This window comes from Clostridium punense, from assembly GCF_017874425.1.
Lineage (GTDB): Bacteria > Bacillota > Clostridia > Clostridiales > Clostridiaceae > Clostridium_J > Clostridium_J punense.
On sequence record NZ_JAGGLL010000031.1, the window covers coordinates 1 to 47354 of the forward strand.

General features: G+C 31.0%; 41 protein-coding genes, 1 other RNA gene, 1 pseudogene and 1 riboswitch. Of the genes and pseudogenes, 3 read left to right on the top strand and 40 right to left on the bottom strand.

Annotated features, from left to right (window positions below):
• Positions 1 to 59 precede the first annotated feature (59 nt).
• The 13 genes and pseudogenes from J2Z44_RS16425 to J2Z44_RS16485 all read right to left on the bottom strand — a co-directional run bounded on the left by J2Z44_RS16425 (position 60) and on the right by J2Z44_RS16485 (position 15021).
• Positions 60 to 293 carry a hypothetical protein gene (locus J2Z44_RS16425; protein WP_021283225.1) on the bottom strand — a complete coding sequence of 78 codons (234 nt, stop codon included), beginning with the start codon at positions 291 to 293 and terminating at the stop codon, positions 60 to 62.
• Positions 294 to 464: 171 nt separating this feature from the next.
• Positions 465 to 896: a hypothetical protein gene (locus tag J2Z44_RS16430; RefSeq protein ID WP_021283224.1), complete on the bottom strand. Its 432-nt coding sequence runs from the start codon at positions 894 to 896 to the stop codon at positions 465 to 467.
• A gap of 8 nt (positions 897 to 904) precedes the next feature.
• Positions 905 to 4402 (bottom strand): RHS repeat-associated core domain-containing protein, encoded by a 3498-nt coding sequence (locus J2Z44_RS16435; RefSeq protein WP_209649824.1) that lies wholly within the window; start codon positions 4400 to 4402, stop codon positions 905 to 907.
• Positions 4403 to 4699: 297 nt separating this feature from the next.
• The gene (locus tag J2Z44_RS16440) at positions 4700 to 4987 is read right to left on the bottom strand and encodes a putative quinol monooxygenase (RefSeq protein ID WP_021283220.1); all 288 of its coding nucleotides are present in this window, start codon (positions 4985 to 4987) and stop codon (positions 4700 to 4702) included.
• A gap of 253 nt (positions 4988 to 5240) precedes the next feature.
• A complete protein-coding gene (locus J2Z44_RS16445) occupies positions 5241 to 5402 on the bottom strand; it encodes a hypothetical protein (protein WP_021283218.1) in 162 nt (53 codons plus the stop codon).
• A 250-nt stretch (positions 5403 to 5652) separates the two neighbouring features.
• Entirely contained in the window at positions 5653 to 5934 is a 282-nt protein-coding gene (locus J2Z44_RS16450) for a hypothetical protein (protein WP_021283217.1), read from the bottom strand.
• Positions 5935 to 6253: 319 nt separating this feature from the next.
• Positions 6254 to 8203 carry a S8 family peptidase gene (locus J2Z44_RS16455; RefSeq protein WP_021283216.1) on the bottom strand — a complete coding sequence of 650 codons (1950 nt, stop codon included), beginning with the start codon at positions 8201 to 8203 and terminating at the stop codon, positions 6254 to 6256.
• Between the two features lie 91 nt (positions 8204 to 8294).
• Positions 8295 to 10244 carry a S8 family peptidase gene (locus tag J2Z44_RS16460; RefSeq protein ID WP_021283215.1) on the bottom strand — a complete coding sequence of 650 codons (1950 nt, stop codon included), beginning with the start codon at positions 10242 to 10244 and terminating at the stop codon, positions 8295 to 8297.
• A 447-nt stretch (positions 10245 to 10691) separates the two neighbouring features.
• Positions 10692 to 10931: pseudogene (locus J2Z44_RS16465) on the bottom strand (EamA family transporter); the annotation flags it as partial.
• 24 nt (positions 10932 to 10955) lie between these two features.
• On the bottom strand, positions 10956 to 11927 hold the full coding sequence (locus J2Z44_RS16470) for a siderophore ABC transporter substrate-binding protein (protein ID WP_035319429.1): 972 nt from the start codon (positions 11925 to 11927) through the stop codon (positions 10956 to 10958).
• A 323-nt stretch (positions 11928 to 12250) separates the two neighbouring features.
• Complete coding sequence (locus J2Z44_RS16475; protein WP_021283212.1) at positions 12251 to 13009, bottom strand: iron ABC transporter ATP-binding protein; 759 nt, start codon at positions 13007 to 13009, stop codon at positions 12251 to 12253.
• Between the two features lie 124 nt (positions 13010 to 13133).
• A complete protein-coding gene (locus tag J2Z44_RS16480) occupies positions 13134 to 14078 on the bottom strand; it encodes an iron chelate uptake ABC transporter family permease subunit (protein WP_021283211.1) in 945 nt (314 codons plus the stop codon).
• Complete coding sequence (locus J2Z44_RS16485; RefSeq protein ID WP_021283210.1) at positions 14071 to 15021, bottom strand: ABC transporter permease; 951 nt, start codon at positions 15019 to 15021, stop codon at positions 14071 to 14073. The genes J2Z44_RS16480 and J2Z44_RS16485 overlap by 8 nt, the downstream gene beginning before the upstream one ends.
• 260 nt (positions 15022 to 15281) lie before the next feature.
• Between J2Z44_RS16485 and J2Z44_RS16490 the strand changes: the two genes are divergently transcribed.
• Positions 15282 to 16031: a helix-turn-helix domain-containing protein gene (locus J2Z44_RS16490; protein ID WP_021283209.1), complete on the top strand. Its 750-nt coding sequence runs from the start codon at positions 15282 to 15284 to the stop codon at positions 16029 to 16031.
• A gap of 108 nt (positions 16032 to 16139) precedes the next feature.
• Here J2Z44_RS16490 and J2Z44_RS16495 read toward each other — a convergent pair whose 3' ends face one another.
• Positions 16140 to 16445: a methyl-accepting chemotaxis domain-containing protein gene (locus J2Z44_RS16495; RefSeq protein WP_021283208.1), complete on the bottom strand. Its 306-nt coding sequence runs from the start codon at positions 16443 to 16445 to the stop codon at positions 16140 to 16142.
• Between the two features lie 227 nt (positions 16446 to 16672).
• On the opposite strand from J2Z44_RS16495, the gene J2Z44_RS16500 reads away from it, so the two are divergent.
• Positions 16673 to 17500: a putative ABC transporter permease gene (locus J2Z44_RS16500; RefSeq protein WP_021283207.1), complete on the top strand. Its 828-nt coding sequence runs from the start codon at positions 16673 to 16675 to the stop codon at positions 17498 to 17500.
• 390 nt (positions 17501 to 17890) lie between these two features.
• On the opposite strand, the gene J2Z44_RS21880 is transcribed toward J2Z44_RS16500, so the two are convergent.
• The 18 genes from J2Z44_RS21880 to J2Z44_RS16580 form a co-directional block, all read right to left on the bottom strand.
• On the bottom strand, positions 17891 to 18025 hold the full coding sequence (locus J2Z44_RS21880; protein WP_021283206.1) for a hypothetical protein: 135 nt from the start codon (positions 18023 to 18025) through the stop codon (positions 17891 to 17893).
• 238 nt (positions 18026 to 18263) lie between these two features.
• Positions 18264 to 19955 (bottom strand): thiamine pyrophosphate-binding protein, encoded by a 1692-nt coding sequence (locus tag J2Z44_RS16505; RefSeq protein ID WP_021283205.1) that lies wholly within the window; start codon positions 19953 to 19955, stop codon positions 18264 to 18266.
• 45 nt (positions 19956 to 20000) lie between these two features.
• The gene (locus J2Z44_RS16510) at positions 20001 to 20435 is read right to left on the bottom strand and encodes a GAF domain-containing protein (protein ID WP_021283204.1); all 435 of its coding nucleotides are present in this window, start codon (positions 20433 to 20435) and stop codon (positions 20001 to 20003) included.
• Between the two features lie 103 nt (positions 20436 to 20538).
• Positions 20539 to 21720, bottom strand: a complete 1182-nt coding sequence (locus J2Z44_RS16515) for a pyridoxal phosphate-dependent aminotransferase (RefSeq protein WP_021283203.1) — start codon at positions 21718 to 21720, stop codon at positions 20539 to 20541.
• A 496-nt stretch (positions 21721 to 22216) separates the two neighbouring features.
• Positions 22217 to 22606 carry a hypothetical protein gene (locus J2Z44_RS16520; protein WP_021283202.1) on the bottom strand — a complete coding sequence of 130 codons (390 nt, stop codon included), beginning with the start codon at positions 22604 to 22606 and terminating at the stop codon, positions 22217 to 22219.
• 349 nt (positions 22607 to 22955) lie between these two features.
• Positions 22956 to 23040: riboswitch (cyclic di-GMP riboswitch) on the bottom strand.
• Positions 23041 to 23866: 826 nt separating this feature from the next.
• Complete coding sequence (locus J2Z44_RS16525) at positions 23867 to 24043, bottom strand: hypothetical protein (protein ID WP_021283199.1); 177 nt, start codon at positions 24041 to 24043, stop codon at positions 23867 to 23869.
• Positions 24044 to 24138: 95 nt separating this feature from the next.
• Complete coding sequence (locus tag J2Z44_RS21885; protein ID WP_021283198.1) at positions 24139 to 24261, bottom strand: hypothetical protein; 123 nt, start codon at positions 24259 to 24261, stop codon at positions 24139 to 24141.
• Between the two features lie 68 nt (positions 24262 to 24329).
• Complete coding sequence (locus J2Z44_RS16530; protein WP_021283197.1) at positions 24330 to 24506, bottom strand: H-type small acid-soluble spore protein; 177 nt, start codon at positions 24504 to 24506, stop codon at positions 24330 to 24332.
• Positions 24507 to 24884: 378 nt separating this feature from the next.
• Positions 24885 to 25241, bottom strand: an RNA gene (gene rnpB / locus J2Z44_RS16535) — RNase P RNA component class A.
• 293 nt (positions 25242 to 25534) lie between these two features.
• Positions 25535 to 27025: a glycosyltransferase family 39 protein gene (locus J2Z44_RS16540; protein ID WP_021283196.1), complete on the bottom strand. Its 1491-nt coding sequence runs from the start codon at positions 27023 to 27025 to the stop codon at positions 25535 to 25537.
• Positions 27026 to 27049: 24 nt separating this feature from the next.
• On the bottom strand, positions 27050 to 27991 hold the full coding sequence (locus tag J2Z44_RS16545; RefSeq protein ID WP_021283195.1) for a glycosyltransferase family 2 protein: 942 nt from the start codon (positions 27989 to 27991) through the stop codon (positions 27050 to 27052).
• 21 nt (positions 27992 to 28012) lie between these two features.
• Positions 28013 to 28426, bottom strand: a complete 414-nt coding sequence (locus J2Z44_RS16550) for a GtrA family protein (RefSeq protein WP_021283194.1) — start codon at positions 28424 to 28426, stop codon at positions 28013 to 28015.
• Positions 28427 to 28811: 385 nt separating this feature from the next.
• Complete coding sequence (locus J2Z44_RS16555) at positions 28812 to 29621, bottom strand: Nif3-like dinuclear metal center hexameric protein (protein WP_021283193.1); 810 nt, start codon at positions 29619 to 29621, stop codon at positions 28812 to 28814.
• Entirely contained in the window at positions 29612 to 30301 is a 690-nt protein-coding gene (locus J2Z44_RS16560; protein ID WP_021283192.1) for a tRNA (adenine(22)-N(1))-methyltransferase, read from the bottom strand. Before J2Z44_RS16560 ends, J2Z44_RS16555 begins: the two co-directional genes overlap by 10 nt.
• A 62-nt stretch (positions 30302 to 30363) precedes the next feature.
• Positions 30364 to 31254, bottom strand: coding sequence for a PH domain-containing protein (locus J2Z44_RS16565; protein WP_021283191.1), 891 nt, complete (start codon positions 31252 to 31254; stop codon positions 30364 to 30366).
• Positions 31255 to 31700: 446 nt separating this feature from the next.
• On the bottom strand, positions 31701 to 32753 hold the full coding sequence (gene rpoD / locus J2Z44_RS16570; protein WP_021283190.1) for an RNA polymerase sigma factor RpoD: 1053 nt from the start codon (positions 32751 to 32753) through the stop codon (positions 31701 to 31703).
• 20 nt (positions 32754 to 32773) lie between these two features.
• Positions 32774 to 34543: a DNA primase gene (dnaG, locus tag J2Z44_RS16575; protein WP_209649826.1), complete on the bottom strand. Its 1770-nt coding sequence runs from the start codon at positions 34541 to 34543 to the stop codon at positions 32774 to 32776.
• A 198-nt stretch (positions 34544 to 34741) separates the two neighbouring features.
• Positions 34742 to 35758: a deoxyguanosinetriphosphate triphosphohydrolase gene (locus tag J2Z44_RS16580; protein WP_209649828.1), complete on the bottom strand. Its 1017-nt coding sequence runs from the start codon at positions 35756 to 35758 to the stop codon at positions 34742 to 34744.
• 693 nt (positions 35759 to 36451) lie between these two features.
• Between J2Z44_RS16580 and J2Z44_RS16585 the strand changes: the two genes are divergently transcribed.
• Positions 36452 to 37516, top strand: a complete 1065-nt coding sequence (locus J2Z44_RS16585) for a CotS family spore coat protein (RefSeq protein ID WP_021283185.1) — start codon at positions 36452 to 36454, stop codon at positions 37514 to 37516.
• A 31-nt stretch (positions 37517 to 37547) separates the two neighbouring features.
• Here the strand turns inward: J2Z44_RS16585 and J2Z44_RS16590 are convergent, their stop codons facing one another.
• The 8 genes from J2Z44_RS16590 to J2Z44_RS16625 form a co-directional block, all read right to left on the bottom strand.
• Entirely contained in the window at positions 37548 to 39164 is a 1617-nt protein-coding gene (locus J2Z44_RS16590; protein WP_021283184.1) for a flotillin family protein, read from the bottom strand.
• A gap of 25 nt (positions 39165 to 39189) precedes the next feature.
• A complete protein-coding gene (locus tag J2Z44_RS16595; RefSeq protein WP_152513247.1) occupies positions 39190 to 39744 on the bottom strand; it encodes an NfeD family membrane protein in 555 nt (184 codons plus the stop codon).
• Between the two features lie 369 nt (positions 39745 to 40113).
• A complete protein-coding gene (gene ppdK / locus J2Z44_RS16600) occupies positions 40114 to 42750 on the bottom strand; it encodes a pyruvate, phosphate dikinase (RefSeq protein ID WP_021283182.1) in 2637 nt (878 codons plus the stop codon).
• Positions 42751 to 42989: 239 nt separating this feature from the next.
• Positions 42990 to 43622: a transcriptional regulator CcpN gene (ccpN, locus tag J2Z44_RS16605; protein ID WP_209649830.1), complete on the bottom strand. Its 633-nt coding sequence runs from the start codon at positions 43620 to 43622 to the stop codon at positions 42990 to 42992.
• Positions 43623 to 44324: 702 nt separating this feature from the next.
• Positions 44325 to 44951 carry a DUF4342 domain-containing protein gene (locus J2Z44_RS16610; protein ID WP_021283180.1) on the bottom strand — a complete coding sequence of 209 codons (627 nt, stop codon included), beginning with the start codon at positions 44949 to 44951 and terminating at the stop codon, positions 44325 to 44327.
• 12 nt (positions 44952 to 44963) lie between these two features.
• Positions 44964 to 45728: a DNA repair protein RecO gene (gene recO, locus J2Z44_RS16615; protein WP_021283179.1), complete on the bottom strand. Its 765-nt coding sequence runs from the start codon at positions 45726 to 45728 to the stop codon at positions 44964 to 44966.
• A 26-nt stretch (positions 45729 to 45754) separates the two neighbouring features.
• Positions 45755 to 46636, bottom strand: a complete 882-nt coding sequence (era, locus tag J2Z44_RS16620) for a GTPase Era (RefSeq protein ID WP_021283178.1) — start codon at positions 46634 to 46636, stop codon at positions 45755 to 45757.
• 9 nt (positions 46637 to 46645) lie between these two features.
• Positions 46646 to 47044 carry a cytidine deaminase gene (locus J2Z44_RS16625; RefSeq protein ID WP_021283177.1) on the bottom strand — a complete coding sequence of 133 codons (399 nt, stop codon included), beginning with the start codon at positions 47042 to 47044 and terminating at the stop codon, positions 46646 to 46648.
• Positions 47045 to 47354: the final 310 nt, after the last annotated feature.

Genomic DNA, 47354 nt, shown 5'->3' on the forward strand with positions numbered 1-47354 from the left:
CAAGGCGTTACCCTCTCATTTGACTTTTCAAGTTATTAGTTCTTAAATAGCTATACTATTTAGGCAATACTTTTCATATTGCAACGTGTCGCACCGGTATCATACCTATATCCTCTATATCTATAAGGATTCTTAACTCCTACAGTATCTTTAAGTGTTCCCTCTATAGAAATTAATTTCCCCCAAGAATCATAGGTGTAAAATACAACTTGAGTTCCTGCTTTATCAATTAACCCAATTATATCACCTTGAGCATTTCTTACATAGAAGTATTCAGTGTCGTTTAGGTTCATACTTACTCATTCCATACTTCTTGTTCACAAAAATCAATAAAGAAGCAGCTATAAAATTATAAACTGCTTCTTTATATCTTTTAATAATTATTCATAAAATGATTAAACAATTTTTATTAAAGCTTTTCTTAATTACACATATACCAATACTATATTATATTTAATATAGTACTATTTTATATAGTTATACAAATTACTATCTACAACTATATCTTTATTACACTTTGTTTTTTGTATTGCTATATCAATAATTTTACTATACCCCTTTATCCAAGAATTTATAATAATATTTTTTCCTCCCAAAGTTCCATATTCTATTATAATTGCACTTACAAATCTATCAGAGCAACTAATAAGTCTATTGACATCTTTCCAGTGAACTATTTCTCTTTTATGTTTTAGTCTAGAAATATAAATAATCTTCTCTCCATCAATTACATAATATTCAAATATGTTTATTATATACATAATTGATGATATAACTACACCAATTATGCCAAAAATTTTATACTCTAACATCTTAAACTGCATGCTAAAATAAAGTAATGTTAGAATACCTAATAATAATGTAATCATAATTGTTAACTTACTTCTATAAATCATAAATCCACCTACTTCATTCCTAATTTTTGATATAATAAATCCTGTGCAAAACTAGTTGCTTGACCAATGCCAGCATCTATTGCGAAGGCGCCAAGTGCTCCTGCAACTGCTGTTGTCCCCCCGTACAGCATTGATGATGCAACTAATGGCCCTGTTAAATATACACCTGCTGCTACAGCAACACCAACACCTGCAAGTTGTATTGCTGTTTTTCCTACTCTCTGTGCTAAAGACATCTTTGCCATGGGGTCCCAAGTACCAGCGATGTCAAATCCAGCTGCTATTGCTGTCCCCCATCTTGCAGCACCTTTACCAAGTCTTTCAAAAGGCTTTATTTTTTGTGTAATACTACTACTAGGATAAAGTCTAATTATAGAATCCTTCCCTACGTATCCAGCTACATTTTTTGTTAGATTTTCAACTGTTCCTGCAACTGTTCCCCAAGCAGCCCCTGCCAAGTTTGATATTGATAAATACTCTTGCTCAACGACACCTTTATCATTTACGATATCAGCTCCACCACATTCATCAATAACTCCAGAAGACCTAAACCCATGGTCATCTTTTCTATTTATAGGATTATTTTTTGTATAAGCAAACATATTATGTCCTAGAAGTTCTCCAGTTTGTCCAATCAAAGCATCAGCATTTATAAATCTGCCCCACGATGGGTTATAATACCTTGACTGCAAGTAATATAATTGTGTTTCAGAGTCATAACGATAGCCACGATACCTATAAGGGTTCTTAACTCCTACAGTATCTTTAAGTGTTCCCTCTATAGAAATTAGTTTGCCCCAACTATCATAGGTATAACTTACAACTTGTGCTCCTGCTTTATCAATTAACCCAATTATATCACCTTGAGCATTTCTTATATAGAAGTATTCAGTGCCATTTAGGTTCATACTTACAAGTTTACCTGCTGAATCATAAGTATAATATACATTATCCGTACCATTACTTTCAGAGGTCACCTTATCTCCTACCAAGTGATAGGTAGTGGTTACTCCATCTACTGTTTTTTCTGTTCTTATGCCACTGTCATTATACTTATAGGAGATGGTTTTTCCATTGCCTGTGATTCCCTTTAGCTGTCTTCCACCTTCCCAAGTGAAGCTATAGCCGTCATAGGTTAATGGGTTTCCTATGTTATCATAGGTTATAGGTTTTCCATTGTACGAGGTTAATTTATCTTTCCATACAGTATCTTCATAAGTATAATTTATGGTTTCTTCTGGAATATCACTTTCAGTTATCTCTCCAGTTTTTATACTGTATATTTTCTTGTTTAGAATATTTCCTCCAAAATCATAGCTATAGGCTATGGTTTTTTCTAAAGCTTTGTTGTCTTCTCTGATTAGCTCATTTACTTCATTGTAGTAATACTGCTGTATTACTTTATCTCCTTCAAGTATTTTGGAGATGTTACCCTTAGAGTCATATTCATAGCTTATTGCTTTTCCGCCATTTTCTATGGTTTTTATTAGATTTGTAGTGGAATTTGCTTCTTTTCCTTCATAGTATTTATAGTTTGTTTGAAAGTTTGTTGTACCTATGGCTATTTTTTTATTTTCTAGTCTTCCTAAGATATCATAACCATAGCTTATATTATAAATACTGCTTAACTGCTGACCTAAAGTTCCTCTTTTATGTGTTACTGAAGTTGGTTTGTTATCTTTATTATAACCATAGGCTATATTATAGTTATAATTATTTATGTTCTCATTTACTTCAGACACATTATTATTTAAGTCATAGTTATACCTTGTTTCATTTATTATTTTTGAAGTAGCAGGGTCTATTTCCTTAATTGTAGATAATCTATCTGCTAGGTCATAGTTATATCTATAATTTTTCTTGTTAACTAAATCTTCTTTTAAGGCTAAGTTATTATTAGCATTATATTGGTATTTAACTCTTAGTTCTGTACCAAACTTTTTACCTATTACTCTATCCATGGCATCATATATGTTAGATACCTTATGCCCATTACCGTAGGTAGCTTCTTTAAAATTACCATTCCTTTCTTCATAGGTATTGGTGATTAGATTTTGAGTTGCTTCTTGACCCGCAGGATCCTTTCCTTTCACCTTAACAACTGTGTTGTTTCCAAAGTTATCATACTGGAACTCATATCCAAAACCATTGTGATTAATTTTTTTGATTTTATCATTTTCATAATCATAAGAATTAGTTATATCAGTTCCATTTACAGCTTTTTTTACAGACTCTAAATTATTAGTTTTAGGATTATAGCTGTAGCTGGTTACCTTTCCCTCCGGGTCTGTAACACTTTTTAAGTTTCCATTGGCTTCATCATAATCAAAGGTTACTTTATTTCCTCTAGGGTCTACCACATCTTTTATATAGTTTCCACTAGGAGTATAGGAAGCATCAGATTTTATAAATAGGGCATCACTTCCTACCTTTGACCACTTTGCATTTCCAAAATTATCATAATCAAAGGAATAAACTACGTTTTCTGCCGAGGTTGCCTTTGTAAGATTATGTTTCTTTACTGAAGTGTTGCCATTATCATATTCATAGGTAAAGCTACTTCCTTTAGGATCAATACTGGTAGTTAAATCATTATTTCCATCATACTGAAACTTAGAGTTTTGTTTTGCTAAATCTGCTGTGGAGATTACATTTCCTTTGGAGTCATATTGATAACTTGTGCCAAACTCTTCCTTGTATAGCTGAATTCCATCAAAGTATGCATTCCCTAGATTTTGATAGTAGCTTATATAAACTTGAATACCCTTATAATCTTCTGGTGCTACTATTTCACTAGCTGCATACTGCCAGTCCCAAACATCATCATTAAAGGAAAGCTTTTTCCAAAATATGCTTCCATCATACTTTACAAAACCTAAGTCCATCTGGAAAAGTCTCCATTCTACTAAAGGTGCTGCATTGGCTTTAGCCCAACCCCCTAGTACATATACATCACCTTTTTTTCCAGCTATGTTTACATCCTGATAAATTCCTTTACCTGCTCTGGCATTACCATTTATTTTCATGGACAGGGTGTTCATAGCCTTAGGGTGATTATTACTATAGCTGTAATCTACATAATCAGTGCTGTCAATGGCATTATTAGACTTCCAGTATATAGGCTTCCAAGTGGTTTTATCCCATAGGGTAAAGTCTGAGTTTTCTATAAGGTTATATCTATTTGCAAATTGTCCTTCCTCCAGCTGTAAGCTGTCAAAGTAAGCAGTACCTGTGGTTTCTACAAGCTCTGCGGCTACCCATATATAGTCATTAGAAATATCATTAGGTACTGTTAAGGTGGTTTCATATCTATTCCAGTCAGTAGTACCCTTTATAAATTCTCTTACATATTTCCACTGGCCGCTGGCATCTTGATACCCTAGGGTTAAAGCTGCACCACTATTGTCTTTTACAGGTATGTCCTTAGTTTTTACATAACAAGAAAAAGTATAGGTTTTTCCCCTTTTGGTGACAGACATGGATTTTAAGTGTGCTGAACCTATCATAAAAGCCATTGAAGAAAAGGCTAAATATGAAATTTTTAGATATACTGGAAAACAGAATTCTATTATAATTCAATAATTTTCTGGAAGAAAAAAGGACATCTGTTTACCCTCACAGATGTCCTTTTTTACAACATTATTAAGTTTTAATCTATGATTTACTTATACCTTGTTTATATCTACATTATTTATATTTCTTAACATGATATTTTTCAGCATTTCTAAATTATGTAGCTTATTAACCAGAATCAAGTCATAGGCTTATCATAGGAATGAATTAGTGCCGCGTAACCTTACTTCTTAATTTACTTTATTATATACGTTAACTTCCTTATCCCCTGCTAAAAACTGTCCTATCATAGGTACAATTCTTGTAAAGTGCTCAGTTTTAAAGTGTCTTTCTAAATAGCTTCTATCTTCCCACTCTTCAATCATTGTAAGGATAGCAGGGTTTTGAGCATCTTGATAAAGTTCGTACTTAATGCAGCCTTCTTCTTTTCTTGTTTCTTCTACTAATTCCTTGTATAATTCAATAACTTCATTAATTTTTTCCTCTTGAATGCAATTTTTAGCAACCACTTTAACCATTTGTATCTCTCCTAACTCAATTTATTAGATTGTTATGAAACCTTATGTAATAATTATAAATATTGGGTTATTTAATAGCAATGAGCACTTATGAAACTCTTTTTGCAGTAAGTTGATTATTCTCCTTGGTTACTTCTAAAGTTCCAAGAAGATTTTTGTAGTTGCCATTAACAACAAACTTTACGCCTTGCACTTCTGTCACTAAGTCATTTTCTTTCTGTTCATCCAGAACAACTGCAAACTTGCTACCACTTCAGCACATGCCTGCCACAACAAATCTTACAGCAGTTTTGTTAACCTTTTTTAAAAGCTTTGTGATATCCTCAAGAACAGTTGGGGATACTATCACATTAAAATTAGATTTTATTTCTTTATTTACTTCTTTGTTTTTCTTAAATAATGAAAACATGCCCACAACTTCACTCCTTAGTAGGGTAATTTATATTTTATGATCTCATAGTGAAATTCCATTTTTTATAGAAATGTTTAACTGTATTGATCTCAATTTTAAGAGTTTGTTTTTTTAATTCGTTTACTCAAGCTCATCTTATGCTACTTTTATTATAATAAACCATTATGAAGATTTTATGAAATTACCATATAATGGGTTACTCTAAAAAAGGACTACCAAAGTTAAACCTTCGGTAGTCCTATATAATTATTTTCTATTGAAATTCTACTGTTCCCCCAGCTTTTTTAATAGCATCTACTATACCTGCTAAGCCTATACCATTGTTATTGCCACCTAGTAAAGGTATTCTTACTATTAAGCATATTCCTCCTGGAGATGTTATTTCTAATAAGTTTAATAAATTAATTGTAGCTCCTGCTGGAATATTAATTCTTAATATTGTACCTGGTAATTGAGGGCAATCATTTTGTGGATGATTATGATTATGATCATGACAATCATTATTTTTATAGTTATTGTAATATTCTTCGAACATGGAACACACCTCACTTTTTCTTTGTACTATATACTATTCCCAAAAATGGACAAGGGTTACATTGTATAAAAATTATTTTTTCTACTTTTTATCCCTTAGTAAGAATTTCATAAGATGAAATCCCTACAATATATATTATTAGAATTTATCCTAAGGGTTACTTTTACTAATTGAAAATTTTCATGATTAAATGTCATTAAATATTAACCTTACACTAAGTGTCTGCAAAACAAGGCTTCTTGAAGATAACTTTACAAAAAAACAACTGGGATTAACAATGCTATGTAAACCATTGTTAATCCCAGTTGTTTTAAATGCACTACCTATTATTTATTTTGATGACTACTTCTTCTGGTATATTAATATACAACCCAGAGTTCAGCTCCTGACTAACATTTTCTATATAATCTTTATAGGAAACTCCTGTATTCTTTATAATTTCATTGATTTTCTCAGGTCTACTAAATTTTATATTTTCTAGATTTTCAAATATCCTAGGTATGTTTAGTTTTCCATAGCCACTTTCAGGATTAGGGTAGTTTACTCCTTCATCCTTCGAAGTTGCACCTATGATGTAATTTCTAATGCTTTGAGCAAAAAGGTTTGGGTTATTTTTTTCAACTATACCCCATTGAAACATCAGTGCTACCGTTCCAGCCAATATTGCTCCTGCCATACTTGAGCCACTTGTCACAATAAACTCATTCTCAACCCCTATAGTAAGAAGTCTATGGGATCCAGTAATTACATCAGGTTTAACTCGTCCATCCCTAGTGAAACCTTTTCCCGATTCCTCTATTAACTCTCCAGTGTCTTGATTATAATATCCAGTACTTATCATATTCCTAGCCGTAGAGGGTGTAACTATGGTGATAAAGGGGTCTGGTTTTAGGAATTTAGTTTCTTTCTTTAAAAGATTCTTTTGAGTCATCCAAGCATCATATCTACCGTTTGTAAGTTCATCCCCTTTAAGAGTTATTTGCCATATTCCAGGGATTATTCCACTTATTAAAATATCCAACCTTATGTCAGGAATTATTCTGTCATCTGAGTAGTTTTGAATGCTAATACTTGAAGAACCGAGGGTTAAAGAAACACTCTCTCCACTTTTCTCGGGCAGCTGAATTCTTTCTATTGTACTTCCATCTGGAGCTATTATTCCAATTGAAACTATATCAGGCTGAATTGTAAATAAAGATATTACAATATTCTTTTCTCCTTCATCTACATTTATAACTATAGTGTCTTGCCCACCAGTTTGGAGAAGATTACCACTAGTATGCGTTTCTCCACTGCCCTGAGATCCTACACTAGCTACCGTTGCAAATCCTCTCCTTTCAGTAAGAAAGTCAATGTATCTTTCAAGAACTGTGCCCCCATCATGTGCCCCAAGATTACTCCCTAATGGAATATATACCACCATAGGTCTATTTAATCTTTGTTGTAAATCCGAAAGGTAATTCATTGCTTCAGCTATATCTGTTCCTCCATAAACCTCCACTGCTGGCTCTTCTATGCCATTTATAGCTAACACATTTCTTTTAGCCTCTTTTAACTTAACTATAGCAAAATTGCAATTAGGCGCTACACTGGCAAAGGATTCAGTTTCACTTAGTTTTCTTCCTCCAATAATACCTGCTATTGCTGTGCCATATCCTTTTTCATCTCTATGCCCTACCTTATCATAAGGATTCTGACCAAGAACACTAAGTTTTATTGCTTCATCAATTTCCACACTTGTAAACTCTGCGCCAAAAGTAATATTTGGATAACTTTTTTCATTATTAATGCTTTGATCCCAAATACTTATTATTCTAGTGGTTCCATCCGCCTTCATAAATCTAGGATTAAGGTAGTCTATACCTGTACTAATGATGCCAACTACTACACCATCTCCATTATAGGGTACATTTCCCTTTTCTATCCCCTTAGAACTAAATATCCCTTCTTCTACAGTTAATCCCGTTAATGTATAGGGAAAATTTTTTTGCACATTTATAATTTCTGGAACATTTTGTACTAGTGTATTCACCATACCTGTTTTAACAAAGATAATCCCAAAAAACTTCCCTGTAAAGTACATCTTGGCATAATCAATGGTTTTCAATCTTTCCTTAATATCTCCTGTAAATTCTACAAAAAAAGCTTCATATTCTTCACTTAAAAAAAGCTCTTTATAATTTACATCTTCAACTTCTATATTCTCTTCACCAGTTGTAGTAGCCTCTCTATCATTGCTCAGTCTTTCCCCAAAACTCTCCCCTTTCATTATTCCCTCCTATGTCCTAAGTGCTTTATATACTCTTTCATGGCATAATTAGACAATTTCATTTTTAAAAACCAGTGTTTCTAGAATACTTCTACTTATTATTTATTCTAACGAGTATTTCCTGGGGTATATTAATAAATAGCCCAGAGTTTGAATTCTCATTAACGTTATATATATCTTTTATATAAGCAGTTTCTCTACTGTCTCCAACTACATTACTTTGATTAGGTTTTTTAAATTTCATTTTTTCTAAGTTCTCAAATATCTTAGGTATGTTTAGCTTTCCATAGCCACTTTCAGGATTAGGATAATTTACCCCTTCATCCTTTGTAGTTGCCCCTATGATATAATTTCTTAGACTTTGAGCAAAAAGGTTTGGGTTATTTCCATCTACTATCCCCCACTGTAGCATTAAAGCTACTGTACCAGCTAAGATACCTCCTGCCATCCCTGATCCACTTCCAACTATAAGCTTATTTTCAAGACCCGTAGTAACAATTCTATAGGATGCAGTAATTACATCTGGTTTTACTCTTCCATCTCTGGTAAAACCTTTTCCTGATTCTTCTATTAATTCCCCTGTTTCTTGATTGTAGAAACCAGTGCTTATCATATTTCTAGCGGTAGAGGGTGTAACTACAGTAATAAATGGGTCTGGTTTTAAAAACCTAGTGTCCTTCTTTAAAAGATTCTTTTGAGTCATCCAAGCATCATATCTACCATTTAAAAGTTCTTCTCCCTTAAGAGTTATTTTCCACACTCCTGGTGTTAAGTTTCTAATTAAAATATCCAACCTATTATCTGGAATTACTTTTTGTTCTTCGTAGCTTTGAATAGTAATAATTGAAGAACCAATATTAAAAAAAATACTATCTCCCTGATTTTTAGGTGTTTCAATTTTTTCTACCCCATTCCCGTCTGGTGCTATTATTCCAATAGAAACTCTATCAGGCTCAATTGTGAATAAAGATATTATGAGATTTTCCTCTCCTTCAGCTATATTTACCTCTATGACGCCTTTCCCATCAGTTTCAAAAAGATTACCGCTAGTGTGGGTTTCTCCTGTACCTTGGACTCCTACACTTGCAACGGTAGCAAAGCCCCTTCTTTCGGTAAGAAAGTCAATATACCTTTCAAGAACTGTCCCTCCATCATGTCCCCCATTATTGCTACCTAGTGGAATATATACTACCATAGGTTTGTTCAATTGTTGCTGTAAACTCGAAAGGTAGCTCATTGCTTCAGCTATATCCGTTCCTTCATATACACTTGCTTCTGTGTCACATATTCCATTTGCCTCTAATAAACTTCTTTTTGCCTTTTTTAATTTTACTATAGCAAAATCACATTTAGGTGCTATGCTAAAAAAGACTTCAGCTTCATTTAGTTTTCTTCCTCCAATAATACCTGCCATGGCTGTACCATAGCCTGTTTCATCCTTATGACTCACCTTTTCATAAGGATTTTGTCCAGAGGTATTAAGTTTTATTGCCTCATCTATATCTGCTTTTGTAAATTCTGTTCCATATATAATATTAGGGTACTTTTTTTCATCATTAATGCTTTGATCCCAAATACGTAATATTCTGGTGGTTCCATCTGCCTTCATAAACCTTGGATTTAGGTAATCTATGCCTGAGCTTATAATTCCAACCACTACACCATTTCCATTATAGGGTACATTCCCCATTTCTATTCCCTTAGAACTAACTATATCTTCTTCAAATGCCGTAGGTGTAAGGGTATATGGAAAATTTTTTTGTAAATTTGTAATTTCTGGGACACTTTGTACTAAAGTATTAATCATGCCCTTTTTAACAAAAATAGTTCCAAAAAACTTTTCTGTACTTAGTATTTTAGCGTAATCGATGTTTTTCAATGTGGTCTTAATATCTCCTGTGTATTCCACAAAAAAAGCTTCATATTCTTCACTTAGAAAAAGCTCTCTAAAATCTACATCCTCAACCTGATTTATGACTTCATCAGCCGTATTACTCTCTCTGCTAGTGGTTAGCCTTTCCCTAAAATTCTCCCCCTTCATTACTCTCCTCCTATGACCTAAGTGCTTTATATAACTTTTTATAACATAATTAAACTCACCTGCTATATGTTATGATAATTTTTAGAGTAAGTTCACGCCCTTTATTACATTATATTAGCTTTTATCCATATAGTTCTTTAAGCAGAAGATTTAGTTAGCATCGTCTCAAATTTATCTTAATAAACCCTTAAAGGAACCAGGGTAGAACTTATGTGTAAGATAGGTTTTAACTTGGGGTATCTATCTTAAGAAATCTTTTTGATAATTGAACCTATTTCTTTGTCGAATTTCATGATAGATTAAATATTTTACTAAAATTCATAATAACAAAATAAAACACCAGATGCTAAGATCTAGTGTTTTATAAATTATTACTACTTTTCAAGTAACTCAATATTATCTTTATCATGGGTTCATTATCTCTATGCTTAACTTAATATAACATTATCATAAAATCATTATGAAAGTTCCGATGGTTATAAATATACCTCCAAGAATTGTTTTCATGGTTGCTGCTTCTTTTAACACTACAAAGGCTAACACCATTGTGATTACCACACTAAATTTATCTATAGGAACAACCTTTGAGGCTTCTCCAATTTGTAGTGCTTTATAGTAGCAAAGCCAAGATAGTCCTGTAGCAACCCCAGATAGAATTAAAAAAATCCAACTTTTTTGAGTTATATTTGAAACTTGATTTTGGGTCCCTGACTATTTTATAGCTGCTTCAACTTCACTAATCATTTTTATAGTAGAGTTAAAGCCACCTCCACCTACATACCAAGTTGCAGGATCAAGATATATAATTCTGTTATTTTTATAAGCTTCTGTGTTTTTTATTAGCTCGTTATCTAAAGCTTTACTTGCAGTAGTTGAACCTCCTGTAACGGCAGCTCTATCTATAACAAAAATATAATCTGGATTCTTTTCAACAACATATTCAAAGGAAACACTTTGTCCATGGGTAGAAGCCTGAATATTTTCATCTACTGGCTTAAAGCCAAAATTATTGTGGATTATTCCAAATCTTGAAACCTTACCATAAGCGCTAAGTGCTCCATCATTAGCCAAAAGGATTAGTGCATTTTTCCCAGTGGCAGTTACTTTTTCATTTAAGGTTTTTATACTGTTTTCTATTGCGTTAAGTTCTTTCTCTACCACATCTTTTTTATTAAAGACCTCTCCAAGAAGATTCATGTTTTTCTTAAAAGATCCTACGTAATCTTTATCGTCTAATTGCACAAATACTGTTGGAGCAATTTTACTAAACTCAGCATATTGTTCTTTTTGTCTTGCTGAAATTATAATTAAATCTGGATTTATTTCATATATCTTTTCAAAGTTTGCTTCCTTTAAAGTTCCTACATCCACATACTTTTCATCCTTATATTTTTCTAAAGCTACAGGTAAAGTGGCTTTTGGCAAGGCAAAAATTTCCACCCCCATTTTATTAAGGCCATCTAAAATACCATAGTCAAAAACTACTATTTTCTTAGGAGTCTCCTTTAAAACTACTTCTCCTAATTCATGAGTTATTTTAACTTCCTTTGGAGCTTCAGCTTGAACATTTGCTGAACTCGCTGGTTCTGCTGCTTTTTTACTACTACTTCCATTAGAGCAACCAACTGCTGAAACTAACATAACTCCCATTAATACAGCTGCCATAGCTATTTTTTTGCTTATTGTTTTCATTTTTATCACCTCTAAATAATTTTTTGTATTTAAATATTTTTATTGAATTCAAAATCTACATGATATTTTTAAAGCTTGTCCATCAAATAATTACCTTAAACCTAGTAGGATGCAGAAACTTTCGGAATGGTTCTGTGTAAGCTAAATGTAAATGTAAGTTCCAATAAACAAGTAAATTTTATAACTTTAGATTTTTATCTAACTCACTAGTAGGTGTAGAGATTTAGATATAGTACGTGTGGAGATTAGATATAATAGGTGTAAAGAATCAAATATAATAAGTGTAGAGATTTAAATATAATAAGTGTAAAGAATTAATAATAATACGTGCATATTTTTCTTTCATTTATCTGTAAAATATTAAAGTCCATATCATATATCTCATCTAAAACCTTTTTATCAATAATTTCCTCAATAGTTCCTTCCTTTGCAACTACACCATCCTTTAAGGCTACTATGTAATCTGAGTAACAGGAGGCAAAGTTTATATCATGGATAACTATTACTATGGTCTTTCCAAAGTCCTCTACTAGTCTTCTTAAGATTTTCATAATTTCTACTGAATGCTTCATATCAAGGTTGTTCAGGGGTTCATCTAAAAGAACATATTCAGTGTCTTGAGCTATGACCATGGCTATATAGGCTCTTTGTCTTTGTCCTCCACTAAGCTGATCTAAATATTTGTCTTTTATATCTGTAAGCTTCATGTACTCTATAGCTTCATCTACCTGCTTCCAATCTTCCTTAGTTAAATTTCCCTTTGAATAGGGGAACCTGCCAAAGCTTACTAACTCTCTTATGGTTAGTCTTATGTTAATGTTATTGGCTTGCTTTAATATTGATAGCTTTTTTGATAACTCTTCACTTTTCCATTGACTTACTTCCACACCTTCTATAAATACTTCCCCCTTATCCTTCATAATAAGTCTACTTATCATAGATAAAAGAGTACTTTTTCCAGCTCCATTAGGTCCGATGAAAGATGTAATTTTGCCCTTTTGTATTTTTAAAGATACATTATCTACTACACTTTTCTTATTGTACTTTTTGGTTAAATTTTTTACTTCAATCATGCCTTGCTCTCCTTTAATGCCATTTTATAAGGATAATACCTCCATCCCTTTTTCTTATAGTAACTATTCAACAAGACTAAAACTTAGTGAAACTGACTTTTTAAATCCACTTACTAAAATGAATTTATTTATTATTGAGTAGTAAGTACATAAAGTACAATCCACCTATAAAATTTATAATTACACTGAGAGTTGTGTTAAAGTTCATTAATCTACTAATAATGAATTGTCCTCCCACTAATGCTACGGTGCTTATAAGTACTGTACCTAAAATCAAATAACTATGCTTATAGGTTTTTAGAAATTCTCTTGAAAGATTTGCTACAATAATTCCAAGGAAGGTAATTGGTCCAACTAATGCTGTTGATACTGAAACAAGTATGGTAACTACCATGAGCATCCTATTTACAACCCTGTCATAATTTATCCCTAAGTTTATTGCATTTTCTCTCCCTAAAGATAGAACATCCAAAATTTTTATGTATTTATAAGAATAAACTACTGTTATAATTACCACCACAATAGATATAAGTAGAATTTCCGTATTGATATTATTAAAACTTGCAAACATCTTATCTTGAATTATGGTAAATTCATTTGGGTCAATGAGTAGCTGCATGAAGGAAGTTAAACTTTGAAATAAGGTACCAAAGATTAATCCTACTAGTAGCAGAAAATATATATTTGAACCTTCTCTACTGAAAATTAGCTTAAACAGCAATAAGGAGAACACCAGCATTAAACCTACTGAAATAAGGAAGTTTATATTAGCATTTGAGCTCAATTTGCTTTGAGAGCCCAAGATAAAAACCACTGAAGTCTGTATAAGCATATATAAGGAATCTAACCCTAGTACTCCAGGAGTTAGTATTCTATTATTTGTTACAGTTTGAAATACCATGGTTGAAAAAGCGATGGTCCCACCTGTAAGAATAATAGCAATTAGTGAGGGGAATCTTCTTGAAAGAGCGTATTTAAAGTTATTACTATTTAACCCCACCCCTAGAAAAAGTATGATTAATACTATTAAACTTAAAGTAAGAATTCCTAGTTTTCTTTTATTACTCATTTTTATTCCTCCTTAAAAGAAGATATAGAAAAATAATACTTCCTATTACTCCAACCATTAGTCCTATAGATATCTCATAAGGAAAAATAATTATACGCCCCAAAATATCACAGAGAAGAACAAATATCGCTCCCAACAAAGCAACCTTTGGAATTGCCTTTTTGATGTTATCTCCTTCATAGATTGTAACTATATTAGGTATGATTAAATCTAAAAATGGAATTCTACCGATGGTAATAACAACTAAGGAAGTTGCTAAGGCCACAATTACAAGACCTGTATTTACTACTTTACTGTAATTTAATCCTAAATTTGTTGAGAAATCCTCTCCCATCCCTGCCACTGTAAATTTATTTGCATAAAAAAAGGCAGCTATTAAAAAGGGAATACTTATGTATAAAAGCTCATATCTTCCTTTTAAAATTAGGGAGAAATTCCCCTGAAGCCAAGAAGATATGTTTTGAACTAAATCATATTTATAAGCAAAAAAAGTGGTTATGGAATCTATAATATTCCCAAGCATTATTCCAACTAAAGGAATGAAAATAGCATTTTTGTACTTTACTTTTTTTAATATATTCATAAATAAAAAAGTACCACCTAATGCAAAAATGAAGGAAACCACCATCTTCTGCATAGTTGTAGCAGAAGTAAATAACAGCATGGAAACTAGCATTCCCAGCTTCGCTGAATCTACTGTGGCCGCTGTGGTTGGTGATACAAACTTATTTCTGCTAAGCTGCTGCATAATAAGACCTACCATGCTCATTGCCACCCCAGCCATAATAATACTTAATAATCTTGGAATACGGCTTAATAGCACTATTTGAACTTTATTCTCCTTTAAGTGAAGTATATCTAATGGAGTTATTTCCTTTACTCCCACAAATATTGATACCATGGATAGGATTATTAAAACTAAAATTAAATATCTTTTCTTCATAACTCCTCCAAAAATAATATTTTAACAACGTTTTGGAAACTTCAAGTCTGCCATCTTCTATAAGTGGCAGTTGCATAGCCTAGGAATTTGACAGATGCGCTTCTATTATTTATAATTATTAAATGATATTGATAGTTGTTATCAATTAACTATTATTATAGTATCATTTATTTATTGCCTTTTCTTATAAAATATTTAGTTGTTTTATAAATAAATTTGAATCTTAAACTTTGTCATTAAATTTTAGAGGAGTATAATCAATGAATCATGCTAATATAATTTCAATTTTGGAAAGCTTTTTTCTATGTACACATATCCCTATAAGGGCTGTTACTTCTAAGGGAGAGTCTATTTGTCTAAGCGGATATACAGAGGACTTCCAAGACATATATGATAAAAACGCTGTTTTTCTTGCTATGAAAAGAGAGCTTAAAATGAATATGGATAAAACTTTTATTACTATAAATTGTGAAGATAACATGAGATTTGCAGCCTGTCACATTTGTTCTGTAAATGCCCATAGTGGCTATTATATTTTAGGTCCTTATTGTAGTGAAAGATGTATCCCAAATAGGAACCTTGTACATAAACCTGATTTTTGCATTCCTCACTTAATTTCTTTGCTTTATGATTTACGAAATTCTGCTTGCTCTATCACTAAGGAACTTAATTTCTCTAATTTAAATTTTAATCCACATGTGAAAAAAGCTATAGAGTACATACACAAGAATTTTCATAATTCTATAACCTTAGATCATGTGGCAAATCATGTGAAAATTAATAAGTGTTATTTTTGCAGTATATTTAAGAAGGAAACAGGTAAAAGCTACTCCGGATTTTTAAATCATGTGCGAATAGAAAAAAGTAAAGAGCTATTAATGAATAAAAACCTTAGTATTCTTGATATCTCTCTTACTGTGGGATTTAATAATCAGGCATATTTTAATACTGTGTTTAAAAAACAAGTTAATATGACCCCAATGGAGTTTAGAAGTAACTTATTACTATAAAAAGCTGTAGTTTAGGCTTAATCTTACCTAAACTACAGCTTTACATTTGCAAATTAATAATATAATTTCTAATTTCTGAAAACAACTTTTAGTCTTACATAACTTCTCTTAACTTATTACTTCTTCAAGTTCTTTACTAGAAGTTTCCATACCCTTAATTACCTTTGAAGTATTTATTATTCTTGTATTTTGTTCATCCATAGTAGCTAGTATTTCTTCTATGTATGCATTTAATACTAGTAGATTTGTCTGCTCTGAGATTTGTGTAATACTTGTTAGTATTGCATTTATATCATTAATACTTCTTCCTAGTTCTTCCACAGTGCTACCAGTAGACTTAACAGTATTACTTACATGCTTCTTGTTTATTGAATTTAAATCCCTATTTTTAAATAGATTAATAATAAATGACATGTCTTTCCCACCTATGTATAATTATTGACATGTCTTATACTTCTAAATCAAATTTGAAGGTCTTACTTTTTTAGTAATTTTCTTTCATTCACAGTTTTCCCTTTTTAATTCTCATGTCATAATATGACAAAATTTCCTCTTAGGTTCTTACTTAACTATAGCATAGGTTAATTGACATTTTTTAGGTGACTGCGTTATAATCCTTTTAATGATATGGGGGTTTTAGAATGTATAGTTTGTTAGAGTACTTATGGTTTTTTATTATTTATGCTTTTATTGGTTGGTGCATTGAGGTTATATACCATGTAGTTAAATCTGGAGAGTTTGTTAATAGAGGCTTCTTAAATGGCTCAGTATGCCCAATCTATGGTTTAGGAATGGTTATTATAATCTATGTATTAACGCCTTTAAAAGGTAATATTTTTTTACTATTCCTTGGCTCTTTTTTACTAACATCAGCCTTAGAGTTTCTTACTGGGTACATCTTAGAAAAAATATTTCATAACAAATGGTGGGATTATTCTGATATGCCTTTTAACATTAAGGGATATATATGTCTAGATTTTTCGATAAAATGGGGACTTGGGGGAGTATTTATAATTAATGTAGTTCACTCTCCTATTTCTAAGATTGTATCTCTTTTAGATAATTTAATTGGTCATGTTATATTGTTACTTCTGCTTAGCTTACTTATAACAGATTTTATTATCACCATTCTAGGTATAATGAAAATTAAGAAACACATATATGTCCTTGATGAAATTGCCAGAAAGTTAAGATACTATTCCGACGATATTGGAGAAAATATTTATAGAAGAACAACTTTAGCCCTTAAAACCAAGGAAAATATGAAATATAAGCTTGATGAGCAAAAGTCAGAATTTAATTTAATGTTAAAAGAAAAAAATGTAAACTTTGAAGAACTGAAGTTAAAATACGAAAAAGCAATAAGCGATAAGACTTTTGTCCATAGACGTCTAGAAAAGGCCTTTCCTGCTATGAGAGAAAAACTTCATAAATTAAACTCAAATAATTCAAAACATCCAAAAGAATAGTAAATATTAATACACTAGTCTATATTGTTGTTTAGATTACAAAGTATAGCTACTAGATAGTTTTTCTGTGATAATCATGGGTTTTATATAAGTTGCAATGTTATTACTACATTATAAGGTAATTTTAAATAACTTTTAGTAAAGGGATTGCAAAATGGAATTACATATATTCTTGTAGCATCTTTATTGCATTCTATATATTTACAAAAAAATAAAGTTCATCCTTGAATTATGTTATATGGAACCAGAGTTTAAACTTACCTTATACATGAGTCCTACACTGGTTCCCTTAAGGGTTTATGAGGATGAATAAGTTGAAATTTCATCATGAACCCCTAACACAAATAATAATTAAAATTGTTTGTGTAACATAATTTCTTTGTTGAAAGATTATAAGCTTCCTTTATGAGAATTTTTCTCTTTTTCTTCTCTTTCAACCCTTCTAGGAAAAATAAAGTTATAATAAATAAAACCTGAAACAATTATTCCAAGAATAATAAATACTACTACATTAGCATAGTCCACTATATCACCTCCTTAAGAATAAAACCTAATTTTGCCAATTAAAAAAGTGGGAAACTCAAAAATGAGTTTCCCACCCTAGAAACGTACAAAATACTTGGAACAAGCCTTAGCTGCCCAACCGTAAAGTCAATATGATTTATTTAACCATATTATATCATAAAACAAACAAGATTTCAAATTTTCATTCTTTCCCCCATTTTTATAAATAATTCCTCAATCTTAACAATTATATAAATATCTATTGTGAATTATTAAGAGCCTTAAATCGGTCTGCAACCGGTACCTTTTCACTACCATCTGTTATCAATTCCACAATACAAGGCTCATTTAAATCAGCTACAAATTCATTTAAAAGTTTAACTTCTTCAATATTATTTATTTGTATAGACTTTATATTCATGGCTTTTGCAATATCTGCTATAGAAACTCTATCATAAACAAAAGATTTGGTTACAGTTCTACCATATAGATACTGGTGACCATGTTCAACATATCCTAACATTGAATTATTAATTACAAAATATATAATTGGCATGTTGTAATGTTTAGCAGTTAAAATTTCTGTTCCATTCATGAAAAACGAACCATCACCTACAAAAACTGCAATCTGTCTATCCTTCAACGCTAAATGTGATCCAATAGCTCCACAAACACCGGATCCCATAGCACCATAATTTAAACTTATATCAAACCCCATATGTTCTTTGATTGGTAAATACTTAAATAGAAAATTCATGTATTCGCCAATGTCCGATACAAAATATGTATTTTGCGGTACTATATTCACTATTTCTTCAAGAAACAATCTTAAGGACAATCCATTATGATTATTAGAGTATTGATCATTTATTTTATCAGGTTTTATAAATTTATTATCTTTCTTGCTTGTATTTTTAATAATATAAGGTATTGCTTCTTTTAAGTCGTAAAATACACTCACATCAAATTTATAAACCTTATCTAATTCTTTTTTATCCCAATCTATATGTATTAGTTTTTTGCCTTTAAATAATACATCATTATAATTTCTCGTAGCAGATTCACCTAAGCTTGACCCCAAAACTAATAAACAAGAATATTTTTCATTTTCAACAAAATTAACAGCTGCATCAGTACTAGAGAACCCATAGTTACCTAAATTATACTTGAACTCAGTGTTAATTACTCCTTTTGCCTCTGGAGTAGTTATTATAGGCCAATTTAAGTGTTCGGCAAGTTTTTTTACCTCTTCACCTATGAGTCTGCAGCCTCTACCTACAAAAATCAAACCTTTTTCTTCCTCATTAATAATCCTAGTAGCATTGATTAAACTATGAAAATCATAATCTATTTCTGTGCTAAAATCAGAAGTCATAACTGTTGCAGCAACCTCTGCTAACGTTTCACTCTGAAATTCATTATCAGAGTTATTAAAATTATCAAATTCACTATTTACTTTAAGCATTTGCATATCAATTGGTATGGATAAATGAACCGGCCCATATGGTGGAGTTTTTGCTATTTTCATTGCTTTATCTAACTCTTCAAAAAATTCATTTTCATTAAAAATAGTCTTACTATATTTTGTTATTGGAGATACGATATTTTCCGTATTTAATTCCTGTATTGCCCCTTTACCAACTTGCCATCTGTGAACATATCCACTTAAAATTAGCACTGGAACTTTAGTTCTCATTGCATCTGCGATACCATTTATCATATTGTTAATTCCAACACCACCTGCTACAATGCATACACCCATTTTCTCTGACATAGATGCATACTTAGATGCCGCATATGCTGCACCTGCTTCATTCTTTGTTGTAATAACTTTAATTTCACTATCATTAATTGCATCAAAGAGTGAACTTACTGTTCCTGCAGAAATCCCAAATACATACTCTACTTCATTTTCAACTAATTTTCTTACTATTACGTCTGATATTCTCATAAATATCCCTCCATTGTTTATGTTAGCATTCTAAGTAACTAAAGTTTACATGTTTATGAAAAACTCTAAGTTCTTATTTATTATCTCTTCACATTTTTGCCTCTGCTCTTGTGTGAAATTATGAATTCTTCCAATAGAAACTATGGGTATGACACCAACAACCTCATCTTTTTTAATTAACGGTATCATCATTAAACTATCTAGTCCAAATAAAGTTACATCCTTAGTTGCTCTATAATCTGATTTTATATCATTGATTATTATTGTTTTCTTCATATTCATTATTTCTTGTAATATTAAATTATTAGATATTAACACAGGATTTTGTGAGTGTAATCCTATCCACTTTTCAAGTTCCAACTCACCTGTCTTACTCTTATAAACAGGATTTAATTTTCCATCTTTTATCTTATGGAATCCTATATCCTCTACTCCAGTTATTTCTTTTATTTCATCAAACAATAAGTCAATATTAGTCAAATTAATTCCTCCTCTACCGTCATAATATACTTTATTTAATGATTGTTAACTTAGTTTATTATTAAAATTATGTCATATTTTGTTAATCATAAATTAATACTAGTTATTTAAATTCATTGGTCAATTGTTCAAATGCACTTAACGAATTATTTATGGTGTTTAGATCAACACAATAAGATATTCTAAAATATCCAGGGCATCCAAAAGCACTACCAGGTACAAAAATAAGATTATATTTAAGTGCCTTTTTTACAAACTCAACATCATCGTCAATAGGTGATTTTGGAAATAAATAAAAAGCACCTTGTGGTTTTATGCATTCGTACCCTAGCTCAATAAGTTTTTTATATAGAATGTCTCTTCTATTAATATATTCACTATTATTTACTTCTAAATCAAGACAATCACCAATTACCTTTTGAAACAAAGCAGGAGCATTTACAAATCCTAGAATTCTATTAGAAAATGATATCAAATCCATAAGCTTATCAACTTGATTAATCTTACTACTAACTGCTACATACCCTATCCTTTCTCCTGCAAGGTTTAGTGACTTACTAAATGAGGTTACAATAATTCCATTTTTAAATATATTTAAAATTTGAGGCAACTTCCTATTTTCATAAAAAATTTTGCTATAGGGTTCATCTGAGATGATAAAAATTTCTGTATTAAATTTTTTCTCAGTTTCTTCAATTACTGCAGCCATCTTATTTAGTATACTTTCACTATATACAACTCCAGTAGGATTATTAGGCGTATTGATGATAACAGCTTTTGTTTTATGAGATATGACTGATTTAAACATCTCAATATTAGGTTCAAAGGTCTTTGTATCAGCTGGAACAACAACAGCTTTTCCTCCATAATTGTCAACATAAAACTTATAGTCACTAAAGAATGGTGCAAACATTACAACCTCATCCCCATCATTCAATATAGACTTCAATACCACATTTAGCCCACCTGCTGCCCCTACTACCATAGCTATGTTATTCTTAGATAACTGTACGTCACTTTGTAACTGAATCATATTAGCAATTTTATCTCTTACATCTTCAAACCCTAAATTATTCATATACTTATGTATACCCTTTTGGTCTTCGGATGTGTAGTATTTTATTCTATCACATACTTCTATAGATGGCTCAAAGTATGGGTTTCCAAGACTAAAATCGTAAACTTTTTCCTTACCGTAAATTCTTGTAAGTCTAACACCTTCACTAAACATTGCTCGTATTCCTGATGCACCTTCTATGTTTTTTAACATTTTTTCTGAATACAATTTCATTCCCCCATATCTAAAAATAAATTAATAATTTAGCTTTTAACAACACCCTATTGCTTAGCTTAAAGTTTTTGTTAATGAACAATAATTATTCATTGACAAAAACCTTAAACTTTATTAAATTTCATACTATAAGTCTGTAGTATATTTTATATAAGTTAGCACTTAATCCCAATTTAAATCTTAATAATAAGATGTGTCTTATAAATTAGATTTTTTAATTGCTTCATATGATGCAATTAATATGTACTGATTTTTACTTAGCTTCTATATTAAGTTGCTTTGAATTTCTTTCATTTATTTCACAATTGTTGTTAACCCATTATTTAGTTATGAATACTCTTTGAGTAACCAAATTTAAAATCTTTAAATTTATGGAAATTACCTAAGTTTTTAATAAAACTTAGGTAATCATTTTACTTTTAAGATTCTATTTTCTTTTTGTATCTTGTAAAAGCGTAATAATTAATATTATGTAATTTAATCTTTTGGATTAGAAACCCTGGCCTTTTAACCAAGCATCAGCTTCTGCTAAATCAGTAAATGCAACAGGATTCACTCCATTGCCTTTAACTGCTCTATTCATTTGCATTTTTACAACTGCACTACTAACAATTAATGCTGCAGCAACAAACCCATTTTTTTCACAATATGTATTAAGTTCATTAACTTCATCAACAATAGTTGATACTTTATATTCAGTAAGATCAGCACATTTTGCCCACTTCTTACCCTTAAAACTTGGCACAACCTTATTTACATAATCATTATGAAATCTCTTAAAATCTTCTGCTGTCCAAAAGCCTGTGTTTTTCTCATAGCTTATACACCTAGTAGTATCAACTTTAATTTCATACATTCCTTTAACATCTTTAATTAACATAAAAACACTCCATCCTTATTATTTAATTTTTATATTTATGTATATAAGTAACTATTTTAAATAGTTATCTTCTTTAAACTAACCATTACTAAATATATTTTTTATTACATCTATTAACTTATATTCATTTATTGGTTTTACTATAAATACCTTATATCATCCTTAATGGCATTTATAACCACAACCTCTTGTCCCACTATTGGACACACTACAATATAACATATGTAACTTATTTTAATAGTTGATTTTATAGATTCTATGCTATCTACATTAGGCATAAAAAAATGCCACAGACATTTATTGCGTTGCCTGTGACTCCTTAGTTTTTAACTATTTTGTCAATTCACTCTTCGGCAACCTGGCAATCATAGAATTTCTTCCTTAGACCCATAGCTTTGCGTCCTTATATTTCTATAAGTTTGCTATTATCATGGTAATTTATTTATTTATTTATTTGTATTTATGCAAAATTTCTACATCCTTTTACATATTTTAGCATTAAAATACAATTTAGTAAACCCTTTTTTTGTATATTTTAAACCATATTACTTATTTTATATATTCCAAAATTAAATAATATAGATATAAGATATTTTTTTTAATAATACCCTTGTCCAAAACCAACATTTAATTCACACAATACACTCCAAATATTATTATTTTCAACAAACTCATCTATAGGATTCTCAATTACCTATTTATCAATTTTACCCATAAATCCATAGCTTTCAGTATCAGGTATAAAACTTAAAGGTGCCGCTACATTATCATTCTTATCTTTTATTCTAATTAATGCTTCATAATGCATTATTTGATTTTCTTGTTGTATATAGGTTTAAATTTCAGAAAAAAATTATTAAACTTTAGCAAATCTAAAAAAAGACTTATAGCATATAATATCCCTGAAAGAAAGATATTATATAGTCTATAAGTCTAGAATTAGAATTCCAAAACTTAGATATAGTCTAAGACCTACCATAATAGCACATAAAAAATAACGTCAGCAAATTTGCAGACGTTATTTTTTTATATTTTTTACTATTACCCTTAATTTTTCAGTGCCAAATTCATGTGTCCAAATAATGTACTGAAAGTTACATCTATAAAGAATGCTGACAAAATAAGAGTTGTTCTTATGTTAAAATAATAAAAAGTTACCTTCTTTTATTACTGAAGCAATAATTAAACCTACAAAAGCTATTTAAATATTCTATAGTTTTTTATTCTCTCTCTTTCCTCTAAATTATTTAGGTATAACTATTAGTAAGTTTCTTTAAAAAAGTATTTAAAGTCTTCTTCTCTATTATTTTCATTTCTTAAACTCTTAGAACTAGAGTTATTATTTTCATTGTGTAGACTTTGAAAACTTGTACTATTTCCCATATTGCTTATAGCTTCATTTTGTTTCTTATTTTTATTTCTCTTATTTCTATTCATATTATCTTCCCCTCTCTTCTTACCATTTTTTAAATTTACACTATTACTTATAAATAAATTATTAGCATTTAATTTTATATTGAACGCACTTACATTTAGTTTGTATTAACTCTAGATTTACTATGATTTTTCTTTTCTTGGTGTTCTGCATTTGGAGTTATTTTAGTTCCACCATTTACTTGGCCACTATTTGCATTACCTTTTTTTCCTTTTGCCATAATGATTACCTCCTAAAATTATATTTATAATTTTATTATTTATTATATAGATGCATTATAAATTAACCTTACTCTTCTTTTAAATCTGTTATGTGAACTTCAATGATTTCATCAGTTGTTAAAACTTTTACTTGAGCTCTATTCTCATCAGTTTCAATATGCTCAATCCATACTGGCTTGGAATTGTACTTTACATTTATCACTCCATAAGAATCATATATTTCTTTAGCTCTTTCTAGTTTCATAATGCACCTCCTTGTTTATTATTATCTATTATTCACTTGGGTTTTATCCTTTTAAAAGTTTGCTTTAAAAGTTAAACTTTAGGCGCTTTTTAATTCATTTCCTTATTAAATAATAAACAATTTCATTTTGTAGATTTTGCATACTTTAATGGAAATTTTCTATTTTTAATATTAAGCAATTATTTATAATTAAAATATAGTAAGGTTTACCTCCATCTATCTGTGTACTCTCACATTATAACGAAATGTAAAAAAGCTACCGATAAACTCTCAAAATTAATCAACATATAGTGTTGGAGGGATAGAAAAACCATACTAGACTGTGAGAAAAATTGGCAAAATAAAAAACACCAGGTTCTAAAACCTAGTGTTTTCAATGGAACGAGTAAGTCTGTAAGCCGAGTTCTGTGTTAGACAATCATCTATCTAGGCCCATTGTTACCAAGTGGGCTCAAGCGATACACCCGGAGACGGGACGGGCAGCCCCTATATGTCTCCCTATTGATCTTGCTCCAGATGGGGTTTACATAGCCGCAAAGTCGCCATTGCGCTGGTGAGCTCTTACCTCGCCTTTCCACCCTTACCAGTACATGATAAATCATGCCTTTGGCGGTATCTCTCTGTTGCACTTTCCTTAGAGTCGCCTCCACTGGGAGTTACCCAGCACCCTGCCCTATGGAGCTCGGACTTTCCTCTCCTGAAGTTTCCTTCAGCAGCGATTGTCTGGCTTACTCGCAAAAACAATATTATCACATATAAATTAAAAATGCAAATAGTATTTTATGTTATTATTGACTTAACCTAGATTTCCAGTTAAAATTCAACTAAAAATCTTCTTTTCATAGGAAACTAAATTCAAGACTTAACTTATACCTGAAACCTACTTTGGTTCCCTTAAGTTTTTTTTAAATGAATAAAACAAATTTTCTTCATGAAGGTCTTTAGATTATATTAATTGTATTTGATTACTTCTAAGCTACTAGCCTATAGTAACTTGGATAAAATACATTGAACTTCACTAAGAAAAGTTATGATAATCTTTCTTGCTTTAAAAATCTCTGAATTAATTGAACTCCCTCTACAGCAATTAGAATAAATATAGGAATATAGTTCACAATATATCTTGATCTTGTTTCCCACATTAGTAAGAATGCCATAAGCCCAAACACTACTATTCTAAGTATATTAGTATAACTACAATTCTTAATTATAATATTGCAGAATGCAGAAACTAAAATTAAAAATAATATTGCTATATGAACAACTTGAGAGAAATAAGCATAGTATTTAAAATACTTACCCTTTTGCAAAAAGATTTCTTGATATATCCCATTATTTATTGGCTGCCTTTTTAACTTGCTTGGAGAGTAGTAAGTGCCATCTCCCCAAGTCCAGGAAGCCTTAATTGTTAGAAACTTGAAGTAGCCACCTCGGCCATAATTATCCAGCCTATTTTTTATCTCCTCCAAATTCGCCTTGGTTCTTTCTTCTCTAGTTGAATAGCTATAGGTTAATAAATAATCATCATAGTCCCAACCTCCATGGCCCTTCATACCCATCATTACCCAATGAGTGTATGGAATTGGACTTTTTTCTGATACTTTAAAATCAAACATTTTATGAGAATCAACCATGACATAAAAAATTTGAGTGGCTATAAAAAACGTCACAACCATTATTATAATCTTAGGTAAATACTCCTTAATTTTTTCTTCTAAAAACAGTTGCAAGGTAATAGCAATGAGCATGAATATTACCGTTAGCTTTATTTGTCCACCACCAGCACCAATAACTCCTATTACTGCATAAAGAATATATTTTTTCCACCTTTCAGTGATTTCCTTACTTAAAATAAATAAGTACAGTATTAAAACTGGAAATACCATAGACAGTGTGTCTGTATAATATATTGGTGCATAAGTATAAAAAGGCGTAGTTAATATTGCTACTAGTAGTGCTAGGAATGCTTTTGCTGTTCCAAAGATTCTATCACATATATAAAACATAAGTATTATTGCTATATCTATCATTATCACGTTTAAAATTATACCCACAGCTACAAATCTTTCTATCCCTAACATGTAAGCTGCTTTATAAATTACTGAAAGAAATAAGAATACTCCTGTATTATTTCGAAATTCTAGAAAATAATCCATATTGGCTACACCGTTACCAGTAACTAAAGAAACTGCATTTCTATGTACAAAGCCAAAGTCCCAAGTAGGGGTAACTCTTAAGTAGTACCCCAAGATTAATTGTATTATCATTACTACTGCCATTAAAGTAAAGACTATTATGGTTTTTCTTTTCTTGGTTATATTACAACACCGATTTTCAAGCACCTTATTTATATAAATTAGCATGCCTATAAATATTCCAACAAAGCCTATAATAATCGCTGGATTAAACTGAAAAAATCCTGAATTACCATTGTTGTTTAAAAGAACATTTATAAAAATCCATGAAAATATTGTAAAAAAGACTATATTTATAACTTTATAAAAAAATGTTTTTATCATTGTATAACTCCTATTATGAGACACTTAGTTTATAAATTTATCAATTATATACCTAGGTCTATCTTTTACTTCCGTGTAAATTTTCCCTATATATTCTCCTATTATTCCTAAGGCTAAAAGTTGTATTCCCCCCAACAACCATATTGAACTTACTATAGATGTCCACCCACTAACGGTATTCCCAGTAAATTTTGCTATGAGTGAATAGGCTAATGTGAATAAACTTAACACGAAAATTGTGAAGCCTAGAGAAGTAATTAAACGTATTGGTTTTATGCTAAAGGATGTAATTCCATCAAAAGCAAAAGCCAGCATCTTCTTTAATGGGTACTTTGATTCCCCAGCAAATCTTTCGGCTCTTTCATAGGTAACCACCGAAGACTTGTATCCTATTAAAGGAACTATGCCTCTTAAGAACAGATTTATTTCTCTATAGCTAGCTAACCCCTCAAGGGCACGTTTACTCATTAATCTATAGTCAGCATGGTTATTAACTATATCAACTCCTAAAGCGGTCATGAATTTATAGAATCCCAGTGCAGTATTCCTTTTAAAGAAGGTGTCTGTTTCCCTAGAGGATCTTACTCCATAAACCACATCATTACCTTTATAATATTCTTCAATAAATTTATCAATGGCATCAATATCGTCTTGTAAATCCGCATCTAAAGAAATAACCATATCTGCATGTTCTTTAGCAGTCATTAGTCCTGCGAGTAAGGCATTTTGGTGTCCTCTATTTCTTGATAGTTTTATTCCAGAAATCAATCCATTTTCCTTATGTAGTGACTCTATTATCTGCCATGTTTTATCTTTAGAGCCATCATCTACAAAAACTATTTTACTTTTTTCTGAAATTGTTTCTTTTTTTATTAAGTCAGATACCTTTACAATTAATCTTTTAGAAGTTTCCATTAACACTTCTTCTTCATTGTAACAAGGTACTACAAGATATAATGTATCCACATTGCTTTCCTCCAATTAAAGTTAGTTTTTAAAAATCATTAGTTTACTAAAAATATAGTTTAATGCTATCACAACTATATTTGCTAGAATTTTAATAATGAAATCATTAAAGCTTAAAATATCAACAAAAACGTACATGATACCAATGTCTAAAATACCTGAAAAAAGCCTGCATCCTATAAAAGCTACGATTTCATTAACTAAATACCTTAGCTCTATATTTTTGCTTTGAAACACAAAAATCTTATTTGTAACATAGGCAAATAACACAGATAAAATCCAAGCAATAATATTACTTACTAAATAATTTATACTTAAAACTCTTGATAGCAAGAAATAAGTAATAATATTAATTACTGTAGTTAATCCGCCAAAAATACAATATAAAACTACCTCTTTATACTTATTAAGTAGTTTCACCAATTTTTCCTTCATAATTTCACCCTTTACTATAATTTTACAATTATAGATTTTATTATATCCCACTTATTTACAAGTTACAAATTAATAAAAAATAAACAATCATGCCTATAGGGAACCAAAATCAACATTTATCATATTCACTTAACTACTCTTAGTCACCTTATGGCCTTTTGATATTACTAAAATAAAACTCCTCATGATAGCCTTATTCATCAGCTTCATTGTTCCCAAGGAGCTAGACACTTCTAATGCTTTAGGAAAACCACTTTAATCTTAAAGGTTGTTATTCATAGGCATAGATAAAAGTCCATGATTATCCTTAGATATTACTTTTAGCATATCTAAAATTAGACTTTCACAGACTCTTGGTGCTTATTGCTAGGCTATTTATACTCTTTTATACTAAGTTATAGGGATCAAAGGAATTAGTTGAAATTATCACCCTATGATTATGACCCATATCTTTTAAAATGTTGTTTAGTTTTTTACCTACTACCTTCATAGGTGGCCATTCAGTAACAAAATGCCCTGCATCTATAATTGCTATATCCTCTTCTCTCATATCACTAACGTGATGGTATCTAGTATCACCAGTAATGATGCAGTCACAACCACTTTTTCTTACAAGGTCGAAATAATCTTCACCACTGCCATTAACAATGGCAATAGTATTTATTTCTTTATTAGGGTTTCCTACAAATCTAACAAAAGGGGCATTGTATTTTTCTTTAACTTTATTACATAATTCTAAAAGACTTATTGGAGAGTTAGCCTTAACTATTCTCCCAACCCCGTTGTTGTTATTGTCAAAGGTTTTATTCACCTCTAAAACTCTAAAGTTTTCATAGCCAAGAAGTTCTGTTGCTATGTGGTTTAAGCCTTCATTAACTGCATCTAAGTTGGTATGGCTGGAATATACACTAATTTTATTTTCAATAAGTTTAATAATTTTTCTTCCAAGCAAAGTATCAGTAGTAATAGTTTTAGGTTTTAAAAATAGTAGCGGATGGTGAGTTACAATAAGATTGCAACCTTTTTCTATTGCTTCTTCTATTATCTCAAAGGTTACATCTAATGCTACTAATATTTTATTTACCTCTGCATTTCTGTCCCCTACCATTAATCCAACATTATCATAGCCAACAGCAAGGCTTGGTGGTGCCATGGTCTCCATAACTTTTATTACATCTTCAACTTTTAAAAACACTGTAAAAACTCCTTTAGCTTCTTTATTAATGTTTCTAATTCTTCTTTACGTTTTTTTGCAAGGTCTGTTTCTTCAGTAAGATTATCATAAACTCTAGTATATTTATTTAGTTTAAACTGAAGATATTCCTTAAATACTGTATCCTTTTTTTGAAGAAGTATTTCACTTACTTCATAATATATAGGGTCTATTTCCCTTTTATTATTATCATATTTTATCTTCATAATTTCGTAGTATTTATCTTCATCTTTTACAATGATTTCATCAATGATAGTATATCCACTGCTATAAATATGCGCTCTTAGTACTTCCGGGTTTTGTACTGGCTGAACAACAACATATTTTAGTCCTTTGAACACCTTCTTGCTATCCTCTAAAATATCTCTAATTAAATTTCCACCCATTCCTGCAATGACAGCAGCTTCAACCTCACCTGGCTTAACAGTGGTTAACCCACCTCCTAACCTAGTCTGAATTTTATTTCCTAGGTTATAATCTTGAATATTTTTCTTTGCCTTTTCCACCGGGCCTTTATTTATATCACTTGCTACTGCAAAGTCTATTAGGTTATTTTCAACTAGGTATATGGGAATATATCCATGGTCTGTCCCCACATCAACTATACTTTTCACATTTTCTATTAAACTACTTATAGCTTTTAATCTTTCGCTTAAAACCATATCTTATGTACTCCTTTAAATTAAAACTAGCCCTAATTATTGAAATTAGGGCAGTTACTATGTTAAAAAATTGTGCTTGTAATAATTTTTATCTGTAAAATTAAAAATATAAAAGATATCAAAAGCGCTGCGTATAAATATCTGTAGGCTGTCTTTCTATCATATTTTGCGCAAAAATAAGCTGCATAATACATACAAAACAATATGGCTGCATTTAATGCCCCATAGGTCATTTGTACGGAAACAAATTGCTTATCCGTCCCCATCCTAACAGGTTTAAAAGTAGCATCAAAGGTTATTGGCATTATATTAGGCAATTTATGATTTAAATAAAGTATTAATGGATTTAAAGTCATACCTATTATTATTGTACTGGCCATAAATAAAATATTTCTAAATTTTTTATCTTTATATAATTTGTTAGGCTTATTAAACTTTACTTCCCATTGTATTTTAAAAATGTTATTTTTATTTAAAAGCGCTTCAAAGGCTTCTGGTTCAATTGGGGATATAGCATAGTTTATATCCTCTGTTCTTAAGTATATTACAGATGAATTGTTAGTAACAAACATTCTTGTTGTTCCTAAAGTTTTAACTACACTTCGTCCAAGAGCAAACCTATTAGAAGCAACCCCTGAAAGTTTAATTCCTTTAATTTTTCCTGATAATATGGTGTAGCCTTTTATATCTGATAGTGGTATGTTAACCTTCTTTAAGTTTCCTATACCTGTTATTTGTAACTCATCTTCAGTAATTGTATATTTCACTGTAATCCATAAGAAGATGTGATATAAGTAAAATATATTCAATGCAATCATTAGTGCTCTAAGCAAATTTAACACTGTATAAGAACCCGTAGTATTCATTAAAAATAACCCTAAAATATTATAGAGTATCATAGTAAAAACTGTATTTACTATTTCATAGCTTTTTATCCCTTTAAATACTTTCATGTTTTCACCACCTTATGGAAATTATAGCATAAAAGTGTGAAAGGGTAAATTATTAATTTCTTATTTAGTTTTATAATATAAACTTTTATGAAATTTTACTATTGTAAAAGTAGTGAAACTTTTATTTATAACTTCCTAGGATATAACCTTATTTTATTCACCTTGAAAAACTTTAGATGAATAAAGTAAATTCATATATAAGTTAAGTTTAGCTTTAAATTCCTATATTTAGGACTCAAACTCAACTATCAGTTTCTGTATTATTTTTGTTACTTTAAGACTTTTAAGGCTTAAAGTAACAAAAATGAATTTCTATGCAGTGATAAAAGATTAAATAATAAAAACCATGCATAAGTAGAGCATCTCTATTATGCATGGTTTTCTTCATATTAAATTAATACCTATTGTAAATACCTTTTCAAGGTACATAATACATGTTAAATCTATTAATCTAAGTAGTCTTTTAGTTTTTTACTTCTACTTGGGTGTCTTAGCTTTCTTAAAGCTTTAGCTTCGATTTGTCTTATTCTTTCCCTTGTTACATTAAACTCTTTACCTACTTCTTCAAGAGTTCTAGCTCTTCCGTCATCAAGACCAAATCTAAGTCTTAATACTTTTTCTTCCCTTGGAGTTAATGTGCGTAATTGACTAATTAATTGTTCTTTTAACATGGTAAAGGCTGCAGCCTCAGCTGGAGCTGGTGCATCATCATCTGGGATAAAATCTCCTAAATGGCTATCTTCTTCTTCACCTATTGGAGTTTCCAATGACACTGGTTCTTGAGCAATTTTCATTATTTCACGAACTTTATCTACTGACATATCCATATGTTTTGCGATTTCTTCTGGCAATGGCTCACGACCAAGTTCTTGAAGTAATTGTCTTGAAACTCTAATTAATTTATTAATTGTTTCTACCATGTGTACTGGTATTCTTATTGTTCTTGCTTGGTCAGCAATAGCTCTTGTTATCGCCTGTCTTATCCACCATGTAGCATAAGTACTAAATTTAAATCCTTTTCTATAGTCGAATTTTTCAACAGCTTTTATAAGGCCTAAATTTCCCTCTTGAATTAAATCAAGGAATAACATACCTCTTCCAACATATCTTTTAGCTATGCTTACAACAAGTCTTAGGTTAGCTTCTGCTAATTTCTTCTTAGCATAAGCATCTCCTTCTTCAATTTTTTGTGCAAGGTCCATTTCCTCATCTGAAGAAAGTAGAGGTACTTTTCCTATTTCCTTCAAGTACATTCTTACAGGGTCATCTATGGCTATACCTTCTGGAATGGAAATATCAATTTCTTCTTCTTCTTGTACGTCTCCAACAACGTCAATATCCATGGATTCTAGAACTTCATATATCTTCTCTATTTGTTCCGGACTTAAATCCACATCTTCTAGTTCATCCATTATTTCCTTATAAGTTAGAGAACCTTTTTTCTTTCCCTTTTCAATTAAGTTTTTTACTATGCTTACCTTTGCATTCTTATCTTTCATCACATTACCTCCTTTCCAGGTTATATGTTACTAATTTCCTTTTGTATATTTACAAGCTGTTGTGCTAATCCTAGAGATTCTTCTACTAATCCTTGGGATTCACATATCCTAATTTTATTCATAATCTCTTTCTTCGACTCCTCTAATTTAAATTTTTTCATTTCTCTGATACAATCATGAATCATTTTCTCCACATCGTATTCGCCTAATTTAACTTGGAGTTCCTGTATATTTATCCATTCTTTTGTGCATTCAACATCTTCTGCACATTTTGTATCGATTTTTGAATTTCTTTCACCATCAGGCAAGTCATGATATTTTAATATCAAGTCATAAATAATTTTATGGCTCTCTACAATAAAATCATCTCTATCTATTAAACTAATAATAGTTCTTAGAATTTCATTATCTTTATACATAAGCTTTAAAATAGTTCTTTCACCTTTTACATAAGCGGGCTCTAAATATAATTTTTGCCCAAAATCTGCATTAATATTAGGTTTTTCTTCATTTTTTGAAGTTTTTTTGTTTATTTCTCTTACGGTCTCTAAAATTGATTCTTCACTTAAGCCAGTGCTTTGTGAGACTTGCTTTACATATACTTCTCTCTCAATAGGTTGAAGTGAGGAAAGTATGTTTGCTACACTATTTACATACTTTATTATCATTTCTTTATTTGAGAAATTTATTCCATCTTCAGCTTTTTTTAGTCTATAATCTGTGAGAGGAAGTGCATTGTTTACCAGCTTTAAAAAGGCTTCTTTTCCATTTGCTTTAATATATTCATCTGGGTCTTTTCCTTGAGGGACCTGCAACACTTTTATATCAAAATTTTCCTTTTTTAAAATCTCAAGACCTCTTAAGGTTGCATTTTGACCTGCTAAATCTGCATCAAAAGATATTATAACCTTATCTACATATCTTTTTAAAAGTTTTGCTTGGTATTCAGTTAGTGCTGTTCCTAATGTTGCAACTACATTTGTTATTCCATACTGATGAAGAGATATACAATCCATATAGCCTTCTACTATAATTACAGTCCTATCCATATTGCTTTTAATCGCAAAATTTAATCCATAAAGGTGTATTCCTTTTTTAAATAATGGGGTTTCTGGTGAATTTAAATATTTAGGTTTTGAGTCATCTAAAACTCTACCTCCAAAACCAATAACCTTGCCACTATAGTCAAATACCGGGAAAATAACCCTATTTCTGAATCTATCATATAAGGATCCTTTAGGACTTTTTATTATAAGACCTAGATTAAGCAGCTCTTCTTCTTTAACACCTTTAGCTTTTAGATGGTTTCTTAAGTTATGCCATCCATCAAGAGCAAAGCCAATACCAAACTTTTTTAGGGTTGAATCATTTATCCCTCTATTTTTAAAGTATGAATATGCCTTTTCATCTCTTCTTAAATTATTATAAAAGTATCTTGCTGCTTCTACATTGATGTTATACATCTTATCATATTTAGCACGTTCTACTTTTTTTTCTTTATTCTCTTCTATGTCTATTCCTATTCTTTCAGCAAGTACCTTTACAGCTTCCGGAAAGTTTAGATTTTTTGTCTTCATAACAAAAGTTATTACATTTCCAGCTTCTCCGCACCCAAAACACTTATATATTTGTTTTTCTTTCGATACAGTAAAAGAGGGTGTTTTTTCATGATGAAAAGGGCACACACCAATGTAATTTCGTCCTGTATGCTTTAATCTTATTGAATCTGAAATTACATCTACTATGTCATTTTGTTCTTTAACCTTTTGTATGACTTCTTCTGAAAACACTTAAAGATTTCACCTGCCTATAAAGTCCATACCTAATCATTTTCGACAAAAACTCTTATATTCCTTCTTTTGTTTGAACTTTTTTTTATTTTTTTGTAATAATTGCTATTATTATATTCTGTGCAAAGTTGATTTTTCCTTCATGAAAATAAACTTTTAATAAATTATAAATAAATTCATGTCTATAAATTCATTTATTTATCGTGGCAAATATATATCATCAAACAAACTTAAGCAAAATTCATCACTCATTCCCGCAATATAATCTGCAACACCTTGATTTAATCCTTCTTCCTTTGCAATTTCTTTATAAAATTCAGGAAGCTTTTCTGGATGATTATAAAAATATTTATAAACATGAGTTAGGACAAATTTCGCCTTATCTCTTTCCACTTTTAGAATATCCCCGTTATATACATTTTTAAACATAAAACTTCTAAGACCACTTAAGGAAGTTTCTATATCTGAAGATAAGGATACTATGCTGTTCCCACTTTTAATATTTTCTAGGGTATTGTATATACAATCCTTCACTAAGGTATCTATTCTATCTCCATGACCTTTTCCTAGAGTATTTATGTACTCTGCTGGAATTTGACTTTCTGTTAGAAGTCCTGCTCTTATAGAATCATCAATATCATGATTTACATAGGCAATTTTATCACTGTATTTTACTATCTGCCCTTCAAGGGTATAGGCTTTTTTAGAAGTACTGGAGAATCCACTGTGATATAAAATTCCATCTAAAACTTCCTCAGTTAAGTTTAATCCTGCTCCATTTTTTTCTATGCGAGTTAGCACTCTAACACTATGTTGATTATGCTTAAAGCCTTGTGGTAGCAGTTCATTCAATACTTCTTCTCCATTATGTGCAAAGGCTACATGACCTATATCATGGCCTAGGGCAATGGCTTCAATCAAATCTTCATTAAGACCTATACCTCTTCCTATAGTTCTTGCAATTTGAGCTACCTCTAAGGTATGGGTAAGTCTTGTTCTGTAATGGTCATTCCAAGTTTTAATATAAACTTGAGTTTTTAATTTAAGTCTTCTAAAGGATTTGCAGTGTATTATTCTGTCTCTATCTACCATGTAGCAGGTTCTTATATCATCTTTATTTTCTTCTTTTTTTCTTCCTCTTGTATTAAAGGAGTAAGCAGCCTCAGGTATTAATGTACTTTTTTCTACATTTTCTATTCTTTCTCTAATTCTCAAAACAATCCCTCCATATAACTATATATATCGATAACCCAATATAAATCTTCATACCTAAGTGAGTACATTTTTAACATATAAGGAATGAAAATTAACACTCAGCTAATATATAAAAACTGCTTTGGTTACCTTAATTACTTTTTATATGAATTTTGTTAATGGCGAATAAAATTCATCATTAATAAAATAAATTCACATCATGGGAGCTATAAGTTACCTGTGGAAGTTTGTGTAATCCAGAAATAATATGCAACTTATATATAAATATTACTATATATTCTCCTTTTAATGTGTAATATTTGTTACCTCTTCAATAATATACTTGTATTATAAATAATCTGTTTATAGGTAACCAGATTAAAGCTTAACTTGTGCATGATTCCTACCCTGGTTCCCTTAAGAGTTTATGGATATGAATATGTTAGCTTTCATCATGGAACTCTACGGAGAAATCTCTTCAATATTTAATTTATGTTTGTTAAGAAGTGGTTTCTCCAAAAGAGATATGCAAGCTCAATTAATGTAATTCTCTAAGTTTCTATTAATATTAAAGAATTGTCATATTTAAAGATGTATAAGGTTTTGAACTTGTTTATCTATATATGAACATGGATTGTAATTCAAATTCTAAACTCCACACTTACATGTATTTATTTATATGTTTTACTGCAAATATTTTTAAGGGGTGTTGTTATGGCTGGCATTGCTGAAAGTAAAAACAATATAGAACTATTATCTGAAAAAAATGTAAAAAAATACGTACTTCCTTATTATGGGTTACATAATGCTAAGGTATCTCAGGTTAAGTTAAAAGATACTGATAAGCAAAGAGCCGTATATAGAGTTACTTATAAGGATAAAGAGTACTGTCTTAAGAAAGTTTACTTTCCTTTAGAGGAGCTTTTATTTGTTTATTCTGCAGTAGAGTGGTTATATAGATATGACATAAAGGTTCCTAGAATCCTATCTACTTTAAGTCATGGAAGATATGTTAATTATGAAAATATGCTATTTATACTAACACCTTGGATTGATGGGGACAAATGTGATTTTGATTCTGTAAAACATGTACTTTTAACTAGCGGTAACCTTGGTAAAATTCATAAAGTATCCCAAAATTTTAAACCTATCTTAGGCAGTGCTGAAAAGCTAGGTTGTTCTAATCTTCATAATTCACTAAATAAACATTATGATAATTTAATGACTTATTCTAATCTAGCCTTTAAATACAATGATAGGTTTTCAAGAATATATTTAGATAATGTGGAAACTAGCCTTTTATTAGCAAGTTTATCTAATAACATTTCTAGTACAATAAACACTGATAACCTTTCAAAATCTCTCTGTCATAATGATTATGTAAGTAAAAATATTATTGTAGATAATAATGATATTTGGGTAATAGATTTTGATAAGTGCAAGTATGATTATTGTGCTCTGGATATTTCCTATTGTTTAAGAAGGCTTTTAAGAAGAGATGGCACAAAATGGAATGTAGAATTAACTATAAACTTTTTAAATCAATACGAAAAATATAACACTTTAACTATTGATGACTATAAATATATTCTCTCTTACTTAGCTTTTCCTCAAAAGTACTGGAAGATATCTAGAGATTATTATGCTAATATTTCTAAATGTAATAAAAAAGCTTTTATATCCTTGATTGAAAAAGTAGTTGTTCAACATGAAGATCAACTCACTTTTGCTCGTAAATTCACAGAGTATATTGAGTTTAAATTTGGTGTAAAACTATAAGAGCTGGCTTTATTAGCCAGCTCTTTATTAATTATTTTATGTCATTATTATTTTTTTCTAATAGCCCACTACTGTCTTTAGGTAGTCCTTGAATATCAATTTTAATATCCTTGCCAGTTTTAGCTTGAATTGTACTTGACTTCATAACATCAGTTAAATCAAAACCTATAGTTTCTTTAACTGCTTCAGTAACAGCTTTTAGTGCTCCAACAGTATAACCTGTTACATTAGATACACCATCTGAACCTTCTCCGGAACCACCTATAATAGTAATGTTTCCAATCTTTGATAATGGCTCTGCAACAGCCTTTGCAATCTCTGGCAACTTCTCAATAACCATTTGTAACTTACCTGATTCATCCATTTTAGCAAGGGCCTCAGCTTTCTTTTCAAGAGCTTCTGCTTCTGCTAAACCTTTAGCTCTTATAGCATCAGCCTCTGCAAGTCCTCTAGTTTCTATAATTTTTGCTTCTGCAAGTCCTCTTGACTCGATAATCTTAGCTTGTGCCTCTCCCTCTAATTTCAATTTCTCTGCTTCTGCTTCAGCTCTCTTTAGCTGTTCAAACTTATTAGCTTCTGATTCTAATTCTCTTCTTTTTCTTTCTGCTTCAGCAGGTTTTAGAACTGTTTCCATTAATTCTGCTTCTTTCCTTTGTGCCTTCTTTTCTGCCAGTTCTATTCTTCTTTGCTCAGATACAATCTCTATTTGAACTTCAGCTTCAGCTATTTCTTTATCACGTTGCTTCTCAAGAAGCTTTGCATCCATTTCAGTACCCTTGGTTTCCTTGGATGTTATGTTAGATTGAATTTGATAAGCTGCATCTGATACAGCTCTCAAAGCCTCTTGCTCTTTCTTGTAGGCTAAAATTTTTAATTGTTTATTTTTTTCTGCTTCAGCCACTTGAGTCTCAGCCTCTAGTTCTGCCTGCTTACCTATTTTACGGGCTTCAGCTGTTCTTATTTGCTTTTCTTTAGCTGCTTCAGCTGTTCTTATTTCTCTTTCCTTGTCTGCCTCAGCTTCAGCTATTGATGCTGCTGATTTTACTTTAGCTATTTGCTCTTTACCTAATGCCTCTATATAACCCTCATCATCTGTAATGTCATTTATAGTAAAGGATTTTAGTTCTAATCCCATGTCACCAAGCTCAGTTCCTGCTACTTGTTGAACTTTAGCTGCAAAGCTTTCTCTATCATTGTAAATATCCTCTACGCTCATTGATGATACAATTTCACGAAGTTTACCTTTGCATACTTCAGAAGCTTGTGTTCTTATAGTATTAACTGTTTCAGCTTCTTTAGTACTATTAAACTGTTGTACTGCTGCTAATATGCTGCCCTCATCATTCTTTACCTTTATAACTACTACACCCTCAGCATTAATGGTAACTCCTAAAGCTGTCTTTGTTTGTCTTATCTCCACAGGAAACATAATATTTTCTAAAGTAATTGTGTCTATTCTCTGTATCACTGGTATTACAATTGTTCCACCACCAGTTACTACCTTAGGTTTTCCTAGTCCTACAATTACTGCTGCCTTATCTGAAGGCACTTTTTTCCAGGTACTCAATATTGCAATAAGAACTAGTATTAATCCTAGTATAATGAGCCCTATAGGTCCAAATATTGAATTAAAAATAGCATCTCCCATTGTTATCCCCCTATTTACTTAAATTTTATATCTTACCTTTCGGTAGTATAACATAACAAATTTTTTTCTCTCTATCAAAATCTGATATTATTACCTCTTGTCCTTGGTTTATCACGTATTCACCTTCAATACCTGCATAAGGACTTAGGGTAGCTCTATAAGTTATTGTGGCCCCAGTACTATCTTTTAATGATATAACTCCCTCACTATTAGGTGTTATTCTTAAAACTACAATACCAGTGATTCCCATTAAATCTCTAGGCTTTAATGCCAAGGGATCATTGGATTTCAATTTACGCACAACAAATTTGTATACAAGTACATATGCTGCTATAGAAGCAATCAAAGATATTCCTAGTAGTAATATAAGGAGTATAGTATTACTCATAAATCTTATAAAAAATAATCCAGAAGAACTAAATACTATTAGTGCAAAGGAAAAGCACATTACATTAAATGGAATAAGTCCATCAAAGTCTATATCTGGAATAAAATCCAAACTTCCTAACAAGATATCTAATAAAGGAATTATAAAACCTATGAGCAAACATATATCTAACACCTTTTTTAACAAATCCATGGTCACTATATATCCCTACCCTCTATACAATTTACCTAATTTATTTAATCCATAATAAAATTAAACAAACATGCTTATATTTTGTTTATTCACAGACACCTGATATGACATTGTTCTATTTTTATGTACATAATATTACCTCTTCAAAGGTTTATTATAGTATAACATCCCAATTATTGTATGTAAAGTTAGTTATCTGTAATTTCTTCTTTCTTTTGGAATTCAGCTATAACCTATAATTTGTAATAAAAATAAGGTACTGAACTTAAAATCCATGAAGGAAATTAAGATCAATACCTTATATTCTTTATAGTGCTATGCCTTAAACTCTTAAGAATAAGATTTAAATCATAACTATCTATTTATTATTTATTTTTTTCTTGGGTTTTTAACTTCTGCTTGAGCAGCAGCAAGTCTTGCAACTGGAACTCTGAATGGTGAGCATGATACATAGTTTAATCCTATGTTATGGCAGAACTCAACTGATGATGGGTCTCCACCGTGCTCTCCGCATATTCCAAGTTTTATATCTTCTCTAGTTTGTTTTCCAAGTTTTACAGACATTTCAACAAGTTTACCTACACCTGTTTGGTCTAATCTTTGGAATGGATCTGACTCGTAGATTCCTTTGTCATAGTAATGCTTTAAGAAGTTACCAGCATCATCTCTTGAGAATCCGAAAGTCATTTGAGTTAAGTCGTTAGTACCAAATGAGAAGAATTCTGCTTCTTTAGCAATCTCATCAGCTGTTAATGCAGCTCTTGGGATTTCTATCATTGTACCAACCATGTACTTAAGCTCTATTCCTCTTTCAGCTATTATAGCATCAGCAGTTCTTGTTACTATATCTTTAACATACTTAAGCTCTTTAACTTCTCCAACAAGTGGAATCATTATTTCTGGAACGATGTCATAACCTTTTCTTGTTTTAACATCTATAGCAGCTTCTATAACTGCTCTTGTTTGCATTTCAGCGATTTCTGGATAAGAAACTGCTAATCTACATCCTCTATGTCCCATCATTGGGTTGAACTCATGTAATGATTCAACTGTAGCTTTTAGCTCTTCGAAAGTTATTCCTAATTCTACAGCTAATTCTTTAATTTCCTCATCTACATGTGGTAAGAACTCATGTAGTGGTGGATCTAAGAATCTGATTGTAGCTGGTCTATCAACTAACTCTTCATAAATTCCTATGAAGTCTTGTCTTTGCATTGGTAATAATTTTTCTAAAGCAGTTCTTCTTGAAGCCTCATCTTTAGCAACGATCATTTGTCTGATTGCCATGATTCTGTCAGCTTCAAAGAACATGTGCTCAGTTCTGCAAAGACCTATACCTTCAGCTCCGTATTTAACAGCTTGAGCTGTATCTCTTGGAGTATCAGCATTTGTTCTAACTTTTAAGCTTCTTATTTCATCAGCCCATGCCATAAATGTTCCGAAGTATCCGCTTATTTCTGGCTCAACTGTTTTAATTTGTCCTGCATATACGTTTCCTGTGCTTCCATCGATAGATATGTAATCTCCCTCATGGTAAACAACTCCGCCAACTTCAAAAGTTTTAGCTTCTTCGTTAACTTTAATATCTCCACAACCAGCTACACAGCAAGTTCCCATTCCTCTAGCAACAACAGCTGCGTGAGAAGTCATTCCACCTCTAACTGTTAATATACCTTCAGATGCAATCATTCCCTCGATGTCTTCTGGTGAAGTTTCAAGTCTTACTAAAACAACTTTTTCTCCTTTTTCATGAGCAGCTTTTGACTCTTCAGCTGTAAAGTAAACTTTACCACAAGCAGCTCCTGGAGATGCTGGAAGACCTTTAGCTATTACTGCAGCATTTTTCATGTCTGTAGCATCAAAGTTTGGATGTAATAATGTATCTAATTGCTTTGGCTCAACTTTAAGAATTGCTTCTTCTTTAGTTAACATTCCTTCTTCAACTAAATCAACAGCTATTTTAAGAGCAGCTTGAGCAGTTCTCTTACCATTTCTAGTTTGTAGGAAGTATAACTTTCCTTCTTCTATAGTGAACTCCATGTCTTGCATGTCTCTATAGTGTTTTTCTAATGTATTTACTATATCCATGAATTGTTTGTAAACTTCTGCATTTTCTTTTTCTAATTGCTCTATTGGTTGTGGAGTTCTGATACCAGCAACAACGTCCTCACCTTGAGCATTCATTAAGTACTCAGCAAATATTTTCTTTTCTCCAGTTGATGGGTTTCTTGAGAAAGCAACTCCTGTACCAGAAGTTTCTCCTTTGTTTCCGAATACCATCTCTTGAACGTTAACAGCTGTTCCCCAGCTTCCTGGAATATCGTTCATTCTTCTGTAAACTATAGCTCTTGGGTTGTTCCAAGATCTGAATACAGCAGTGATAGAAGCTATTAATTGCTCTTTTGGATCGCTTGGGAATTCTTCTCCCTTAGCATTTTTGTAGAAAGCTTTGAATTTTTTAACTAACTCTTTTAAATCGTTAGCATCTAATTCTGTGTCAAGTTTAACACCTTTAGCTTCTTTCATTTCATCCATGATCTCTTCAAAATGTTTTTTCTCAACTTCCATAACAACGTCAGCAAACATTTGAATAAATCTTCTGTAAGAGTCATAAGCAAATCTTGGGTTGTTAGTTTTGTTTGCCATAACTTCTACTGTATCATCATTTAATCCAAGGTTTAATATTGTATCCATCATACCAGGCATTGAAGCTCTTGCTCCAGATCTAACTGATACAAGTAATGGATTTTCTAAACTTCCAAATTTCTTTCCTGAAATGTTTTCTAATTCAGCCATTTTAGCATGAATTTGCTCAACGATTTCTGGAGCTATTGTTCTGTTATCATCATAATATTTGTTACAAGCTTCTGTAGTTACTGTGAATCCCTGTGGAACTGGAATTCCTATGCTTGTCATATCAGCAAGGTTTGCACCCTTCCCACCAAGAAGATTTTTCATAGAAGCGTCCCCTTCGCTAAAAAGGTAAACGTACTTTTTGTTTTCCATGGTATACACCCCTTCAATTTAATATCTATAGTTTAATAAATAGAAAGCTTTAGGCATCTGAAAATAAATAACAAGTCCAAGATGTGAAGTATATTTTGTGTTCACAAGCTTGCTTGTGCAGACAAGGAAACAGGTTCCGCAGATAGTGTGGCTATCTAAGGGTTCTGTTGACGCAGTATAGCACAAAATAGACGAGCAGATTGACTTATTTATTTTTTGAAGATGCCTTAATAAAACTTCTACTCATCTTCACCCATTTTTACAAATAATTGCGTAATAGTAGTTTTAGAAACTTTACCTACTATTTTAAGAACTTCTTTATTTCCTTCTACAGTTTTCTGTACTACTGGCAAACTGTCAACTTGTCGCTCTATTATCTTCTTTGCTGCATCTAAAATTGAATCTTCTTCGTATACATAAACTATATTAGGCATTCTTGTCATGATTATGCCAACTGGAACCCTGTGTATATCAATTGTTCCCATAACCATCTTAATGAAATCTTTCCTTGAAACTGCTCCCACTAAGTTGTCATTGTTAGTGACGAACAAAGTTCCTGCATCGTTTAAGAAAAGATTTAGAATTGATTCATAGACTGTAGCATCTTCAGAAACCACAGTTGGTTTAGACATTACATCTTTTACCTTTATCTTTATAAAGCAATTTTTACTGATTTCCTCTGATGGTTTTTTCCCAAATATGTATCCAACCTTTGGTCTTGCTTCTAGGTATCCACTCATTGTTAATATTGCAAGATCTGGTCTTAGGGCGGAACGTGTTAAACCCAATTTTGCAGCTAAAGCTTCGCTGGTTATGGGTTGATTTTCTTTAACTAATTTAATTATTTCTTGTTGTCTTGCTGAGAGTTTAATATATTTCGCCGCCTTTCAATATGAACTAAAGCAGATTTACATAAGTTATATTTAAATAGATAAGTTGACATAATTTCCATAGTTTTTATTATACCATGATATTATAACAAGTAATACAATTTTTCAATGTTTTTCTTAAATTAACCATAAAATAATGAGATTTTTATTGAAAAATAAACTAACTATCTGTTATTTTTGTTAAATATTATGGAATTTATACATTTTCCATAATAAAAACTTAATTTATGAAAACATTTTCATAAAAATGAAAGGTTTTTTTATGATTTTAGGTATGTTTTTTGCAATTTTAGTTTAAAATATGAGTTTGTAATAACTACGTTGAACCCAAAATTATAAATGAAATTTGTAGGCTAAACCTTCTTTAAAATAAGTCTATTAACCAAGCACCTTCAAACGTTATACTTAGAAAATAATGAATATACCACTAAGAAATTACTTCATTGTAGATATTATCACAAGTAAATACTAAAGCCATGAATAAGTAGACAACTATATGCCCTACTATCCATGGCTTCCGTAATATAAAGAACCAAAATGGAGATTTAACTTACATATTAAGTCTAACTTGCTTCACCTAATACCTTTTGGTAGAGAAAGCACTCCCACTCCAAAGTCCTATACTAAATAATAAATATTGATTTTACTGTTCAGCTCTAATACTAATACTAAACCATTAAGTTGCTACTCTTCTTTAGGTTCTTCTTTAGGTTCTTCTTTCTTTTCCTCTTCCTCAAACTTTACAGTGTAAGTGAAGGTGTTAACTTCATTTTCCTTGCTGTCTGTATTGCAGTTGCTATGATTATCAGTTTTATTGTTAAACTTGTCTTTGATATCCTGTGCCATATCATTAGCTTTTTCCTTTGTTTCAGTGAATACAGATTTTATAATCTTATTTACTACTTCTACTGAACCATCTTCTTTTGTTATCTCAATTTGAAGTTTAGTTATGATAGCCGCAGCTGCTCCTACCATAAGAAGTATTGGCTGCAGTAGTGCTACAAGACCAATGGCAAGGCCTGCATTAACTGGAATGTCTACAAGAGTTTTTTCATCCTTTTTAACCTTTATTCTGGTAACATTTCCTTTTTTAACAACATCCTTAAGCCAAGCTATAAATTCATCTACTGTCATTGAAACATCATTCATGAAAGATTTTTCATCCTTATCTGTCTCTTTCATTTTCTCATGGTAAATTAAAGCATCCACCACATCTCCATTGCACTTTTCAAGTAGTTCTTTAGCATCGCTGTAACTTAAGTTAGCTCTTTCTCTTATTATGTCTATTTTCTCTAAAGTAATTTCACTCATAATAACCCTCCTCTATTCTTTATCTACACTGACTTCTGGTATTAGATTAAAATAATCTAGCATGGACAAACTTTTAGGTCTTCTTGTATAATTTAAGAATATGAAATTTGTAATTATTTTATACAGTTCTTTTTTAGTTGTTTCATCCACAGACAATCTAGATATTTTCTCTAATTCCACAGAATTTAAAAACTTTAACACATTATATGTACTCTTTGTTATTTGTGTTCCGTGAACTTTATTACATTCCTCACAAACAGCTCCATAAAATTGAAAAGATATGAAGTTAGAAAAACTAATTTTTTTGTCACAAAGAGCACAGTTTTCTAGCTGAAGTCCATAGCCTGTAGCCTTTAATAGCTTTAATTCAAAAGCTCTGGCTAATAATTCTAAGTCCACTGCCTTTGTTTTCATCAAATAAAAGGAGCTCACTAAGTCTTTAAAAAGACCTAAGTAGTTTTCTTCTCCACAAGCTATGTCTATAAGTTCATTAAAATAGGAACCATATATCAAAGTTTCATAATCATTTAAAATATCTTGAAAAGATTCTACAATTTTTCCTTCATTTAAATTATAAAGACCTCTGCCTTTATATATTACATATTCTCCAAAGCAAAAGGGCAGTGTTGTAGAAAAGCTCTTATTTTTACTTTTCTTAGCCCCCTTTGCAATGGTAGAAATCTTTCCTAAATCCTCACTAAAAAGCCACACTAATCTGTCATGTTCTTTATAATCCTGGGTTTTAATAACTACTGCTCTTGTTTTTATAGTATTCAATGAATCAACCCCTACGCGGTTTGGGCTTATTTATACCCTAATTCCTTAAGCATAAACTGACTATCTCTCCAATCCTTTTTAACCTTAACCCAAAGCTTTAAAGTCACAGGAGAGTTTAAAAACTTCTCTAAATCTTGACGAGCATAGGTAGAAATTTTCTTCATCATTGCTCCGTTCTTACCTATTATTATCCCCTTATGAGAATCCTTTTCACACAATAGGTTGGCTTCTATGTTATATCTACCCTTTTCATCCTTTTTCATATGAATTATTTCCACAGCAATACCATGAGGTACTTCTTGAGAAAGTAATCTTAGTGCTTTTTCTCTAATGGTTTCAGTGACAATAAATCTTTCCTGCTGATCAGTAATCATATCTTCTGGGTAGTACATTGGTCCCTCTGGAAGATGCGCTTCTATAAGTTCAATAATCTTATCTACATTTTTACCATTCATTGCTGATAGTGGTACTATTTCTTTAAATTCAAAGACATCAGCATAGTTAGTTAAGGTTTTTGCAATTCTATTTTCTGGGTTTTCATCTATCTTATTAACTAGTAAAAATACAGGTACGTTACATTCTTTTAACTGCTGGAGAATATGCATATCTCCTGCATTTACTTCCTCTTCAGGGGTGGTTAAAAATAGTACAACATCTACTTCATTTATTGAGTCTTTTGCTACCTTAACCATGTACTCACCTAGCTTATGTCTAGGCTTATGCATTCCTGGAGTGTCCACAAACACAATTTGATGTTCCTTAGTGGTATGAATGGTTTGAATGTTATTTCTAGTGGTTTGTGGTCTACTTGAAACTATAGAAAGTTTCTCCCCCATAATATTATTCATTAAGGTTGATTTTCCTACATTTGGTCTTCCGATAATTGTTACGAATCCTGATTTGAACATAATTCCTCCTTATTTCTGTAAGTCTTCTTTAGTAAAGGCTCCTGGAAGTATTTCTTCTAAAGTTTTCTTTACATATTCTTCTTCATTTTTAACTAATATTATTTCTATATCCTTACTTGCAAATTCTGCAATTACTTGTCTGCATATCCCACAAGGTGCAGTGAAAGTAGACATATCTCCTACTACTGCTATTCTTTTAATTACTCTATGACCTTCAGATACTGCTTTAAATATTGCTGTTCTCTCACCACAGTTCGTAGCCCCAAAGGATGCGTTTTCTATGTTACAACCTGTGAATACTGTACCATCTTCCGTTTCAACAGCAGCTCCTACTGGAAACTTTGAATATGGAACATAAGCTTTTTCTCTTGCCTCTATTGCTAATTTAACTAATTTTTTATCCTCCACTATAATCCCTCCAAAAATTCATGTTATATAAAATTCAGTAACGATACTTTATAAATATATGAAATTCTACTTTGTATTCTTTTAATAATAAGTTGCTTTAAAATATCTTATAATGTAGAAGTAATATTTCAACTTATATATAAAATTTATCTTCATCAACATATTGATACCCTTGAAATTCTAATGCAAATAAAACCTTATCTAATTTATTAATTTATATAGATTTACCACTCCGAAATTTAAAGTATTAACAAGCTTAATCTTCCCAATAATAACTCTAAGACTTATCAAAGGAGTTATTATTATGGGA

Bases quoted from the DNA above. Each gene is read 5' to 3' on its own strand.
- J2Z44_RS16425 (WP_021283225.1), bottom strand. From the start codon at position 293: ATGAACCTAAACGACACTGAATACTTCTATGTAAGAAATGCTCAAGGT.
- J2Z44_RS16430 (WP_021283224.1), bottom strand. From the start codon at position 896: ATGATTTATAGAAGTAAGTTAACAATTATGATTACATTATTATTAGGT.
- J2Z44_RS16435 (WP_209649824.1), bottom strand. From the start codon at position 4,402: ATGATAGGTTCAGCACACTTAAAATCCATGTCTGTCACCAAAAGGGGA.
- J2Z44_RS16440 (WP_021283220.1), bottom strand. From the start codon at position 4,987: ATGGTTAAAGTGGTTGCTAAAAATTGCATTCAAGAGGAAAAAATTAAT.
- J2Z44_RS16450 (WP_021283217.1), bottom strand. From the start codon at position 5,934: ATGTTCGAAGAATATTACAATAACTATAAAAATAATGATTGTCATGAT.
- J2Z44_RS16455 (WP_021283216.1), bottom strand. From the start codon at position 8,203: ATGAAAGGGGAGAGTTTTGGGGAAAGACTGAGCAATGATAGAGAGGCT.
- J2Z44_RS16460 (WP_021283215.1), bottom strand. From the start codon at position 10,244: ATGAAGGGGGAGAATTTTAGGGAAAGGCTAACCACTAGCAGAGAGAGT.
- J2Z44_RS16475 (WP_021283212.1), bottom strand. From the start codon at position 13,009: ATGATTGAAGTAAAAAATTTAACCAAAAAGTACAATAAGAAAAGTGTA.
- J2Z44_RS16480 (WP_021283211.1), bottom strand. From the start codon at position 14,078: ATGAGTAATAAAAGAAAACTAGGAATTCTTACTTTAAGTTTAATAGTA.
- J2Z44_RS16485 (WP_021283210.1), bottom strand. From the start codon at position 15,021: ATGAAGAAAAGATATTTAATTTTAGTTTTAATAATCCTATCCATGGTA.
- J2Z44_RS16490 (WP_021283209.1), top strand. From the start codon at position 15,282: ATGAATCATGCTAATATAATTTCAATTTTGGAAAGCTTTTTTCTATGT.
- J2Z44_RS16495 (WP_021283208.1), bottom strand. From the start codon at position 16,445: ATGTCATTTATTATTAATCTATTTAAAAATAGGGATTTAAATTCAATA.
- J2Z44_RS16500 (WP_021283207.1), top strand. From the start codon at position 16,673: ATGTATAGTTTGTTAGAGTACTTATGGTTTTTTATTATTTATGCTTTT.
- J2Z44_RS16505 (WP_021283205.1), bottom strand. From the start codon at position 19,955: ATGAGAATATCAGACGTAATAGTAAGAAAATTAGTTGAAAATGAAGTA.
- J2Z44_RS16520 (WP_021283202.1), bottom strand. From the start codon at position 22,606: ATGTTAATTAAAGATGTTAAAGGAATGTATGAAATTAAAGTTGATACT.
- J2Z44_RS16525 (WP_021283199.1), bottom strand. From the start codon at position 24,043: ATGAATAGAAATAAGAGAAATAAAAATAAGAAACAAAATGAAGCTATA.
- J2Z44_RS21885 (WP_021283198.1), bottom strand. From the start codon at position 24,261: ATGGCAAAAGGAAAAAAAGGTAATGCAAATAGTGGCCAAGTAAATGGT.
- J2Z44_RS16530 (WP_021283197.1), bottom strand. From the start codon at position 24,506: ATGAAACTAGAAAGAGCTAAAGAAATATATGATTCTTATGGAGTGATA.
- J2Z44_RS16540 (WP_021283196.1), bottom strand. From the start codon at position 27,025: ATGATAAAAACATTTTTTTATAAAGTTATAAATATAGTCTTTTTTACA.
- J2Z44_RS16550 (WP_021283194.1), bottom strand. From the start codon at position 28,426: ATGAAGGAAAAATTGGTGAAACTACTTAATAAGTATAAAGAGGTAGTT.
- J2Z44_RS16560 (WP_021283192.1), bottom strand. From the start codon at position 30,301: ATGGTTTTAAGCGAAAGATTAAAAGCTATAAGTAGTTTAATAGAAAAT.
- J2Z44_RS16565 (WP_021283191.1), bottom strand. From the start codon at position 31,254: ATGAAAGTATTTAAAGGGATAAAAAGCTATGAAATAGTAAATACAGTT.
- rpoD (WP_021283190.1), bottom strand. From the start codon at position 32,753: ATGAAAGATAAGAATGCAAAGGTAAGCATAGTAAAAAACTTAATTGAA.
- J2Z44_RS16585 (WP_021283185.1), top strand. From the start codon at position 36,452: ATGGCTGGCATTGCTGAAAGTAAAAACAATATAGAACTATTATCTGAA.
- J2Z44_RS16590 (WP_021283184.1), bottom strand. From the start codon at position 39,164: ATGGGAGATGCTATTTTTAATTCAATATTTGGACCTATAGGGCTCATT.
- J2Z44_RS16595 (WP_152513247.1), bottom strand. From the start codon at position 39,744: ATGGATTTGTTAAAAAAGGTGTTAGATATATGTTTGCTCATAGGTTTT.
- ppdK (WP_021283182.1), bottom strand. From the start codon at position 42,750: ATGGAAAACAAAAAGTACGTTTACCTTTTTAGCGAAGGGGACGCTTCT.
- J2Z44_RS16610 (WP_021283180.1), bottom strand. From the start codon at position 44,951: ATGAGTGAAATTACTTTAGAGAAAATAGACATAATAAGAGAAAGAGCT.
- era (WP_021283178.1), bottom strand. From the start codon at position 46,636: ATGTTCAAATCAGGATTCGTAACAATTATCGGAAGACCAAATGTAGGA.